The sequence below is a fragment of the Brevibacillus thermoruber 423 genome (genome assembly GCF_000454065.1).
In the GTDB taxonomy this organism is placed as follows: Bacteria; Bacillota; Bacilli; order Brevibacillales; family Brevibacillaceae; genus Brevibacillus; species Brevibacillus thermoruber.
This window is the reverse complement of the sequence record NZ_KE695653.1, coordinates 291,080-348,750: the sequence shown is the minus strand read 5'-3', so window position 1 is coordinate 348,750 and position 57,671 is coordinate 291,080. Positions and strand designations below refer to the sequence as shown.

General features: G+C 57.6%; 47 protein-coding genes, 1 pseudogene and 2 riboswitches (2 of these 50 running past the window's edge). Of the genes and pseudogenes, 36 read left to right on the top strand and 12 right to left on the bottom strand.

Features of this window, described 5'->3' with window-relative positions; translation table 11 throughout:
- From M516_RS25280 to M516_RS23930, 5 genes are all read left to right on the top strand, one after another.
- Window positions 1-38 carry the 3' portion of a hypothetical protein gene (locus tag M516_RS25280; protein WP_152523438.1) on the top strand. Its footprint begins 457 nt before the window's first position, so only the last 38 of its 495 coding nucleotides appear in the window; the start codon falls outside the window, past its left edge; its stop codon occupies window positions 36-38.
- A gap of 358 nt (window positions 39-396) precedes the next feature.
- Complete coding sequence (locus tag M516_RS23935) at window positions 397-1,299, top strand: sigma-E factor regulatory protein RseB domain-containing protein (protein ID WP_051188302.1); 903 nt, start codon at window positions 397-399, stop codon at window positions 1,297-1,299.
- Window positions 1,300-1,839: 540 nt separating this feature from the next.
- Entirely contained in the window at window positions 1,840-2,844 is a 1,005-nt protein-coding gene (locus M516_RS0118960) for a FecCD family ABC transporter permease (protein WP_238551005.1), read from the top strand.
- A gap of 5 nt (window positions 2,845-2,849) precedes the next feature.
- The gene (locus M516_RS0118955) at window positions 2,850-3,869 is read left to right on the top strand and encodes a FecCD family ABC transporter permease (protein WP_414625781.1); all 1,020 of its coding nucleotides are present in this window, start codon (window positions 2,850-2,852) and stop codon (window positions 3,867-3,869) included.
- A gap of 21 nt (window positions 3,870-3,890) precedes the next feature.
- On the top strand, window positions 3,891-4,715 hold the full coding sequence (locus tag M516_RS23930; protein WP_051188301.1) for an ABC transporter ATP-binding protein: 825 nt from the start codon (window positions 3,891-3,893) through the stop codon (window positions 4,713-4,715).
- A gap of 64 nt (window positions 4,716-4,779) precedes the next feature.
- Here the strand turns inward: M516_RS23930 and M516_RS23925 are convergent, their stop codons facing one another.
- Together M516_RS23925 and M516_RS0118940 are read right to left on the bottom strand one after the other, a co-directional pair.
- Window positions 4,780-5,634, bottom strand: a complete 855-nt coding sequence (locus tag M516_RS23925; RefSeq protein WP_081656604.1) for an ABC transporter substrate-binding protein — start codon at window positions 5,632-5,634, stop codon at window positions 4,780-4,782.
- A 14-nt stretch (window positions 5,635-5,648) separates the two neighbouring features.
- A complete protein-coding gene (locus tag M516_RS0118940) occupies window positions 5,649-6,233 on the bottom strand; it encodes a nitroreductase family protein (RefSeq protein WP_035290211.1) in 585 nt (194 codons plus the stop codon).
- A 484-nt stretch (window positions 6,234-6,717) separates the two neighbouring features.
- Here M516_RS0118940 and M516_RS0118935 point away from each other — a divergent pair, with 484 nt between their 5' ends.
- Window positions 6,718-8,469 (top strand): ABC transporter ATP-binding protein, encoded by a 1,752-nt coding sequence (locus M516_RS0118935; RefSeq protein ID WP_029100514.1) that lies wholly within the window; start codon window positions 6,718-6,720, stop codon window positions 8,467-8,469.
- A 14-nt stretch (window positions 8,470-8,483) separates the two neighbouring features.
- The gene (locus M516_RS0118930; protein ID WP_029100513.1) at window positions 8,484-10,592 is read left to right on the top strand and encodes an ABC transporter ATP-binding protein; all 2,109 of its coding nucleotides are present in this window, start codon (window positions 8,484-8,486) and stop codon (window positions 10,590-10,592) included.
- 124 nt (window positions 10,593-10,716) lie between these two features.
- On the opposite strand, the gene M516_RS0118925 is transcribed toward M516_RS0118930, so the two are convergent.
- Entirely contained in the window at window positions 10,717-11,250 is a 534-nt protein-coding gene (locus tag M516_RS0118925) for a hypothetical protein (RefSeq protein WP_035290208.1), read from the bottom strand.
- A gap of 187 nt (window positions 11,251-11,437) precedes the next feature.
- Here M516_RS0118925 and M516_RS0118920 point away from each other — a divergent pair.
- A pseudogene (locus tag M516_RS0118920) lies at window positions 11,438-11,866 on the top strand (ABC transporter substrate-binding protein); the annotation flags it as partial.
- A 69-nt stretch (window positions 11,867-11,935) separates the two neighbouring features.
- Here the strand turns inward: M516_RS0118920 and M516_RS0118915 are convergent.
- Window positions 11,936-12,115, bottom strand: coding sequence for a small acid-soluble spore protein H (locus tag M516_RS0118915; protein ID WP_029100510.1), 180 nt, complete (start codon window positions 12,113-12,115; stop codon window positions 11,936-11,938).
- Between the two features lie 168 nt (window positions 12,116-12,283).
- On the opposite strand from M516_RS0118915, the gene M516_RS0118910 reads away from it, so the two are divergent.
- Both M516_RS0118910 and recQ read left to right on the top strand, forming a co-directional pair.
- Complete coding sequence (locus M516_RS0118910; protein WP_029100509.1) at window positions 12,284-13,636, top strand: MATE family efflux transporter; 1,353 nt, start codon at window positions 12,284-12,286, stop codon at window positions 13,634-13,636.
- Between the two features lie 107 nt (window positions 13,637-13,743).
- Window positions 13,744-15,525, top strand: coding sequence for a DNA helicase RecQ (gene recQ / locus M516_RS0118905; protein ID WP_029100508.1), 1,782 nt, complete (start codon window positions 13,744-13,746; stop codon window positions 15,523-15,525).
- 56 nt (window positions 15,526-15,581) lie between these two features.
- Here the strand turns inward: recQ and lplT are convergent, their stop codons facing one another.
- From lplT to M516_RS0118880, 5 genes are all read right to left on the bottom strand, one after another.
- A complete protein-coding gene (lplT, locus tag M516_RS0118900) occupies window positions 15,582-16,799 on the bottom strand; it encodes a lysophospholipid transporter LplT (protein WP_029100507.1) in 1,218 nt (405 codons plus the stop codon).
- On the bottom strand, window positions 16,796-18,910 hold the full coding sequence (locus M516_RS0118895; protein ID WP_029100506.1) for an AMP-binding protein: 2,115 nt from the start codon (window positions 18,908-18,910) through the stop codon (window positions 16,796-16,798). Before M516_RS0118895 ends, lplT begins: the two co-directional genes overlap by 4 nt.
- A 129-nt stretch (window positions 18,911-19,039) precedes the next feature.
- Window positions 19,040-19,678, bottom strand: a complete 639-nt coding sequence (locus tag M516_RS0118890) for a response regulator (RefSeq protein WP_029100505.1) — start codon at window positions 19,676-19,678, stop codon at window positions 19,040-19,042.
- 12 nt (window positions 19,679-19,690) lie between these two features.
- Window positions 19,691-21,076, bottom strand: coding sequence for a sensor histidine kinase (locus M516_RS0118885; RefSeq protein WP_029100504.1), 1,386 nt, complete (start codon window positions 21,074-21,076; stop codon window positions 19,691-19,693).
- Between the two features lie 118 nt (window positions 21,077-21,194).
- The gene (locus tag M516_RS0118880) at window positions 21,195-21,617 is read right to left on the bottom strand and encodes a DUF4275 family protein (RefSeq protein WP_029100503.1); all 423 of its coding nucleotides are present in this window, start codon (window positions 21,615-21,617) and stop codon (window positions 21,195-21,197) included.
- Between the two features lie 179 nt (window positions 21,618-21,796).
- Between M516_RS0118880 and fumC the strand changes: the two genes are divergently transcribed.
- On the top strand, window positions 21,797-23,185 hold the full coding sequence (gene fumC, locus M516_RS0118875; RefSeq protein WP_029100502.1) for a class II fumarate hydratase: 1,389 nt from the start codon (window positions 21,797-21,799) through the stop codon (window positions 23,183-23,185).
- A gap of 30 nt (window positions 23,186-23,215) precedes the next feature.
- Here the strand turns inward: fumC and M516_RS0118870 are convergent, their stop codons facing one another.
- On the bottom strand, window positions 23,216-25,396 hold the full coding sequence (locus tag M516_RS0118870) for a sensor histidine kinase (RefSeq protein ID WP_029100501.1): 2,181 nt from the start codon (window positions 25,394-25,396) through the stop codon (window positions 23,216-23,218).
- Window positions 25,374-26,066: a response regulator transcription factor gene (locus tag M516_RS0118865; RefSeq protein ID WP_029100500.1), complete on the bottom strand. Its 693-nt coding sequence runs from the start codon at window positions 26,064-26,066 to the stop codon at window positions 25,374-25,376. The genes M516_RS0118870 and M516_RS0118865 overlap by 23 nt, the downstream gene beginning before the upstream one ends.
- Before the next feature lie 295 nt (window positions 26,067-26,361).
- Window positions 26,362-26,452, top strand: a riboswitch (cyclic di-GMP riboswitch).
- A gap of 84 nt (window positions 26,453-26,536) precedes the next feature.
- On the opposite strand from M516_RS0118865, the gene M516_RS0118860 reads away from it, so the two are divergent.
- The 21 genes from M516_RS0118860 to M516_RS0118760 all read left to right on the top strand — a co-directional run bounded on the left by M516_RS0118860 (window position 26,537) and on the right by M516_RS0118760 (window position 53,109).
- On the top strand, window positions 26,537-28,510 hold the full coding sequence (locus tag M516_RS0118860) for a methyl-accepting chemotaxis protein (RefSeq protein WP_029100499.1): 1,974 nt from the start codon (window positions 26,537-26,539) through the stop codon (window positions 28,508-28,510).
- A 204-nt stretch (window positions 28,511-28,714) separates the two neighbouring features.
- Entirely contained in the window at window positions 28,715-29,581 is an 867-nt protein-coding gene (locus tag M516_RS0118855; protein WP_029100498.1) for a transporter substrate-binding domain-containing protein, read from the top strand.
- Between the two features lie 177 nt (window positions 29,582-29,758).
- Window positions 29,759-29,974 carry a cold shock domain-containing protein gene (locus M516_RS0118850; RefSeq protein WP_197058204.1) on the top strand — a complete coding sequence of 72 codons (216 nt, stop codon included), beginning with the start codon at window positions 29,759-29,761 and terminating at the stop codon, window positions 29,972-29,974.
- 112 nt (window positions 29,975-30,086) lie between these two features.
- Window positions 30,087-31,532: a degradosome RNA helicase CshA gene (cshA, locus tag M516_RS23920; protein ID WP_081656602.1), complete on the top strand. Its 1,446-nt coding sequence runs from the start codon at window positions 30,087-30,089 to the stop codon at window positions 31,530-31,532.
- Window positions 31,533-31,679: 147 nt separating this feature from the next.
- Window positions 31,680-32,057 (top strand): PH domain-containing protein, encoded by a 378-nt coding sequence (locus tag M516_RS0118840; RefSeq protein ID WP_029100496.1) that lies wholly within the window; start codon window positions 31,680-31,682, stop codon window positions 32,055-32,057.
- 704 nt (window positions 32,058-32,761) lie between these two features.
- Window positions 32,762-34,156, top strand: coding sequence for a PTS mannitol transporter subunit IIBC (locus M516_RS0118835; RefSeq protein WP_029100495.1), 1,395 nt, complete (start codon window positions 32,762-32,764; stop codon window positions 34,154-34,156).
- A 60-nt stretch (window positions 34,157-34,216) separates the two neighbouring features.
- On the top strand, window positions 34,217-36,325 hold the full coding sequence (locus M516_RS0118830; protein WP_029100494.1) for a BglG family transcription antiterminator: 2,109 nt from the start codon (window positions 34,217-34,219) through the stop codon (window positions 36,323-36,325).
- A gap of 2 nt (window positions 36,326-36,327) precedes the next feature.
- Entirely contained in the window at window positions 36,328-36,765 is a 438-nt protein-coding gene (locus M516_RS0118825; RefSeq protein ID WP_029100493.1) for a PTS mannitol transporter subunit IIA, read from the top strand.
- A gap of 2 nt (window positions 36,766-36,767) precedes the next feature.
- Entirely contained in the window at window positions 36,768-37,928 is a 1,161-nt protein-coding gene (locus M516_RS0118820) for a mannitol-1-phosphate 5-dehydrogenase (RefSeq protein WP_029100492.1), read from the top strand.
- Window positions 37,929-37,944: 16 nt separating this feature from the next.
- Window positions 37,945-39,672: a phosphoenolpyruvate--protein phosphotransferase gene (ptsP, locus tag M516_RS0118815; RefSeq protein ID WP_029100491.1), complete on the top strand. Its 1,728-nt coding sequence runs from the start codon at window positions 37,945-37,947 to the stop codon at window positions 39,670-39,672.
- 15 nt (window positions 39,673-39,687) lie between these two features.
- On the top strand, window positions 39,688-39,948 hold the full coding sequence (locus M516_RS0118810; protein WP_029100490.1) for an HPr family phosphocarrier protein: 261 nt from the start codon (window positions 39,688-39,690) through the stop codon (window positions 39,946-39,948).
- 200 nt (window positions 39,949-40,148) lie between these two features.
- Window positions 40,149-41,687 carry a PucR family transcriptional regulator gene (locus M516_RS0118805; protein WP_029100489.1) on the top strand — a complete coding sequence of 513 codons (1,539 nt, stop codon included), beginning with the start codon at window positions 40,149-40,151 and terminating at the stop codon, window positions 41,685-41,687.
- Between the two features lie 257 nt (window positions 41,688-41,944).
- Window positions 41,945-42,694 carry an IclR family transcriptional regulator gene (locus M516_RS0118800; RefSeq protein ID WP_029100488.1) on the top strand — a complete coding sequence of 250 codons (750 nt, stop codon included), beginning with the start codon at window positions 41,945-41,947 and terminating at the stop codon, window positions 42,692-42,694.
- Between the two features lie 26 nt (window positions 42,695-42,720).
- On the top strand, window positions 42,721-44,334 hold the full coding sequence (locus M516_RS0118795) for an OPT/YSL family transporter (RefSeq protein WP_029100487.1): 1,614 nt from the start codon (window positions 42,721-42,723) through the stop codon (window positions 44,332-44,334).
- 12 nt (window positions 44,335-44,346) lie between these two features.
- A complete protein-coding gene (locus M516_RS0118790) occupies window positions 44,347-45,408 on the top strand; it encodes a DUF917 domain-containing protein (protein ID WP_029100486.1) in 1,062 nt (353 codons plus the stop codon).
- 24 nt (window positions 45,409-45,432) lie between these two features.
- Window positions 45,433-46,365 carry a DUF1177 domain-containing protein gene (locus M516_RS0118785; protein ID WP_029100485.1) on the top strand — a complete coding sequence of 311 codons (933 nt, stop codon included), beginning with the start codon at window positions 45,433-45,435 and terminating at the stop codon, window positions 46,363-46,365.
- Between the two features lie 41 nt (window positions 46,366-46,406).
- A complete protein-coding gene (locus tag M516_RS0118780; protein WP_035290203.1) occupies window positions 46,407-47,087 on the top strand; it encodes an AroM family protein in 681 nt (226 codons plus the stop codon).
- 15 nt (window positions 47,088-47,102) lie between these two features.
- On the top strand, window positions 47,103-48,044 hold the full coding sequence (locus tag M516_RS0118775; protein ID WP_029100483.1) for an aminopeptidase: 942 nt from the start codon (window positions 47,103-47,105) through the stop codon (window positions 48,042-48,044).
- A 189-nt stretch (window positions 48,045-48,233) separates the two neighbouring features.
- The gene (locus M516_RS0118770) at window positions 48,234-49,667 is read left to right on the top strand and encodes an alanine/glycine:cation symporter family protein (protein ID WP_420796329.1); all 1,434 of its coding nucleotides are present in this window, start codon (window positions 48,234-48,236) and stop codon (window positions 49,665-49,667) included.
- A 215-nt stretch (window positions 49,668-49,882) separates the two neighbouring features.
- Window positions 49,883-49,982: riboswitch (purine riboswitch) on the top strand.
- 78 nt (window positions 49,983-50,060) lie between these two features.
- Window positions 50,061-51,494 (top strand): NAD(P)/FAD-dependent oxidoreductase, encoded by a 1,434-nt coding sequence (locus tag M516_RS0118765; protein ID WP_029100481.1) that lies wholly within the window; start codon window positions 50,061-50,063, stop codon window positions 51,492-51,494.
- A gap of 268 nt (window positions 51,495-51,762) precedes the next feature.
- Complete coding sequence (locus M516_RS0118760; RefSeq protein WP_029100480.1) at window positions 51,763-53,109, top strand: sigma-54 interaction domain-containing protein; 1,347 nt, start codon at window positions 51,763-51,765, stop codon at window positions 53,107-53,109.
- 110 nt (window positions 53,110-53,219) lie between these two features.
- On the opposite strand, the gene M516_RS0118755 is transcribed toward M516_RS0118760, so the two are convergent.
- A complete protein-coding gene (locus M516_RS0118755; protein ID WP_029100479.1) occupies window positions 53,220-53,558 on the bottom strand; it encodes a winged helix-turn-helix transcriptional regulator in 339 nt (112 codons plus the stop codon).
- Between the two features lie 266 nt (window positions 53,559-53,824).
- Here M516_RS0118755 and M516_RS0118750 point away from each other — a divergent pair, with 266 nt between their 5' ends.
- The 4 genes from M516_RS0118750 to M516_RS0118735 form a co-directional block, all read left to right on the top strand.
- Window positions 53,825-55,051, top strand: coding sequence for an MFS transporter (locus M516_RS0118750; protein ID WP_051188298.1), 1,227 nt, complete (start codon window positions 53,825-53,827; stop codon window positions 55,049-55,051).
- A gap of 34 nt (window positions 55,052-55,085) precedes the next feature.
- Window positions 55,086-56,045, top strand: coding sequence for a TIGR03571 family LLM class oxidoreductase (locus M516_RS0118745; RefSeq protein ID WP_035290200.1), 960 nt, complete (start codon window positions 55,086-55,088; stop codon window positions 56,043-56,045).
- 21 nt (window positions 56,046-56,066) lie between these two features.
- A complete protein-coding gene (locus M516_RS0118740) occupies window positions 56,067-56,999 on the top strand; it encodes an aldo/keto reductase (protein WP_029100476.1) in 933 nt (310 codons plus the stop codon).
- Window positions 57,000-57,329: 330 nt separating this feature from the next.
- Window positions 57,330-57,671, top strand: the 5' portion of a protein-coding gene (locus M516_RS0118735; RefSeq protein WP_029100475.1) for a CoA transferase subunit A. It continues 348 nt past the right edge of the window; only the first 342 of its 690 coding nucleotides appear in the window; it begins with the start codon at window positions 57,330-57,332; its stop codon lies off the right edge, out of view.

The following is a 57,671-nucleotide window of genomic DNA, read 5'->3' as shown; positions in this document are numbered from 1 at the left end:
TTGAAGATATTTCATTTGGTATGGCTCCAGTTGAGTAAAAAATGCTGCTTTTTATGATATGACAAGAAAAAGAAAAAATAGTAAAATTTGAACATAGCATTTGTATTCGCAGTATCTTTTCAGGCAATCCTGCCAGTCTACCGAACGTATTCGGTTAACAAGAATCGACCAGTTGGTCGCATGAAGGGTTATTCCGCCATGCTTCTAGCTGGTCGTTTTGTTGTGACCGGAGAAATGTTGAAGGAGGGGAGGGAAAAAAACAGATAATCATGAAATCATTAAGTTAGAAAGATTTGGAGGTCACAGCATGGAAAAGAAAGATAAAGTTAAGGATGTTTGAAGATAAGTCTAATGAAGTTTGGAAGAACTCCTTTATTAATGTAGAGGAGGTTAAGTATGAAAAAATCAGTCTATTTTTTGGGCGTGCTAATGATCATCTGTTACGGCTGTACAAATAGTACGGCTCAAGACCATACGAGAGAACCCGCTGTACAATCACCTGCACCAGATTCGCACCAAGTGGACCACGCAACGAAAACGAAAGAACAACCCGCCGTCTATGAACCTCCGAAGAAACAGGAAAACTACGATCATCTGACACAAACAGAAGTGCTCACGAAACTCCTGAATACCGTGGACAACTTTGATACGGCAGTGGGGAAATTTGAACTCCTGCGAAACGGATATACCACGCTGGTTGAATATAAGATTGCGCCGACAAGCGGCTACAGTAAAAGTACGCATGTTGATAAAAATTCCGGGAAATCGCGCATTCAACATATCTACTATCGGGACGGCAACGTTTGGCTTGTGGATGAGGAAAGGAAAGCAACCCGACGGATGAGGTACAATGCCGATCGTCATGCGGGAACACTTGAGCCGCAGCAGGCTTTTGGCAAGGATTCGCACGGAAACAACGTGACCCGTTACCGTGAACGTCCACCAATCGGTGCTGCGCAGACTTCGTTGTTTCCTTATGAAATTGCATCCAACTTTACAAGGGATTTGGACAAATGGGAAATTGAAAAACAAGATGAACAACTGCTGGACCATAATACCATCGTATTGAAAGGAATTCTGAATGAGGCTGCATCCAGAAAACAAGGTGCAAGCACGTTTCGTTTCTGGGTTGATAAAGATTCCGGGATTCTTGTGCAGTTTGAACTATACAATGCAAAGGGGGAAGTTGTCGACTACCTCCACCCCATTGAACTCAACGTGAATGTCCCGATTGATCGAAAAGAACTGGAATCGAATGTAGAGAGCTTGTTACAAAAATACCCCGTTGAAAACGAATAGACAAACTGCTTCGTTTCCCGACAACTCCTTGCCATTGAAACCGAATGCGCAGCTCTTCCTTTATTACTCAGAGGGGGTACCAGGGAATGCGACTGCAAAACAAGGCCGTCATTCATTTTACGATCATATCATAATGTGACAGCCGAGATCGGGTTTGCCCTGTTTCGCACGGATAAGGGTACTTATGTATACAAAACGTCGGATGGAGGGTTCACCTGGGAACTGATTCCCTCACGAATAACGGAATCGTGAGACGATGGCGGATGGATTTGCCATTCGTACGGATCGCAACGTCCGCGTATGGCAAAAAGCGAGATCCCCTTCAGCAGTACGTTGACTGCACACGTGCGAGATCCCCTCAAGGGGTCTCGCTGTTTTGTTTGCAGGAGAAAGGTTCTAGCAAGAAACGGCTAGATTATTGACAGGTGCAAATGAAAACCATTATCATTAACCTGTCTAACGTAGCAGTGACAATCATGATTACTGAATGAATGGAAGTGGGTTGCACAAATGTCAGCAGCGTCCAAACCAAAAACTCACATGCAAACCCGGCCCGTCCTGGCTTTGTTCATTCTCCTCGGCGGGTTGATACTGCTTGCGCTTGGTTTGACCCTTTCGATTTCAGTCGGTGCAGCCGACATTCACCTGCTGACGGTATGGGAAGCGGTCTTTCATTTTCAGCCGGATTTGACACAGCACCAAATCATTCAAGAATTGCGATTGCCTCGGGCGCTGTGCGGAGCGATGGTTGGCGCCGGTTTTGCCGTGGCGGGAGCGATCATGCAGGGGATGACCCGCAACCCGTTGGCAGACCCCGGCCTTCTCGGTGTGAATGCCGGTTCGGGCTTTGCGTTGGCGCTTTGTTTTGCGTTGTGGCCCGGCCTGCCTTTTCCGTACGTCATCCTGTTCTCCTTCCTCGGCGCCGGGCTGGGGGCAGGGCTGGTGTATGGAATCGGTTCATTGGCCAAAGGAGGACTGACTCCGGTCAGGCTGGCATTGGCTGGCGCAGCCGTTAGCGCCCTGCTCGTGGCACTTAGCGAGGGCGTGGCGATCTACTACCAGGTGGGGCAGGAGCTGGCCTTCTGGTACGCAGGTGGCGTTGCGGGAACCACGTGGCTTCACATCAGGATCATGTTCCCGTGGATTGTGGCTGGGTTGATCGCGGCGCTGATGCTTTCCCGTTCCATCACGGTGCTTAGTCTGGGAGAAGAAATGGCCGCCGGTTTGGGACAGCGAACGGGTCGTGTCAAGCTCGCCGGTGCCGTGATCGTTCTGATCCTGGCGGGGGCGGCGGTGTCTACGGTCGGCATGATCGGCTTTATCGGATTGGTCATCCCTCATGTGGCACGTTTTTTGGTAGGCGTAGACTACCGGTGGATCATTCCGTGCTCCGCGGTGCTGGGCAGTTTGCTCATGGTGTTTGCCGATATCGGAGCGAGAATGATCAATCCGCCTTACGAAACGCCGGTAGGCGCCCTGATTTCCCTGATCGGCGTGCCCTTTTTCCTCTACCTTGCCCGTAGGGAAAGGAGGGAATTGGGATGAAATCCATGCAGGCAGGAACCATGGAACACCGGCGAAAAATCCGCGCAGCCCAGGTCATGGCTGTGCTGGGCGCATTGATTCTCGCGGCGTTTCTCATCAGCATGAATACGGGTTTTATCAAACTTTCGCCGTGGGATGTCATGAAGACGCTGGTGGGCGCAGGCACCGAGAAACAGGAGCTTGTCTTGTTTGACTTTCGGCTTCCTCGTATCGTTCTTTCCGTCCTGGTGGGAGCGGGGTTGGCTGTCTCCGGGGCGATATTGCAAGGCGTTTCCCGGAATGCACTGGCTGATCCGGGCTTGTTGGGAATCAGCGCAGGGGCAGGCCTCGCGGTGATCCTGTTTATTTCCTTTTATCCGATGACGGAAGGCGCTCCTGTTTACCTGCTGCCGTTATGTGCGTTTGCAGGCGCTTCCCTGACCGCCGCCGTCATTTACTCCCTGGCCTTCCGAAAAGGACAGGGCGTTGCGCCGACACGGCTCATTCTGGTGGGGATTGCGGTTTCCGCGGGCATTAGCGCCGCCATGATCGTCCTCACGATCAAACTGAATCCCGAAAAATTCCAATTTGTTTCCGTTTGGCTGGCCGGCAGCATCTGGGGAGCGAACTGGCACTTTGTCATGGCTTTGCTGCCCTGGCTCATGATCCTGCTTCCCTATGTCATGGTGAAGGCACGGGTATTGGATATTCTTCGCTTGGGAGAACCGCTCGCGATTGGCCTCGGAACTTCCACGGAACGGGAACGGATCAGACTGCTTGCCGCAGCGGTTGGTTTAGCGGGCGCAAGTGTGGCGGTCGGAGGTGGCATCGGCTTTGTCGGTCTCATTGGGCCTCATCTGGCGAGGCGGCTGGTCGGTCCCCATCACCAGTATCTGATCCCCGCTTCCGCACTGGCGGGAGGGCTGCTCCTGATCGTTGCGGACACACTGGCCCGCTGGATTCTGCAGCCTTCGGAGATTCCCGTCGGCATTGTCGTGGCCATTATTGGCGCACCGTACTTCATCTATTTGCTGATGAAGACCTGATGAATGGAGGCGTAAGTATTTATGGGACGTCTGTACGCAAAGCAGGTAGATATCGCCTATGGTGATCGCATCATTGTGGAACAGTTGAGTCTGACCATTCCTACGGGGAAAATCACGGCTCTTGTCGGTGCCAACGGTTCCGGGAAGTCTACGATTCTCAAGACGCTGGCGCGGATTATGAAGCCGAAAGACGGGGCCGTTTTCCTGGACGGGAAGGCCATTCACAGCCAGTCGACCAAGGAAGTAGCGAAGCAGCTTGCCATTTTGCCGCAAAATCCAACGGCCCCCGACGGGCTTACCGTCTCCGAGCTGGTCGGCTACGGGCGGTTTCCTCACCAGAGAGGATTCGGTTCGTTGACGCAGGAAGACAAGCGAATCATTCAGTGGGCGATTGAGGTCACAGGCATCGTGGAATTTCGTGACCGCCCGGTTGAACAACTGTCCGGTGGGCAGCGGCAGCGGGCATGGATCGCCATGGCGCTGGCCCAGCAAACCGATTTCTTGTTTCTCGATGAGCCCACGACGTTCCTGGACATGGCTCACCAACTGGAAGTTCTCGAACTGCTGCACAAGCTGAATCAAGAGGAACAGCGCACGATTGTCATGGTGGTTCATGACCTGAACCATGCGGCGCGTTACGCCCAGCACATGATCGCGATCAAAAAGGGCAAGGTCGTTTGCGAAGGCGCTCCCGATCAGGTGATGACGCATGACGTGCTGCGTGAAGTATTCGGGATTGAAGCGGATATTGTTGCCGACCCCCGAACGGGGGTGCCGCTGTGCCTGCCGTATGGGTTGGCGCATGCATCGGTTGAACGAGCGCATTCGCATGAAAAAGGGGCATGACCCCGATGCCATCAAACGAACACGGTACATTCGACGGAAAAAGGTTGGATGTACCGTGTTTTTCTTATAGGAAAAGGGCATGCGTTCCTCGCCAGGGAAAGCGTAAGGCACAGAAAAACCCTTCCACGCGTTCGGTGGAAGGGCACAAGGCCCAATATGCAAACAGCGGTTGGAAGGTTGCGCTGTTATCCGGGAAATGCGCAGGTTTATGTAACCCCAGGTCATTGTACAGCACATCGAAGTTTTTCGCGCCGTAATAACGAAGTTCCTTGGCCGTTACACGCAAGAACATAACGGTTTCATTGCCGATCGCTTTGGCGATTTTTTCCCGTGCGTCTTTGGCTTTCTGCTCATAGGCTGCAATGACTTGTTTGGCCTCGTCTTCTTTTCCTACGATTTCAGCCGTCTTGATGAACGTTTGCCGCCAATCCTTCACGCCGTCTTTGGTTTCAGCGGGCTTGATGATGACGGTTGGCGCAATTTTGGACAACTGTTCGTAGACTTTGGCAAAAGCATCGCTAGCCACGATCAAGTCGGGCTGGGCATCCACGACCGCTTCCAGATTCGTAGAATTGACCAGCCAGCCCAAATTGACGGTGTTGGTCATGCGATCCTTCAAATACCAGGAAAACTCTTTACTTTTCGGTCCGCCGCTAACGGCCGCGTAGGGTGTTTCGTTCACGGACAGAAGAAAATCGATCATCGAAGGAAACAGAACCGCAATTTTTTCAGGTTTGGCCTTGATCACCGTTTCTCCCATCTCATGCTGGATGGTTCGGGATTCTTCCTGGGCTGGCGCTTTCGGTTCGGTTGTCGCAGCGGGGGCTGCTGTCTCCGAAATGCCGCTGCAGGCCGTCAGGAGAATGATAAGCGCGCAAAGAAGCAGGGCAATCCATGGTTGACGTGAATAAAGCAACATCAGATTCCTCCGTGTTATGGCTTCAGATTTTCAAACAGGGTGAGTTTCTCTTCAGCGGGCGTACGCGGTTTTGGTTCCGGAATCTGTTCGCTGTCGAAAAATCCCAGATGCAGAAACCCGACGATTTTCTCTCCGGGTTTTACCCCCAGCAGTTGGCGAACCTTGGGGTCCCAGTTGTGGTTGTTGGTTTTCCACACGACGCCAAGTTTCCGTTCCCATGCCAGCAGCTGAAAGTTCTGGATCATGGCGGCTGATGCCGCAAAGTCTTCTTCCCATTGTTTCGGTCGAGGGTCTTCCGACATGATGACAATCAAAAAGGCGGAAGCCTGCGCGTGAAAATAGGTGCGCATCTTGTCCTGCTGATCGTTCGGAAAGGCCTGAAGAAGATACTCGATGAAGCGTTCCTTTTCGTCTGTGGACACGAACAGAAAACGCCAAGGCTGCCTCAACCCGTGAGTGGGGGCCCAGACGGCGTCATTGAGAAGATCGATGATCAGTTCCTTGGTAACAGGCTCATTCGTAAAGGAACGTATCGTTCGTCTTTCACGAATGATTTTGGCTATGGAAGTTGGTTCTTCCGCTCGCACGTGCTTCACCATTCAGCCACCACCTTTCACTGATAATGAAAATCATTATTACGAATCCATTATAATGGGGTTCATGCCAAGAAACAAGCAAGAAATGATAGGGGTTCTCGCATTCGCCTCAACTGCCGGGGCAGTGAACAGTAGCGATGGCCGGTCACGGGAACACGGGAAAATCAATTGACAGATTCATCCATTCGTGATACCGTACCAGTATACGCAAAGGATGAAATTTTCTGGAAAGGGGGCTGTCTGTCATGATCAGGATTTGGATTCCGTTTGATGCCGGTCGCAACTCCATATCTCATGACGTGACCTCCCTCCTGACGCGAAGAGCAGTACGGTGCACACGAGCCCTTTTCGCTGCGTAAGCGTAAGCAGGCGCAGGTCACGCACCCTCGTGGCATGCGCTTTTCCTATCGTTGACTCGCTGTGACAAAGCACACCGCTTTCGAGTGGTGTGCTTTTTTGTCTGGAAATGAATGAGGAGGGGAACAACATGCTGTCGGTCATACGAAAGCTCGGATGGTTTTTCAGGCAGGAGTGGAAACGGTATACGCTGGCCGTGTCGCTGCTCATTTTTGTCGGCATCCTGGAGGTGATGCCGCCGATGATGGTGGGCCGCTCGATTGACGCCATTCAGCACGGTACGCTGACGTGGGCAGGGATGACGCAGACGCTGCTCTTGCTGGTCGGCATCGCGGTGGTCGTGTACCTCATCACCTACGTGTGGATGTATCAGTTGTTTGGAGGGGCGTTCGTGGTGGAGCGGCTGATGCGGTCGCGGCTGATGCGCCATTTTCTCAAGATGAGCCCGCCCTTTTTTGAACGGAACCGCACGGGTGACCTGATGGCGCGGGCGACGAACGACCTGCAGGCGATTTCGCAAACGGCCGGCTTTGGGATTTTGACGTTCATTGACTCCACGGTTTGGATGGCGACGCTCCTGGTGACGATGATTGCGTTTGTCTCCTGGAAGCTGACGCTGGCGGCCATTTTGCCGCTGCCGATCATGGCGGTCCTGATCCGTTTTTACGGGAAATGGATGCATGCGCGGTTTACGGCGGCGCAGGACGCGTTCGGGGAGATGAATGACGGAGTGCTGGAGACGATCTCGGGCATTCGTGTGATCCGGGCCTACGTGCAGGAGCGGGCGGCGGAGAAGCATTTTGCCGACGTGACCCGGGACGTGCTGGAGAAAAATCTGGCCGTCGCCAGGATCGACTCCCTGTTCGAGCCCACGATCAAGATGTTTGTCGGGGCCAGTTACCTGATCGGGCTTGGGTACGGGGCCTCCCTGGTCTTTCACAACGAATTGACGATCGGCGGGCTGGTGTCCTTCAACGTGTACCTGGGCATGCTGATTTGGCCGATGTTCGCGATCGGCGAGATGATCAACGTGATGCAGCGGGGCAATGCCTCTCTGGACCGGGTCACTGAAACGCTCGGCTGTCCGCCTGACGTTCCCGAACCGGAGGAGACGATCGCGGTGGAACGTCCCGAACGGATCGCATTCAAACACGTGACGTTTCGTTATCCGACGTCTGCCGTCAACAATTTGGAGGACGTGACCTTTACTCTGGAAAAGGGGCAGACGCTGGGGCTGGTGGGACGCACCGGCAGCGGCAAAACGACGCTCGTCAAGCAGTTGCTGCGGGAATATCCGCCGGGAGAAGGGGCCGTCACCATCTCCGGCATCCCGATCGACCGGATCGACATGGACCGGCTGAAATCGTGGTACGGGTATGTGCCGCAGGAGCAGTTTTTGTTCTCAAGAACGGTGAGGAACAATATTGTATTTGGCAATGGCGGCGCGACAGCGGAGCAGTTGGACGACGCGATCGCGGCATCGGCCTTCCAAAAGGATTTGGCTTACCTGCCGCACGGGTTGGAAACGCTTGTCGGGGAAAAAGGCGTCGCGCTCTCGGGCGGACAGAAACAGCGGGTCTCCATCGCGCGGGCGCTGATTGCCGATCCGCCCATTCTCATCCTGGACGATGCGATGTCGGCGGTGGACGCGCGGACGGAAGCGGAGATCATCGCCAACATCCGCCGGGCGCGTGCCGGCAAAACGACGATCATCACGGCGCACCGGCTCTCCGCCGTTCAACACGCCGATCTTATCCTGGTGCTCGACGAGGGACGGATTGTGGAGCGGGGCACGCACGATCAGCTTATGGAACAAGGCGGCTGGTACAAGGAGCAGTTTGAACGCCAGCAAGTGGAAGCAAAACTGACCGGGAGCGGGTGAAACAAAACGTGAGTATGGAGAAGGAACAGTACGATTTGGAGATGGACCGGACCGCCGGCAGCCTGGCCAAGACAGGCAGGCGGCTGATGCGTTACGCGCTGCATTTCAAAACCTCGCTGATCCTGGCGCTGCTCATGCTGGCCGTCGCCGTGGGCACGGACCTGGCCGGGCCGCTCATCGCCAAGCGGATGATCGATGTGCACATTTCCGGCATCGAGCAGCCCTGGTACGAGACGAAGGTGGAAGGGCCGTATGCGGTCGCGTACGGCGAAACGCTGTACAAACGGGCGGACCGCTTTGCCGCCGACGAGCCGCGCGGTGCGGAGGTCAGGGTCCTGCAGGTGAACCGGGATTACTATTTTGTCGAAAGCCCGCTTGCTTTTGACGGCGATCGATCCATCACGGAAAACGGGCGCTTGATGATCACAAAAGGGGAGCAGATGAAGACCTATGAAGCGCGCAGGCTGACTGCCGGGGAGATGTTCATGTTTTTCCGCCCGGAGATGAACGGGCTGCTTGACCTCTGCCGGGTCTATTTCGGGCTGCTCGTCATCTCGGCGCTGTTCAGTTACGGTCAGCGGTACCTGCTGCAGGCTACGGCCAACCGGATCATCCGAAAAATGCGGACGGACGTGTTCGCTCACATTCACCGGCTGCCGATCCGCTATTTTGACAATCTGCCGGCGGGAAAGGTCGTGTCGCGGATCACCAACGACACGGAATCGATACGAGAGCTGTACGTATCGGTGTTGGCCAACTTTTTTACCGGTTCGATTTACATGATCGGGGTGTTTGCCGCCCTTTTCGTGCTGGATGTCCGGCTGGCGGCGATCTGCCTGTTCATCGTGCCCGTGCTGGCGGTGTGGATGTACGCCTACCGGCTGTTCGCCAAGCGGTACAACCGCGTCATTCGCTCCACCGTTAGCGAAATCAACGCCATGATCAACGAATCGATCCAGGGGATTGCGGTGATTAAGGCGTTTCGCCGGGAGAAACAAACGGAGCGGGAGTTCGAGGAGTACAATACTCGCCACTTCACGTACCGGAGCAAGCTGCTCAGCTTGAACGCCCTGACCGGCCACAATCTGGTCGGGGTGATCCGGACGATCGCCTTTGTGGCGCTGATCTGGTATTTTGGCGGCGTCTCCATCGCCGGAGCGGAGGGAGCGATCTCGCTCGGCGTGCTGTATGCGTTTGTCGATTATCTGAACCGGCTGTTCCAGCCGATTGTCGGTATTGTGAATCAACTGCCCAACCTGGAGACCGCGCTTGTCTCCGCAGAGCGGGTATTCGTCCTGCTCGACGAGGAGGGCGAAGACGTCTCGGACCAGAAGATGGAGCGGTACCGGGGGAAAGTGACCTTCGAAGACGTATGGTTCGCCTACAAGGATGACGAGTATGTGCTCAAAGGCATTTCGTTTGAGGCGATGCCGGGACAGACGGTGGCGCTGGTCGGACATACGGGGTCCGGGAAAAGCTCCATCCTGAATCTGCTCTTCCGTTTTTATGACGCAAGCCGCGGACGTATTGCCATCGACGATCGGGACATTCGCGAGATGCCCCGGCAGACCGTGCGGGAGCACATGGGCATCGTGCTGCAGGACCCGTTCCTGTTTACGGGAACGATCGCGTCCAACGTGTCGCTGGGTGATCCTGCCATCTCCCGGGAGCGCGTGGAAAAGGTGCTGAGCGAGATTGGAGCGGATCGCCTGCTCAAGCATTTGCCCAACGGCATCGACGAGCCCGTGGTGGAAAAAGGCAGCACCCTGTCGGCGGGCCAGCGGCAGCTCATTTCGTTTGCCCGCGCGCTTGCATTTGATCCCGCCATCCTGATCCTGGACGAAGCCACCTCCAACATCGACACGGAAACGGAAGCGATCATCCAAGAGGCGTTGGACGTGGTGAAAAAGGGGCGGACGACGTTTATCATCGCGCATCGGCTGTCGACGATCAAACACGCCGATCTGATTCTCGTCCTGGACCGGGGCGAAATCGTGGAGCGGGGAGACCACGAGACGCTGATGAAGCTGGGCGGCCGCTATTATCACATGTATCAGCTTCAGCAGGGAGAGCGGGTGTCATTCAGCGAGACGACGGGGACACTGTCTCCGGGCATGGTGTAAACCGCGCAAGAACAAACTCCCTCGCAGCCGCAGCCGGCAGAGGGAGTTTGCCTGCAAGCAAGAGGGGATCACGTTCATGCGCGCGCATGGGGGAAGGACGTGCCGGATCGGACGGGAACCTTTTTCACCCGTCCCGCCTGTCTCCCATCGCCTCGGCGATGGCTTCCGCCAGCTTTTCGGGATGGTGGGAGCCGATAATCAGCAGTTTGTTGTCGTTCAACCGCAGTTTGACCCCGCGATTTCCGCTGACGATGTAGGCCCATCCGCCGGGAAACCATCTGATGCCCCATCCGCCAAAATCCCAGAACGGGCTGAATTGGCACACTTCATGCGACGCAATGCCCGTGTAGGGGATGCGGCGGCGGACGAAGGGGAAATAGCGGATCGACACCCCCTGTTCCGTTACCTCCACCACCAGTTTGGACAAGAACAGCGCGGTGATCAGGAACGGAAGCACAATACCCAACAACATCCAGGTGATCCACGCTTCCGCCGCGGACATTGGCTCATCAACCGTTCTTCCCAAAAAAATCCGCTGGTAGAAATCGTACGAAAAGGTGGACACCATCAAGATATCGATGGCAATCACAATCGCCCACAGCCATATCTGCCGAAAACGCTGGACTTCGCGATAGTACACGGTTTCATCAGTACGCATTTCTCTGATCCTCCGCTTCCATCATGGGTTCCGTTCATCAGCATCCTTGTTTTGATTATACATCAATCATCACTGATATCCATCGTGCCGCACCCGTGTGATCTCCCCACGCCCTACGCCGATCACTTGTTTGCCATCGGTGAGACTGCGGCGGTCAAGGGTGTGGCCGGGCTGAAAGGCGCAGCAATACATAGACAGCTATCGCCAAAAACTGAAGGACGTCGCCTCGTTGATGGAACAATCCGGCGAGAAGGGAAAAACGGCCCTGTTTTTGATGACGTGGGGCAAAGGATTTAACTACTATGGTGGGGTGCGCATGTCTCCTTATTACAAGGAGCTCGGCTTTACGCCATTTGACAAAATGGGGGATTACGGCGAAATCAGCCTGGAGGGCGTAAGCGAGTTGAATCCGGATTACATTTTTCTGGGGGAGGACTTTACCCGCTCGGCGGACGTAGCGCTGAAGGAACTGGAGCAAAATCCGGTCTGGAAGAATCTGCGCGCTGTGAAGAACAACCGCGTGTTCGTTGTGGATACTGAAATCATGGGCCCGTTGGCGATGGGGCAGTACAAGGGTCTGGACGTGATCGAAAGCATCATGAAGGGCGGCAAATGACCGTTGGCGTTTCACCGCGAACAACGAAGAAACCTCCTTATCCGGAGGTTTCTTCGTTCTTTGCCTATCTTAATGCTCAATCAAACGATTCAACGGCACCGTCTGTTCCTTTTCCGGTTCACCCAGGGGATAGATGCGGGCCGTTTCGTTCTGTTCATCGACATGCTGGATGTAGACGGGAGTGCCGTCGCAGGTCACGTTTGCCATGACGGGGGAAGCGGCAATTTCTTTTGCCCGTTGTTTGTTCATCGTCCTGCCCTCCTTGTCGTTGTTGCCAGTGATATTGTGTGCCCCCGGCGTTATTCATATGCGGACGCGGACGGGATCGCATGGTAGAATAGAGCGGAGCCATCTTTTGGATGAGAGCGGGGCGGATCGATTTCGCCGCGTCTGCCGTTTTCGGAGGATGAACAAACCATGCATCAAACGCACACGCTCCAAGAAAAACTGCGTCAGTTCCTGTCCGTTCTGCTGCCGATTCTGGTCTCGCAGTTGGCCCTGTTTGCCATGACCTTCTTTGACACCATCATGTCGGGCCACGCCAGTCCCGTCGATCTGGCGGGCGTGGCGATCGGGTCGAGCATCTGGGTCCCGATTCAGTCGGGACTGACCGGTATCCTGCTGGCGGTGACGCCGATGGTGGCCCAACTGGTCGGTGCCATGCGGAAGGATCAGGTGCCGTTTACGGTCATGCAGGCGCTCTATTTGTCCGTCGTGATCGCCGTCGCCGTCATCCTGTGCGGCGCGCTGGTTCTCCAGCCGATTTTGAACAGCATGAATCTGGAGACGGACGTTCGCGACATTGCCCGGCGATTCCTGATCGCGCTGTCGTTTGGCATCGTGCCCATGTTTGTCTACACCGTGCTGCGCTGTTTTATCGACGCGCTCGGCATGACGCGGGTGACGATGGTCATTACGCTGATTTCCCTGCCGATCAACGTCGCACTGAACTACGTGCTCATTTTCGGGAATTTCGGGTTTCCCCGGCTCGGGGGCGTCGGTGCGGGGGTGGCATCGGCCATCACCTATTGGTGCATTGCCCTGATCAGCTTGTACGTGGTGCATCGCGTCGAGCCGTTTACCGAATACAGGATGTTTTCGCGGCTGTTCCGCGTGTCCTTGCCCGCGTGGAAAGAGCTGCTCCGGCTGGGCGTGCCGATCGGCTTCTCGATCTTTTTCGAGGTGAGCATTTTTGCCGCCGTCACGCTGCTGATGAGCCAGTTCAACACGGTCACGATCGCGGCTCACCAGGCGGCGATGAACTTCGCTTCGTTTATTTACATGGTGCCGCTGAGCATCTCCATGGCGCTCACCATCGTGGTCGGGTTTGAAGTGGGGGCGGAACGGTTCCGGGACGCGCGCCAGTACAGCTACCTGGGAATCGGGATCGCCCTGGTGATGGCGAGCTTGTTCGCCGTCGGGCTGTTCCTGTTTAGCGAACAGGTGGCCGGCTTTTACACGACCGACCCGGACGTGCTTCAGCTTACGCAGCAGTTCCTGATGTACTCGATTCTGTTTCTCCTGTCGGACGCGGTGGCTGCCCCGATCCAGGGCATTTTGCGCGGGTACAAGGACGTGACGGTCCCGTTCGTCGCCGCGCTTGTCTCCTACTGGGTGATTGGCCTGCCGCTCGGCTATCTCTTGGCCAACTACACCTCCCTGGCCGCGTTCGGGTATTGGATCGGCCTGATCGCCGGCCTGGCTGCGGGCGCCGTGTTTTTGTTCGGCCGGCTGCTTCTGATGCAGCGGCGGACGGTCAAAGCGACGTAGCTGTTTTTATCCCTGTCTCGCATGGTATAAGCAATCCGAGAGCAGTCTTAAAGCGCTCTCGGATGCTTTTTTGCGCAGACTCATGAAAAGTAAAGGGGTGGATCACGTTGTTGAAACAAGCGGAAGACGTCCTGCACAAGCACTTCGGTTACCCGTCGTTTCGGGAGGGGCAAAAACAGATCGTCCACAGCCTGCTGTCCGGCCGCGATACCGTGGGCATCATGCCGACCGGGGGCGGGAAGTCCATCTGCTATCAGGTCCCGGCCCTGCTGTTTGACGGGCTGACGATCGTCATCTCCCCGCTCATCTCGCTGATGAAAGACCAGGTGGACGGGCTGGTCAGCGCGGGGATTCCCGCCACCCAGATCAACAGCACGCTGGATTACGCGGAAGTGCGCCGCCGGCTGGAGCACGCCCGCCAAGGGGCGTACAAGCTGCTGTATCTGGCGCCGGAGCGGCTGGAGTCGGAACACTTTCTTACCTGGGCCAACGAACTGCCCGTGTCGTTTGTCGCGGTCGATGAAGCCCACTGCGTCTCGCAGTGGGGGCACGATTTCCGCCCCAGCTATCTGGCGGTTGCCCGGTTCGTCCAATCGCTGCCGAAACGGCCCGTCGTGGCGGCGCTGACGGCTACGGCTACGCCCGAAGTGACGGAGGACATCCGCCGGCTGCTCGGGCTGCGGGACGAAGCCGTCTTCATCTCCGGCTTTGCCCGGGACAACCTGGTCTTGTCCGTGCGCAAAGGTGAGGACCGCCGCCGCTTTGTGCTGGACTATCTGCGGGCCCATCCGGAGCAGGCCGGTATCGTCTATGCGGCGACCCGAAAAGAGGTGGACGGGCTGTACGAGTACCTGCGGGAACGAGGGTTGTCCGTCACCCGCTACCACGCCGGCCTGAGTGAAGCGGAGCGGGCGGGCAACCAGGAGGCGTTTCTGTTTGACGACGTCCGGACGATGATCGCCACCAACGCGTTTGGCATGGGCATCGACAAGTCCAATGTCCGCTACGTGATCCACTACAACATGCCGAAAAATCTGGAAGCCTACTACCAGGAAGCCGGACGGGCGGGCAGGGACGGCGCCACAAGCGAGTGCATCCTGCTGTTTCACCCGCAGGATATCCGGACGCAAACGTTTTTGATCGAGCAGAACCAGCTCGCGGATGAGCGGAAAGAAGCCGAATACAAAAGGCTGTACGCGATGATCGATTACTGCCGGACGCCCCGGTGCCTGCAGCAGCACATCGTGCAGTACTTCGGCGAGACGTCGGCGCAGGCCTGCGGCCGATGCGGCAACTGCACCAACGAGGCGGAACTGGTGGACATCACGGTGGAGGCGCAAAAAATCTTTTCCTGCGTCAAGCGGATGAGGGAACGCTTCGGCGTCTCGCTGACGGCCCAGGTATTGAAAGGCTCGAAAAACAAGAAAGTGGCCCAGTTCGGCTTTGACAAGCTGCCCACCTATGGGGTGATGAGCGAGTACACGGAGCAGGAGATTGCCGACCTGATCCATCTGCTGATTGCCGAGGGATATCTGGGCATGACGGAAAGCCGCTATCCGGTCGTGACGCTGGCGGAAAAAGCGATCCCCGTGCTGAAAGGGGAAGAGAAGGTGTGGCAAAAGGTATGGGTTCGCCCCTCCAGGCAGGAAGACGACGACGAGCTGTTTGAGCGGCTGCGGCGGCTTCGCAAGGAGATTTCCCAGCGCGAAGGCGTGCCGCCCTACGTCATCTTCCACGACAGCACCTTGCAGGAGATGAGCCGGCTGTGTCCGACCGACAAACGGGCGATGCTTGGCGTCAAAGGCGTCGGCGAGTCGAAGTTTGAGAAGTACGGCGCGATGTTTTTGGCGTGCTTGCAGGCGTACGCCAATGAGAAGGCCGGTGTGTGAACACGCCGCCCGCACAGCAAAAAGCCGTGACACGAAGCGCGTCACGGCTTTTCCCATTACAGGCCCGCGCTTCTTTCCGCCCGGCCGCGGGGAAGCCGCTTCGTCTGACCGTTGAGATAGAGCAGAAAGAGCAGCAGCAGGAGCCCCTGTGCCACGATTGCGGCCGATACGGAGGCGCCGAGGTAGACGATGAAGTAGTAGAGGCCGGAGCCGACCAGCATGAGGATGTTTTCGACGAAATTCTGGATCGCGATCGTCTGCCCGGTACCGACGACCTTTTTTCCTTCCTCCTGCAGGACGGTGTTCATCGGGACGATAAACACGCCGCCCATGAAGCCGACCAAAAGCAGGAACAGGATGGCGATCGCCGTGACGTGAAACCAGGGGAACAGCAGAATCAGCAGGAACATCCCGAATCCGTAGACAACCGAACGGTAGAACCGGTTCAGCGGGATCAGCCGGGGCGCGAGAAACGCGCCGAAGATGATCCCGATCGAGGTGGTGGCCAGGATCAGCGAGACGGAAAAGCTCTCCGGATGGATGCCGAGCGCGGCGGGAATCCAGGCTAGCACCGCGACCCGCAGAACGGCCGAGCTCATCCAGAACGCGCCGGTGCCGATCAGGGAGAAGCTGGTCTCCGGCCGTCCCATCAACTGCCGGAAGTTGTGGAAGAACCGCCGCGCCTCCGCGCCGTAGCGAATCCGGGGGTTGCCGTTGAGGCGCGGGATAAAAAACGTCATCGCCACGGAACAGACGTACAGGGCCATGCAGATCAACGAGGAGATCAGGGGAGGCGTCATCGAGGCGATGGCCCCTCCGCCGCCGATCCCGGTCAAAATGGCGATGATCGTGTACGCTTCGATTCGCGCGTTGGCGCGGAACAGGTCGTCTTCGCTGTGCGTCAGCTCCGGCAGAATCCCGTACTTGGCCGGGGAGTAGACGACAGCCCCCACCCCGACCGTGAAGTAGCTGAGCATCAGCATCAGGATGCTGGCATGATCGGTCACCAGCAGCAGCAGGACGCCGAGCGCCTTGATCAGGTTGCCGATCACCAGCACCACCGATTTGGGATGCTTGTCGGCAAACGGGCCGACGACCGGGGCGAGGACGATGTACGGCAGGAAAAACGACATCGAGACGAGTGCGAGCATCGCGGGAGAAAAGCCGTTCTCCCGCAGCAGATTGGCGATCACAAACAAAATCATGTTGTCGGCAAACGCGGACAAAAACTGCGTAACGTACAGGGCCTGAAGCGGCTGCCATCTCGTCTTCACGACGCGTTCCTCCCTTGTTCGGCCAACTGTTTCAGCGCGACGTAATCGGTTTTGCCGCTGCCCAGGAGCGGCAGTTGTTTGATGACGTGCACGGCGGACGGCAGCAGCAGGGGAGAAAACTGCCTCTCTGCCAGGTACGCCCGCAGCCGGTCCGTGCGCACGGATTCGTCGGTCGTGTACAGCACGATTTTTTCGCCCCTGCGCGGGTCGCTGACGGCGATGGCGGCCAGCTCGGAGTGGCCGAAACACTGGGCGGCCAATTCTTCCACCAGGTTGAGCGAGACCATCTCGCCGGCGATTTTGGCGAAGCGTTTCAACCGCGACTGGATCGTGAGAAAGCCGTCGGCATCCTGTTCCACCAGATCGCCTGTCGGGTACCAGTCGTCTGCCGGGAGGAAACCCTTGCCGTGAATCAGGTACCCTTTCATCACGTTGGGCCCTTTGACCAGCAGATGGCCGCCTCGGGCGATGCCCTCCACCGGCTCCAGACGGGATTCGATGCCGGGCAGCAGCCGTCCGACGGTACCCGGCCTGTTGGCCAGCGGCGTATTGAGCGACAGGATCGGAGACGTCTCCGTCGCGCCGTAGCCTTCAAAAATCCGCACCCCGAATTTCTCCATCCACAACTGCCGGACATCCGGTTTCAGCTTCTCCGCACCGGCGAAGACGTAGCGGAGCGAATAGAAGTTGTAGGGATGGGCGGCTTTGCCGTACCCGGCCAGGAAGGTGGAAGTGCCGAACAGGATCGTCGCATTCTGGTCGTAGCACAGTTCGGAGATCACCTTGTAATGCAGCGGGCTGGGGTACAGAAAGACGGGGACCCCGGCGACGACCGGAAGCAGGGTGCCTGCCGTCAGCCCAAAGCTGTGAAACATCGGCAGCGCGTTGAAAATCTTGTCGCGGGCGGTGATGTCGATCACGCTGGTCACCTGCTGGATATTGGCGTACACATTGGTGTGCGTCAGGACGACGCCTTTCGGTTTGCTTTCGCTGCCCGAGGTGAACAGGATCAGTTCGTTGGCGCCTGCCTGCGACCGCTGGCCGGTCAGGTAGCGGAAAAGGGCGGTGAGCTTGTTGCCGGTGGTCGCGGAGGCTTTCACATCCTCCAGGTAGATGATCGCGACGCGCTCGGAAAGGCCCTGGATCAGATGCTCCAGCTTCCCTTTTTCGATAAACACGCGGGAAGTCAGGACCGTGTGGATGCCCGCCGTCTCGCAGCAGTCCAGGAGTGACCGGACGCCGAGCGAGAAGTTCAGGATCGCGGGGGTGATTCCCAACCGAAACAGGGAGAGCAGGGTGACCAGATGACCGACCGAGTTGGGCAGGAGCACGCCGACGGTCCGTTTGCCGGCCAAGAGCGTGTTCCACTTGTCGCCGAGCAGGTAGCTGGCGATCAGCAGGGTGCGATAGCTGACGGAGGAGGTCAGATCCTTGGCGATCATCTGCCTGGCGCCGTGGATGCGGGCCGCTTCCAGCACTTCGTCAAACAGGTTGACGTCCTGCTTCATCCGCGCCCGGAACAGCTCGGTCTGCAGCGTGCGCAGGATCAAGTCGCTCGCCGCCGCCTTCTGCTCGCGCATCGATTCGTGTTCGTTCTTCTGCAGGGTGAACGGCGTGCCGATGGAAATGGTCACTTTCGGGAACCAGGCGATCCGCACTTTGCCTTTCAGATAGGAGAACACCGACCGTTCCAGCCCCTGGATGATGACCGGATAGACGGGAGCGCCGGTGCGGATGGCCAGATAGCCGACGCCGCTGTAGATTTTCATCAGGCCGCCGGTGGTGGTGATCCGTCCTTCCGGAAAAATCACCAGCGATTCACCGTTTTTGAGCACCCGCAGCATGTGCCGAATCGAGTAGGGGTTGAGCGGGTCGACCGTAACGTGCTTGCGGAAGCGAAGGAAAAAGGCGAATCTTTTGGCGATTTCAGTGTTGGCCACAAAAGTGGTGGTGGACGGCAGGACAAAGGCCAGCAGGACCGCGTCCAGGAGCGAGACGTGGTTGGGGATGATGATGCAGGGCCGGGAGACGTCCAGTTTGTCGAGGCCCCGGAAGCGGGGGCGGAACCAGAGATAAAGAATCCACTTGACGAATCCATACATGAGTGCCATTACGGACCACACCTTTACGAAAAAATAAGTGCTTGCAGCTTTCATTCTAAGGAGTGGCCCCGGCAAAAAAAGTACCAACTTTCATTGGTACCTGGTCATAACACCTGCTGGGGGCATGGTGGACGCGCCTCAGAGCATCTTTTTCTGCTTCGCTTTGGCGGCCGCTTCCTTGCTTGTTTTGACGCCCATTTTTTTCAAAATGCGGTTGATGTGATTTTTGATCGTCCGCCTGGTGATGTGCAGGGTCTGTTCAATCTGGGACTGGGTGCGGCCCTGGTCGATCAGCCGCAGGATGTCTTTCTCCGCCGGGGAGAGCAGCTTTTGGGCCTCTTCCTGTTTCAAGCGCAGAAACTCGCTGCGCAAAGCGGCGGCCGCGGTGGGGTGGATCGCCGATTGGCGGTGGTGGGCCGCCCGGATGGCATCGGGGATCTCCTTGAAGTTTGCCTTGCTGATGTAATTGACGGCACCTGCGGAAAAGGACTCGACGATCACGTCTTGCGCCGTCAGGGAAGTCAGCATGATGATGCAGCAGTCGTCCCGCATGTCGGCGAAGGCAAGCGCGGTGTCGATACCGTCCAGATTGTTTTCGCTCAAATTGATGTCCATCAGGACCACGTCGGCTTCGCAGCGTTCAAACCGCTCGATCGCCTCTTCCTTGGACCCGGCTTCGCCGACGACGGCGATGTCGGCTTCCCGGTTGAGATAATCGGCCAGGCCTGTTCGCCAGGCCGGGTCGTCCTCCACGAGAAACACGCGGATTTTTTCCATCGTTTTCACCTCCTAGGCCTCCGCTCTGCCGGCTCGCGCGACACGCCTGCGCGGGAAGAACAGAAACGCGGTCGTACCTTTGTCCTTGACGCTGTATATCTCCAGCATGCCCTGGTGCTTCTGCATCACGTTGTAGCAGTAGGACAGCCCCAGGCCGAAGTTTTGGCCGGTCTTCTTGGTGGAAAAAAACGGGTCGAACACGTAGGGCAGATGCTCCTGGGCAATGCCCACGCCCGTATCGGCCACCGCGATGACCAGGTGCTTGTTGGACAAGAACATCTGCAGCGTGAGCGTGCCGCCCGCTTTCATCGCCTCCAGGGCATTCATGCAGAGGTTGGTGAGAATCTCCCGGAGCTGCACCGGATCACAGGTGAGCCGCAGCGTCTCGTCCAACTCGGTGACGATGTGGACGCGCTGCTTGTCGGCGCAAGGCTTTAGCACGTGCAGCACCTGGGCAATCACTTCGCCGGGGTTCACGGTTTCCTCGCGCAGCACGATGTCCTGCAGTTGTCCCTGAATCCGGTTGGCCATATTCAGAATATGCTGGGCCGATTGGGCCAAAATCCGCGCGTCTTCCTGCAGGGCCGGCTGGTTGGTCTCGGCGGCGCGGGATTGAATCCGGTCGGCGTAGAGCAGGATTTTGCCCACTTCGTTCTTGATCGTGTGGTTGACGATCTGCGCCCCGGAGGTCATCGCCCGCAGCGTGCTGTCCAGGCGCCGCTTTTCCACGCGCAGCTTCACGCCGAGAAACCCGTACTTCACGCTGATGAATAAAATCAGAAAAAACTGAATTCCGACGACCAGGCTGTTGTACCGCCAGGCGTCGTACAGGTTTTGCGTCCGCATCACGTAGATCAGGATGAACACGAACAGCAGGGGAATGATGACGAGCATGTTGGTAAACAGACGGCTCTTTTTGACGAGCGGGTCCTTTTCCTTCCGGTACAGCAGCACGAGCATCAGACTGGCCGCGATGAAATAGGGAAAGACCCAGGCGACCATGATCCAGTAGTTGAACGCGAGCACCGGGTAGATCGGCGTGATCGCCCACATGACCAGCGGCGGGACGAGGGCGGCGTACTGAATCAGCCGCTTCGTCTTACGCGTGAACCAGTCGCCGGAGTGGACGGCGAACATGAGGTACGTGTACGGCAGCCCCACCTGACAGAGGAAGGAGGCGCTTCGGCTGGTGAACAGCAGCAGAAACGCCAGCGCCGGATAGCGGGCCGCGTAGTCCTGCACCAGCGGATACAGCGTCTCGTCGATTACGGCGGAGAAAAAGCCGCCTCCCCCGACAAACGCGGTCGCGCTCCCCCAGCGGGCGGACGTGCTTTTCGGATCGGTAAAGAGGACAAATAACCCGAAGGCCCAGATGGCCAGCAAGATCAAGATCATCATCGCGGAAGTCTCCTGTCATTCGTCTACGCTTATTATACCGTAACGGGGGAGAAGGGGGAGACGGCAGATTCCGGGCAGGCGTTCGCGCTGCGGGCGGTGCCGCGTTCGCCTGCTTCCGTTACGATTTGCGGCTAAAGTAAGGACCGCACCAGCCGGTCTCGTGTGTTCGCACATACGTCCAGGTAAATTCTTTATCGACAACGTACACATCCATTTCGTTCAGGAGGTCATCCGCGGTTAGCATGGAGGAGTTCTCCAGAATGAACGCATCGTCCGAATGTTGATAAAACAAGAAACACGCCTTCTTTGGCTCTTCGTTGAAGGCTTTTTCGGCGCTATCTCCCTCCAAACACGCTTTTTTCCCGTAACTGAACAAGTGCCATAAATAGCCATGGGCAACATTCAGATAAATGGAGCGTTTCTCGTCATCACTCAGATGATTGGCAAAGTGATGTTCCCATTGGTTTCGCAGGTACGTTCCCCATTTTGGTATGTCCGTAACCTTTACTTTTTTCATGCGAAGCAGATCAACAAGATCCATACACGACCTCCACATTCTCATGAACTGACGCATTTATCGTACCATTGGCGTCAACATTGTTGAACGAAACGTCCGTTCATTCCGTAAAAACGGTGCTGAGGCATGAAAGAAAAGAAACATGTGAAAAGAGGCGCGTTGGACATCATATACTGTGCATATCCCATTAAGGAGGAAGCCGCATGGAGTACAGAATCGAAAGGGATACCCTGGGAGAAATGAGGGTGCCCGCGGACAAACTGTGGGGGGCGCAGACGCAGCGCAGCTACCAGAACTTCCGGATCGGCACGGAACGGATGCCCCGGGAGATCATTCGGGTGTTTGCCGTATTGAAGAAAAGCGCGGCTTTGGTCAATCAGCGGTTGGGCAAACTGGACAGCGAGAAGGCGGAGGCCATCGCGGCGGCGGCCGATGAGGTGCTGCAGGGGAAGTGGGACGAGCATTTTCCCCTGGTGGTGTGGCAGACCGGCAGCGGCACGCAGTCCAACATGAACGTGAACGAAGTGATCGCCAACCGGGCCAACCAGCTTCTGGAGCGGCAGGGAAGCGCGCTGCGGGTCCATCCCAACGACGATGTCAACAAGGCGCAAAGCTCCAATGACACGTTTCCGACGGCGATGCACGTCGCCGGGCTGATCGCCGCAGAAGACCAGGTGCTGCCCGCTCTGGCCGCCCTCAAGGAAACGCTGCGCCAGAAGAGCGAGGAGTACCGGGACGTGATCAAGATCGGCCGCACCCATCTGCAGGACGCCACCCCGCTGACGCTGGGACAGGAGATCAGCGGCTGGCACCGCATGCTGGAAAAAAGCGAACGGATGATCACGGAGAGCGCGGAATACCTCCGGGAGCTGGCGATCGGCGGCACGGCCGTCGGCACCGGCATCAACGCTCATCCCCGGTTCGGCGAAATGGTGGCGGAAGAGATCAGCAGGCTGACGGGGAAGCGCTTTGTCTCCGCGGTCAACAAGTTCCACGCCTTGACCAGCCACGATGAGCTGGTTCACGTCCACGGCGCGTTCAAAGCGCTTGCCGCCGATCTGATGAAAATCGCCAACGACGTCAGGTGGCTGGCCAGCGGTCCGCGCTCCGGCATCGGCGAGATCACGATTCCGGCCAATGAGCCGGGCAGCTCCATCATGCCCGGCAAGGTGAATCCGACGCAGAGCGAAGCGCTCACGATGGTCGTCTGCCAGGTGATGGGCAACGACGCGGCGATCGGATTTGCCGCCAGCCAGGGCAACTTTGAGCTGAACGTGTTCAAGCCGGTGATCATCTACAATTTCCTGCAATCGGCTCGGCTGCTGGCTGACGCCATGCGCTCGTTTTGCGACAACTGCGCAGTCGGAATAGAACCGAACCGGCCGGTGATCGAGCGGAATCTGGAACGCTCGCTGATGCTGGTCACCGCGCTGAACCCGCACATCGGCTACGAAAAGGCGGCGACCGTCGCGAAGCTGGCCCACCAGGAAGGGATCACGCTGCGGGAGGCGGCGGTCAAAAGCGGGATGTTGACGGCGGAGGAGTTCGACCGGATCGTTCGGCCGGAGAACATGATTCATCCGAAAGAATAGCAAGCAGGGGGCATCAAGATGCCCCCTTCGTCACGCCTTTTGAAACTCGACGATCACTTTGAACAGATCGCCGTCCAGCTCGATGGCCAGCCGCCCTCCCTGCAGTTCCATGATGCTTTTGGCGATGGCCAGTCCCAGACCGGAGCCTTCCGTGTGGCGCGATTGGTCGCCTCGTTTGAAGCGTTCAAACAGTTCGTCCGGGTCAAACTCAATCTCGTAGGCGGAGACGTTTTTCATCGTCAGCACGACGCTGTTCGCCTGTTCGGTCAGCGAGATGTAGACCCTGGTGTGGGGCAGCGCGTACTTTAGGACGTTGCCGATGAGATTTTCAAAGACCCGCCAGGTTTTTTTTCCGTCGGCCAGCGCGTGGATGTGCGGCTTCTCCGTCTGGACCCGGAACGTCAACGAGGATTCGGCGATGGCATCGTTGAACTCCGCCAGGGCCTGATTGAGCAGGGCGGCCACATTGACGCGCTCCATATGCAGCTCGACGGACCCGCTCGCCATTTTGGACGCTTCAAAGAGGTCGTCGATCAGCACCTTCAGCCTGTGGGTTTTGCGTTCCAGCACATTGACGTAGCTGCTGACCTCTTCCGGCGACAGATCGGGGCGTTTCAGCAGATTCACGTAGTTGACGATGGAGGTGAGCGGCGTTTTCAAATCGTGCGAAACGTTGCTGATCAGCTCCGTTTTGAGGCGCTCGCTCTTCATCTGGCTTTCCAGGGCGTGGCCCAGTCCCAGCTTGATATTGTTCAGGCAGCGGGCCAGATGGGCGAGATTTCCTTTGCCGCGTTCCTGGATGAGAGAATCCAGATTGCCGGCCGCCATTTCGTCCGCCCCCCGGAGAATGTTGTTCAGCAGGGCGACCCGGCGGAGGATGTACGGCAGCACGGCTGCAAGGTACAGCAGCGAATAGCATGCCCCCACCAAAAACAGCCGCTCCGATCCATAATGAAGGCCTATCAGAACAAAACCCATACCCGTTCCCAGGCCGATCGTCAGCACAAAGACGAGGCTGGCCTTGAAAAATACGGATCGATTGGCGAAGCTCTCTGCCAGAAGCGTGCGGAATTTGCGATACAAGCTGGACTCCCACTGCTGCCGGAAGAGGGTGTGGTCGTTGATCAAACGCCATGCCTCTTTTGCGTTTAGCCCCAGATAGGCGATGCATGCCGCCGTAAAGGAAAGCGTCGTCACATGTTCCAGGCCGATGGGAAAATAGAAGAACGATTCGTCCCTGACCCAGCTCAGTGTGACCAGCCCGACCGCGAGAACTGTCGCGCCTCTTACATCGAGGGGAACCCGCCGCAACAAGGAGGCGCATCTGTCGGCAAGCGGAAAATCCAACGGACTGCGCTTCCGCAGATAAACGAAGAGTCCAACTGCCGCGATAACACTTACGGCCAACAGGATACATTCGTTCAGCAGTCGCTCCCGTATGCCGAGCGCATAGGCGTAATCGTCTTGAAACCGGGAGTAACCCGCGGCCGCTTGGGGGATAATCAAATACCCCTCGAGATTGTTGGCGAGAAAGAATTCATTGGCCTGCTGTATCTGGTAATCGCTCGGCGAAGCCAGTGGGAAATGGATCGAATAGGCCGCCTTTTTCTGCAGGTTCCTGATGATGTTGAGGTCGTAGGAATGGTTGGTGTATACCTCGCCCGTATTCCGATCCTTGATGTAGTATTTGATGGTGTCGCCTCTGACGGCCAACGCTTTTTTCGCCTGTTCATACTCCTGATCCCGGGCGGCTGCCAATGTCATGATTCGCTCATCCATCTGCTTTTGATTTTCCTGCTTCACTCGGGCCAGTTCCTGATCGCGCGCCTGCGCGAGTCTGCTGGCCTCGGCGTGATTGCCGCTGCGCTCCGCCTCCATGATGTTGGCCTCATAGCGTCCCTTAATCTCCTCTTCTTTCTCCCGGAGATCGGCCGCAAACGTCTCTCGGATTTGCTCCAGCGTATCGGCGCCAACCTTTTCAGTCACGGTCAGTTTGGGATCATTCTTCTCCTTGAAATGAACCGTTATGGCCAGGTTAACGACTTCCGTCAACTGTTGGTGAAAGGAAGGGCTGCGAAAGTAATAATCCTTGTCCAGGTATTCTCGGTGCCGGATCACATCGGCCGCCGCAAGCAAGGCGAGAGCGGACAGGTGGAAAAGCAGGACCAGCGCGATGACGGGCCCGTATTTATTTTTCAATCTTGTAGCCAATGCCCCACACCACCTTGGGATATTGAGGTTCTTTCGGGTTGATCTCGATTTTTTCGCGAATTCTTCTCACGTGCACGGCCACCGTGTTATCCGCGTTCAGGCAGGGCTCCTTCCACACCTTTTCGTAAATCTCTTCGATCGAAAAGACCCTGCCCCTGTTCTCCATCAAAAGCTCCAAAATCTTGTATTCCGTAGGGGTGAGCCTTGCTTCCTCGCCGTCCACGTACACGGTTTTTTCCCGCTTGTTCAAGACGAGTCCCCGCACCCGGATTTCGTCTTCGCGGGCGGTATAGTTGCCCAGGTGGGTGTATCGCCTCAACTGCGATTTCACCCGGGCAACAAGCTCCAGCGGATTGAACGGTTTGGTCACGTAATCGTCGGCACCGATGGTCAGCCCCAGAATCTTGTCGGTATCTTCCGATTTGGCCGACAGCATGATGATCGGGATGTTTTTGCTTTCCCGAATGGCAAACGTCGCTTTCAATCCGTCCATCTGCGGCATCATGATGTCCAGGATGATCAGATGAACCTCTTCCTGCTCCAAAACCGCCAGGGCCTCCTGCCCGTTACCTGCTTTCAGCACGTGGATGTCTTCGCTTTTCAGATAGATCTCGATCGCGTCCCGGATTTCCGCTTCGTCGTCCACGACCAGGACATGGTATTTTGCCATGATCATCACCCGTCTTCCCTCGCCAATTTCGTCGTGTAGCGGAGCCAGCTCTATCTTACCGAGAATATTTTACAAATCGGCTGTAAAAATCCTTACAAAATTCTTAAGAAAATCGTTCCATCATTCCTCATTCGTTGGGAGGCAGGTCGACAGGGGAGAAAAGAGGACAGTGCGAAGGTCGCGTTTCGTTCCATCAGCGCGCAGATTTTAAAAATTTATGAAATCTTTTAGATTTTCTGGCCCTCATTTTTCAATTTGTGCTATAGTTCTTTTAGCATATTTTAACACGGAAAAAAGTGACAAAAGGCAAACCCGTTGAAAGGCGGGGACGCAAAGCCACGGGTCTAAGGTTGCAGTCATGCAGCTATGACAGCCGGGTTGCCAAACCGCAGGCATCGCAGGCTGTCGGATGGCAGTCTGCTTTTTTTGGCAAGCCGTTCACGCACTTTCCGCCACTAGGAGGGATCACCATGGGAACCAGTCTGAAGCAAAAACTGTTGTATGTGATGTGCCTGCTGCTCATCGCCAGCCTTGTTTCGGTTTGTGCGGCAAGCTACTGGAGCTCCTCGCGTCTGCTGGAGTCCAGTCTGGATAAAGAGGCCGAACTGACCGCATCCAATCTGTCGATGAAGATCGACCAGTTTTTCCAGCAGAAAATTGCCGTGATTGAAACGATCGGCAAGCTGATGTCCGAAGACAACAACAAGGAGCATGACTTGAAGCTGATCCAGCAGGCCCAGAAGAACTATCCGGAATTTGAGACGTTCTTCTTTTCCTATGACTTGAGCGGGAAAAAGGTCATCAACTTCCAAGGGGACGTGACAGACGTGTCTGACCGGGCCCATTTCCAGGAAGCGGGCAAAGGGGAAGGAAAAATCGTCGTCTCCGAACCGGTCGTCTCCAAGCGGACGGGCAACAACATCGTAACCATCATCGTTCCGCTGATGAAAAACAACGTCCAGTACGGGTACATGGGCTCGACCATCCCGATCAACGAGATCCAAAAGACGGTGTCCGCCGAGACGTTCGGCCAGAGCGGCTACGCCTTTTTGGTGAGCAAGAAGGGAACGTACATCTGGCATCCGCAGGAAGACCTCGTGCTGAAGGAATCCATTCTCAACTCCAACATTCCGGAGTACCAATCCGCTTTCCAGGCCATTCAGGAAGGAGGGCACGGCATTCTTCAGTATAAAAGGGACAACGTCGACCAGTTTGCGTCCTATGCTTCGACGATGTTGAACTGGGGCGTGTTCATCACCGCTCCCGCCGGTGAGCTGCACGCGCCGGTGGACAAGCTCTCGGTCAACCTGCTGGCCATCTCCGTCGTGACGTTGGTCGTCGGCGTCGCTCTGGTCTATCTGCTGGCGGTTCGCCTGGTCCGCCCGATTCAGCGGCTGAATCAAGCGGTCAAAGTGGTGGCCGGCGGCGATCTGACGGAATCCGTCACCGTCCAGGGTAAGGATGAAATCGCCGTTTTGTCCCGCGATTTCAACCAGACGGTGTCTCATCTGAAGGACCTGATTCGCGGCGTCACGCTGTCCTCCGATCAGGTGCTTCGGGTCACCAGCGAGGTGTCCGCCGGCATCGAGAACGCGACCAATACGATTCACCGGATCGGGACGTCCATTCGCCAAATCGCCGACGGGGCCAAAGCGCAGGCGGGCAGTTCCCAGGAAGTGTCCATCTCCATGAACGACATGGCCAGCGGGATCGTCAAGATTGCCGAGACGTCCTCGCGGGTGTCCGAAGCGGCACGGGAGGCGGCCCAGCAGGCGGAAGAAGGCACGGCGGTCGTCGAGCAGGCCGTGCGGCAGATGAACAGCATCGGGGAAGGCACCTTGAAAGTGTCGTCGGCCATTGAGCGGCTGAACGGCCGCTCCCAGGAGATCGAGAGCATTTTGGACACGATTACCGGGCTCACGTCGCAGATCAATCTGCTCGCCTTGAACGCCTCCATCGAAGCGGCGCGGGCAGGGGAGCACGGCCGGGGCTTTGCCGTCGTGGCCGGCGAAGTGAAGAAGCTGGCCAACCAGTCGGAAGAGTCGGCCGCCAAGATCGCTCAATTGATCGCCGAAATCCAGCAGGATACGGCGAACGCGGTCGACACGATAAACGCGGGGCAGCAGGATGTGCAGGACGGGGTGAAACTGATCGAGGAAGTGCGCGAAAAATTCGTCCATATCCTGGAGGCTTCCCGCAATGTGGCCGACCACATCCTCGAAGTGTCGGCGGCGTCGGAACAGATGTCGGCCGGGTCCGAGGAGGTCAGCGCCTCCGTGGAAGAGATGCACACCATCGCCAAACACGCTTCCGAAGACGCGAAGAACGTGGCCGATGCGGCGGATGACCAGCTTCGGGCCATTCAGGAGATCGCCGAGTCGGTACAGCAGTTGAAAGAGGTCGTGGGCGAGCTGCAGCAAGGACTCGGGAAGTTCAAGCTGTAACGGGAGGCGGGAACGGAAGCGGCCCCCCTGTCAGCACAAGCCTCACAGGTCGGGGCCAGCCGGCCGGCTCAAGCCGCACACAGGATGGACAAAAGGGGGGATGCCTATGTAGGGAGGAGAGAGCCCCTGCTTGGGCAGTGACGCCCCGCAAGCAAGATCGACAAGAGAAACCGACAAAACGGCTACCATGGGAGGAGAACGACAATGAAAAAATGGAAAAGCATGCTGATTGCAGGAACAGTGGCGGTTTCGCTGCTGGGAACGGGCTTGGCCGCTCATGTGTCCGCCGCAGGTGCCCAACAGGCCCAACCGGCGGCGACCGTCGCGGACAGCACCGCAAAGCAGGAAGCCAAGAAAAAATACGAATCCCGGCTGGATGAAATCATCGCGAGGGGGTACATCCGCATCGGAACCACCGGAGATTACAAGCCGTTTACATATCTCAACCCGAAAACAGGCCAATACGAAGGGTACGACATCGACGCGATGAAAGAGTTCGCCAAAAGCCTGGGCGTGGAAGCCCGCTTTGTGCAAACCTCCTGGCCGACACTGATGAACGATCTGCTCGCCGACAAGTTTGACATTGCCGTGGGCGGCGTGACCCGCAACACCGACAGACAGAAAACAGCCCACTTGAGCGAGGGGTACGTGCAGTTCGGCAAAGTGCCGCTCATCCGCGCGGAAGACAAGGACAAGTACAAAACGATCGAGGACATCAACAAACCGAGCGTCCGCATCGGCGTCAACCCGGGCGGAACCAACGAAAAGTTCGTGCGTGAATACCTGCCGAACGCAAACGTGACCGTGGTGCAAAACAACCTGGACATCCCGGGTCTGGTGGCCAACGGCACCTACGACGTCATGATCACCGACACCTTTGAAGCGATTGTGTACGCGAAAAACGATCCGCGTCTGTACGCCGCCCGCGTGGACGATCCGTTCACCAAAAGCGAAAAAGCCTACATGATCCAGCGCGGCGACTTCATCTTCGCCAGCTACCTGGACGTATGGCTCGACGAAATGAAGCTGCAGGGCAAATTTGACGAGCTGTACAAAAAGTGGGTCGAGTAGCACCCGGTTCATCGCTGCTTTCTTCCGGAAGCGGCGATGATTGCTTCTTCGGCAAAAAAATGGTATGATGAGACCACGTTAAAAAGACATGAATACCCGAGAACGATTTTGCTGCCTCGTGCTGAGATGTGGGGCGGAAACGGTTTTGCGGTTTTCTTGCTTTTTATCAAAATTCTCATGTGGGAGGCCACAATCGTGATCGGAAAAGTCAAATGGTTTAATGCGGAAAAAGGATTTGGTTTCATTGAACGCGAAGACGGGGACGATGTGTTTGTCCATTTCTCCGCGATTACGGGAACCGGATTCAAGAGCCTGGAAGAAGGGCAAAAGGTGGAATTTGACGTTGTGCAGGGCAACCGCGGACCGCAGGCGGCAAACGTCATCCGCTTGTAAGTGGTTTCATTGAAATGACACGAAAAATGAGGGCATGTTCCGGCGTGAGGAATCATGCCCTCTTTTTCGTGAAACGGGAAAGCGAAATGAAGAAAAAGGAGATTGACGATCATTGACAACGTTTTATGAGTTTGGGCTGCACCACCTGGTGACACGGGCCCTAAAAGAAGTGGGGTACGCAGAAGCGACCCCGATTCAGGACCAAACCATTCCCATCGCCTTGACGGGCAAGGACCTGATCGGTCAGGCGCAGACCGGGACGGGAAAAACCGCCGCCTTTGGCATTCCCCTGGTGGAGAAGGCGAACGTAGACCAGGAACAAATCCAGGCGGTCGTGTTGACGCCGACGCGCGAATTGGCGGTTCAGGTAGCGGAAGAGCTGAACAAGATCGCTCGGTACAAAGGGGTGGTGGCCCTGCCTATCTACGGAGGGCAGGATATTCAACGGCAGATTGCGGCGCTGAAAAAACGGCCACAGATCATCGTCGCGACACCGGGCCGTTTCATGGATCACATGAACCGGAAAACGATCCGGCTTCAGTCCGTGAAAATGGTTGTGCTGGACGAAGCGGATGAGATGCTGAACATGGGATTCATCGACGACATCAAGGTGATCCTGAAGGAAATGCCGACACAACGGCAAACCCTGCTGTTTTCCGCCACCATGCCCAAGGCCATCCAGGAGATTGCCCGCCGATTCATGCATGACCCCGTGACCATTTCCATCCAACCCAAGGAAGTGACGGTCTCCAACATCCGGCAGCAGTACATGGAAGTGACGGAGAAGCAAAAATTCGACGTGCTGTGCCGTTTGCTCGATATTCACATGCCGGAGTTGGCCATCGTCTTCGGACGGACCAAACGGCGGGTGGACGAACTGTCGGAAGCGCTGACCAAACGGGGATACGGCGCGGAGGGGATCCACGGCGACTTGAACCAGGCCAAGCGGGACAGCGTGCTGCGTCGGTTTAAGGAAGGGACGATCGAAGTGTTGGTCGCCACCGATGTGGCCGCCAGAGGTCTGGATATCAGCGGGGTTACCCACGTGTATAACTTTGATATTCCGCAGGGCGCGGAAAGCTACGTCCACCGGATCGGCAGGACGGGCCGGGCGGGCAAGACGGGCTTGGCGATTACCTTTGTCACGCCGCGTGAAGCGGATCATCTGCGGTACATCGAGAAGACCACTATCCGCAAAATGGAACGGCGTCCGGTCCCGAGCATGGCCGAGGCGTTCGAGGGCCAGAAGCGGTTGGCCGTGGAGAAACTGTTGGAAGCGACGGGAGAAGGCAATTTGAACCTCTACAAAGCGATGGCCGAGCAGTTACTCAACGAGGTGGATTCCGTGACATTGGTTTCCGCCGCCCTCAAGATGCTGACCAAGGAACCGGACACCACACCGGTCCGCCTGACTGACGAGAAGCCGCTGAGGGTTGCGAAAAAAGGGTACCGACAGCGGCAGAGCAAGAGGGTATCGGAGCGGCAAGCGAGGCCGGCCCTGGGAAAGGACGGCCGACGGTTGGAAAGAGACGGGATGAGCGGCCGTTTTAGTTCATAATCAATACACCCAGCTGTCAGGATCGCGGCTGGGTTCATGTTTTCCTCCTGGTTCCTTTCCGAACGGTGTTTGGCCGGTTGATTTTGGAGTGATGAATGATAATATAGGCATGTGCAAGCGAAAAGAGTAAAACGAGGGGGCGGGATGATGAGCATTTTTGACGGTCTGATGGGAAACGCGTCAGAGGTCAGCATCGCGGAGGTGCAAAAGGAGTTTGCCAACATCCTGGCGGACCACGAGCGCATTGAAAAGGCGTATAAACTGATTCGGGACATGTTCCTTTTCACGGACAAACGCTTGATCCTGGTCGACCGGCAGGGAGTGACCGGAAAAAAGGTGGAGTACCATTCCATTCCCTACAGAAGCATTCATCATTTCAGCATTGAGACGGCGGGCCATTTCGATCTGGACGCGGAGTTGAAGCTCTGGATATCGGGGAGTGAGACGCCGATCATCAAGCAGTTCAACAGAAGCCTGGACATTTACGAACTGCAGCGCGTGCTTGCCACCTACGTGCTGCGGTAAGGCAATGGGGAGCCTTCACCTGTTGTATGGAGAGGACAGATCGTCTTGATTATAAGCATGATCTAACCTGCGCCCGGTACACCGATTGGGCGTTTTTTGTGGTTGGCACGTGAACTCGTCACTTTTTTTCTTAAAAGGACGGCTTTACTACCTCCTTGATAGCCGCTCCGGAGAAATCTTTGAAAATTGCTCCTGAATGGCAAGCCACAATGCGGTTCGTTTGTGTCTCATTGTTACTGTTTTCCTTCGTTTTACTTAAATGGTAATATTTCCTATTTACATAGACGGTTACGTGTCGTTGTTGTTTCGGTTTTCCTCCAAATTATGGGCCGTTTCTTAAAGAATGAATCTCTCCCCTAAAACCCCAGTGTAAAATACGCTCCTGCCGAATGTGGGCGGCGCATGAAAGAGAAAATAACAGTAGAGAGTCAGTCGGACGATGAATGTCGCGGTGTGAGAGTGCACATACTCCAACAGACGTCTGACACACTAGGAAATATCGCGAACCTCCGTCACAAGCAGCCGCACCCGCTTTCCTGCAAAAAATACCAATTGGCTTTATTAACTTTTGTCAACAACCCAATGGACAAATCCCCACTTACATTTTGTTGAGACAGAAATGTAAACGCTTTATATTTGTAATAGGAGTCGTACAATTAAATTTTGTCAACAATATAGAGAAAAAAGAAGGGGGATGCAACAAGATGGAGAGCGGACTGCGCGTCTCTGTGCAAAAGTTTGGGCGTTTTTTAAGCGGCATGGTCATGCCCAACATTGGCGCGTTTATCGCCTGGGGCTTGATTACGGCGCTGTTTATTCCGACGGGCTGGCTGCCCAATGAACATATGGCCAAACTGGTTGGCCCGATGATTACCTATCTGCTGCCGCTGTTGATCGGTTATACGGGCGGCAAGATGATCCACGACGTGCGCGGCGGAGTCGTTGGTGCGGTGGCCACCATGGGTGTCGTCGTGGGGGCCGACATCCCGATGTTTCTGGGTGCCATGATCATGGGGCCGCTTGGCGGCTGGGTCATGAAAAAGGTGGACCAGTTGATCGAAGGGAAAGTGCGCTCCGGCTTTGAGATGCTGGTCAACAACTTCTCCGCCGGCATTGTCGGGGGGCTGTTGACGCTGCTGGCGTTCAACGCGATCGGGCCGGTCGTGGCCGGCTTGAGCAAAGCGCTGGCTTCCGGCGTACAAACGATTGTGGATGCCGGACTGCTGCCCTTGGCCAGCATCCTGATCGAACCGGCCAAGGTTCTGTTCCTGAACAACGCGATCAACCACGGCATTCTGAGTCCGATCGGACTGGATCAGGCGGCGAAGACCGGAAAGTCGATCTTCTTCCTGCTGGAGACCAACCCGGGTCCGGGGCTTGGCATCCTGCTGGCCTACTGGCTGGTGGGCAGAGGCACGGCGAAACAATCGGCGCCGGGTGCGGCGATCATCCACTTCCTGGGCGGCATTCACGAGATCTACTTCCCGTACATCCTGATGAATCCGCGCCTGATTCTGGCCGTCATCGGCGGCGGGATGACCGGTGTCTTTACCTTTACACTGTTAAACGCCGGCCTGGTGGCGCCGCCATCGCCGGGAAGCGTATTCGCGCTGAGCGCCATGGCACCCAAGGGTGGGCTGCTCCCGGTCCTGACCGGTGTCGTCGCGGCAGCCGCCGTCTCCTTCTTCATCGCGGCATTCCTGCTGAAACTGGGCGGGCAAGCTGAGGATGCGGACGAGCTGGAAAAAGCGACGGAAAAAATGCAGCAGCTCAAAGGCAAAAAGCAGGAGGAAGCTCAAGCCGACACGGCGGTGGCGGAGAAAAAAGAAGTCAAGAAAGTCGTCTTCTCCTGCGACGCCGGCATGGGTTCCAGCGCGATGGGAGCAGCGTCCCTGCGCAAGAAGTTCAAAGATGCAGGAATCGACATCACCGTCATCAATACGGCGATCAACGACATCCCGGACGACGCGGACATTGTCATCACGCACAAGTCGCTGACGGAACGGGCCAAGTTGAAGGCGCCGCAGGCGGAACACATTTCCATCGACAACTTCCTGAACAGCCCGGAGTATGACAAATTAGTCAAACGTTTAGGCTAAGAGGAATAAACGCTAGTGCAAACTAGCGTTTTCCGGCTTTGTACAAAAGGGGATGGAACGATGAGTGTATCCTCGAGACAACGGACGATCCTCGACATGCTGCTGCAGGACGGACCGGGGCTTACCGTGGGCGCGATCGCCGAGCGGATCGGAGTCAGCGCCCGGACGATCCACCGGGAACTGGACGCCTTGGAAGACACGGTTCGCGAGCACGGCCTGGAGCTGGTGAGGAAGTCGGGATTGGGCGTGGAGCTGCATGGTCCGCCGGAGCAAAAGGAAGCGCTGCGCCTGGCGCTGTTTGACCTGACGACGACCGAGTACACCGCGGAAGAGCGGAAAGTGATCATTTTGTGCACGCTGCTGGAGGCGACCGAGCCGGTCAAGCTGATCTCGCTGGCGCTCGACCTGAAAGTGACGACGGCCACGATCAGCCATGACCTGGACGATCTGGAGGACGTGCTGGACAAATACGGTCTGTCGCTGGTGCGCAAGCGGGGCTACGGCGTGGAAATCCAGGGCTCCGAGTCGGCCAAGCGGCAGGCGATCAGCCGGCTGATCGCGGAACATTTGAACGAACACGAACTGATCGGGCTGATCAAGGAAAACATCCAGAACAAATCGCTGCGCGACATCGACTCCATCTCGGAGCGCCTGTTGGGGCTGGTCGACAAGGAAAAGCTGATCAAGGTGGAAAACGCCCTGAAGCACGTGGAGGACGACCTGCCTTACCCGCTGGCGGACAGCGCCTACATCGGTCTGGTGATTCACCTCGCGCTCGCCGTCGAGCGGATCGAAAAGGGAGAGAGCATCCACTTTGACGAACATACCCTGAGCGAGCTGCAGGGCACGCCGGAGTATCAGGCGGCGGAGAGGATCATGGAGCGGCTGACGCACATTTTCCAGATGGAGATTCCCGCCGCGGAGATCGGGTATATCACCATGCACCTGCGGGGGGCCAAGCTGCGAAGCGCCCATGAGGACCTCTACTGGCCGGGAAATGTGGAGCTGATGGCCAAGACGCAGCGGTTTATCCGGCTCTGCGAAGATCGGCTGCAGATTCCCCTGCGGTACGATTCGTCCCTGTTTCACGGACTGCTGACGCACATGGAGCCGGCCCTGTACCGGCTCAAGCGCCAGATGGAAATCCGCAATCCGATTCTGGAGCAGATCCGGGACAATTACCCGGAATTGTTCCGCGTCGTCCGGGAAGCGGTCTCGGAGGTGTTTCCCGAGCTGCATGTGCCGGACGAAGAGATCGGCTATCTGGTGATGCACATTGGCGCGGCCGTGGAACGGACGTCACAGGCGCATCAGCGTTATCGGGCGCTGGTTGTCTGCTCCAGCGGGATCGGGTCTTCCAAGATTCTGGCGACCCGGATCAAAAAGGAGATTCCGGAGATCGTCAGCCTGCAGAACCTGTCGTTGTTCGAGGTGGGGCGAATCCCCAAAAGCGAATACGATGTCATCATTTCCACCATCCCCTTGCCGATGGACCCGAGCGAGTACGTTGTGGTCAGCCCCCTGCTGCCAAAAGAGGACATCCAGAAGATCGCCTACCATCTTCACAACCTGAGTCGGTCGCGTGCATCCCGTGCCACAGAGGCCGTTCGTGCGGGCGGGGAAGGGCCGGAGCAGCGGTTGAAAGCGATGCACCGGTATGCGGGATATGCGGTCGAACTCTTGGACGGGTTTCAGGTGCGGCGGCTGGAGAATCACAGCGGGGACATCCGGGAGATTCTGGACCGGATTTGCGGCGATTTGGTCCAACTTGGCGCCATTCGGGAAGCCGAACCGGTCGTCCGGCAGCTCCTGCAACGGGAGAGACTGGGCGGCTTGGGCATTCCGGGCACGACGCTGGCGCTGTTTCACGGCAAACACGAACAGGTAGTCCGGCCGTCGTTTACGGTGCATGTGCTGCGCCAGCCGATCCGGCTGAGGTCGATGGACGAACGGGAGATGCCGATCAAAAACCTGCTCCTGCTCCTGGGGCCAAGGGATGTGCCCAAAGAAGGATTGGAAGTGCTGAGCGAGATCAGCTCCCTCTTGATCGAGGAAGAGATGATCGCCGCACTGGAAGCGGGCGACCGGCAGCGGATCGCCGACTGCCTGGCAGAGAGACTCTATCAGTTTTGTCGAAAAAAAACGGGAATGGAGAGAGCGCAACAATGAGTATGGCAACCAAAGTATTATCCGCAGAAAAAATCATGCTGAATGCAAAAGTGGCCGACAAGACGGAAGCCATCCGCCTGGCCGGCGAGCTGCTGGTGAAGGCGGGCCACGTCACGGCGGACTATGTGGACAAAATGCTGGAGCGGGAAGAGATCGTGACCACCTATATCGGAAGCGGCGTAGCCATCCCGCACGGCACCAACGAATCCAAAGAGGCCATTCGCTCGACCGGCATCTCCGTGGTGCAGATTCCGGACGGCGTCGATTTTGGGGAAGGAAACACGGCGTACCTGCTGATCGGGATCGCCGCTGTCGGTGACGAACACCTGGAGCTTCTGTCCAATATCGCTGTGATCTGCTCCGACGAGGCAAATGTCAACCGCGTTGTTCAAGCGAAGACGGCGGAAGAGATCATCGCACTGTTTGAAGAGGGGATGTAATCATGCTGGCTGTTCATTTTGGAGCGGGGAACATCGGAAGAGGCTTTATCGGTCAACTGCTTCACCAGGCTGGGTACGAGGTCTGCTTCATCGATGTCAATCAGGAGCTCGTCGATGAGATCAACAGCCGGAAAGCGTACTCGGTTCAACTGGCGATGGAAGGAACGCCGGTTTCCGTCGTGGAAGGTGTCCGGGCCATCCACGGCCAGGATACGGAGGCTGTCGCCGAGGCGATCGCGGATGCCGATCTGGTCACCACGGCCGTGGGGCCCAATGTGCTGCCCCATATCGCTTCCGCCATCGCGGCAGGCATCACTCGGCGGATCACACACACCGATCGGCCGCTGAACGTCATCGCCTGCGAAAACATGATCGGCGGCAGTGCGCAGTTGAAAACCCACGTGTTCGCGCAGCTCGATGAAGCGGTCCGGGCAAAGGCGGAGAAGCTGGTCGGCTTCCCCAACGCGGCCGTCGACCGCATCGTGCCCCTGCAAAAACACGAGGACAAGCTGCTGGTAACGGTAGAGCCGTTTTTCGAATGGGCCGTCGATCAATCGCATATCATCGGGGACATCCCGCAAATCGAAGGTGTCACTTATGTAAATGACTTGACGCCCTATATCGAGCGGAAGTTGTATACTGTAAATACGGGGCATGCGATGATCGCCTATCTGGGCTATCAGATGGGGTATGCCGCCATTGACGAAGCGATTCGGGACGACGAGATTCTCCGCGCGACCCGGCAGGCCCTGCAGGAGACGGGAGCGCTCCTGGTCGCCAAGCACGGCTTTGACAAGGGGCAGCATGAGGAGTACGTGGAAAAGATTCTTGGCCGATTCGCCAACCCGTACATCACCGACCAGGTGACGCGCGTGGGACGTTCGCCCATTCGCAAACTGGCCCCGCAAGACCGGCTGGTTGGTCCGGCGATGCAGTGCTTCGATCACGGAATCGTGCCGGAGCATCTGGGGCTGGGGATCGCAGCCGCCCTGCTGTTTGATTTCCGGGAGGACCCCGAGGCGGTCCAACTGACGGAAGATATCCAGCGGTTCGGACTGGAACACGTTCTCAAGACGTACACCGGCATTCGCGTGAATCACGCCCTCTTTTCCATCGTGATGAACCACGCCCGGGAGTTGCAGGCCAGAAGAAAGACAAACTAAGAGAGGAGGAGGGCATGTGTCCAAAACAATCGTTGGCGTTGCCGCATCGTCCGGGGTGGCGATTGGCAAGGCGTTTTTGCTCGCCAATCCCCACTTGCAGATCGAAACGGTCTCGGTCGAGGACCCGTCGAGCGAAATCAAGCGTTTGACGGATGCCCTGGAACAGGCGAAGGCAGATCTGCGGGAGATCAGCGAGCGCGCAGAAAGGGAAATGGGGCCGGACAAGGCGGCAATTTTTCAAGCCCATCTCCTGGTCCTGGAAGATCCTGAACTGGTGGAGACGGTGAAGGGAAAAATCGCCGCGGAAAAGGTAAACGCGGAAAGTGCGCTGCACGAGACGGCGCAGACCTTCATCGAGCTGTTTGAGCAGATGGACAACGAGTACATGAAAGAGCGGGCGGCGGATATTCGCGACGTGACCAAGCGGGTGCTCTGCCATCTGCTGGGCGTGGAGTTTGCGGCGCCGAGCGATCTGGCCGAAGAGGTGATTCTCGTGGCGGAGGACCTGACGCCGTCGGATACCGCCCAACTGGATCGCCGCTATGTCAAAGGCTTTGTCACGGACATCGGGGGCCGTACCTCCCACTCCGCAATCATGGCCCGCTCCCTGGAAATCCCCGCGGTGGTGGGGACGACGGACGTGACCCGGGAGGCAGCGGCCGGGGTGACGATCATTCTGGACGGGCATGAAGGTCTCGTCATCATCGACCCCACTCCGGAAGAGATCGAGGCCTACCGGAAGAAACAGGCCGAGTACGAGAGACAAAAGAGCGAGCTGGCCAAACTGGTCCATACCGCTACCACAAGCCAGGACGGCGTTCACGTCGAGCTGGCCGCCAACATCGGCAGTGTGCAGGATCTGGCCGGCGCTCTGGAGAACGGAGCGGAAGGCGTCGGGCTGTTCCGCACGGAATTCCTCTACATGGGGCGGGATGATTTTCCGTCGGAGGACGAGCAGTTCCAGGCCTACAAGCAGGTGCTGGAGCAAATGGGCGAAAAGCCCGTCGTCATCCGCACGCTTGACATCGGCGGGGACAAGCACTTGGCGTACATGAACCTGCCGCAGGAGATGAACCCGTTCCTGGGATTCCGCGCCATTCGCCTCTGCCTGGAGCAGCAGGACCTGTTTCGGACGCAGCTTCGCGCCCTGCTGCGGGCGAGCGCTTATGGCAACCTGAAAATCATGTTCCCGATGATTGCCACCCTGGAAGAGTTTCGTCAGGCCAAAGCGGTGCTGGCAGAGGAGAAACAAGCCCTGCTGGACAAGGGCATCGCCGTATCGGATCGGCTGGAAGTGGGTATCATGATTGAGATCCCGGCGGCAGCACTGATCGCTGATCAATTTGCCAAGGAAGTGGACTTCTTCAGCATCGGCACCAACGATCTGATTCAGTACACGATGGCGGCCGACCGGATGAACGAGCGGGTCTCGTACCTGTACCAGCCCTATCATCCCGCTGTTCTGCGCCTGATTCACCGCGTCATCCAGGCGGCTCATGCGGAAGGCAAGTGGGTCGGCATGTGCGGAGAAATGGCCGGAGATCCGGTGGCCATCCCGATTCTGCTGGGAATGGGACTGGACGAGTTCAGCATGAGCGCCGGCAGCATCCTGCCCGCCCGCTATCAGATCAGCCGCTTGTCCAAGGAGACGGCGGCCGGTTACACGGACACCATCTTGTCGATGAGCACGTCGCAAGAAGTGGAAGCGTTTGTTCGAAAAACCTTTGCAGGAAACGGCATGTAAGGAAGGTGTACCCCCATGATCGAAAAGAAAGTGGTCGTCGAGCTGCCGCACGGTCTGCATGCCAGACCGGCAGCCAATTTTGTGCGCCTGGCGTCGTCTTTCGCCAGTGAGATCAAGATTGTCAAAAACGAAAAAACAGCCAACGGAAAAAGCATCATGGGCATTATGTCCATGGCGGTCGCCAAAGGCGAGGAAATTACGCTGATTGCCGACGGTGCCGACGAAGCGGAAGCCATCGCCGCTTTGGAGAAGGCGCTGAAGGAGCAGGAAGCGTGACGACACCCTGCCGGTTGCGGCGCAACGAACACTCTGTCCAGTGAGGACAGGGTGTTTTTTTGTTGGCGGGCCGGCCGCAGGCGGGGAGGCGGTAAAAGAATGGCGGGGGAAACGTACCGGCTCTTTTTCGCAATTTTTCATGGGAACAAAAACGGGAATCATGATAGCATCGGGATAAAACGGAGAGATGAGGTGAACGGATGGCGACCTCTCCTTTTACGGTCGAACAGCTGCTGCAGCTGCCCGTCTTCCGGCAAGCCAAGGTGCTGGCCGGGAGCGGCGGGCTGACAAACGAAATCTACTACGTGGATGCGATGGAGATTCCCGATTTGACCGGGTGGCTGCGTCCCAACGAACTGATCGTGACTACCGGGTATTCGGTCCGCCATGAGCCGTTCCTGCTGTGCCGCCTGCTGGACGAGATGCATCGGGTGGGTGGGGCGGCTGTTGCGATCAAGACCAAACGCTTTTTGCAGGATGTCCCGGCGGAAGCGCTCCGCAAAAGCGACGCGTACCGCATTCCGCTGATCGATATTCCGGCGGAGATTCCATCCATCGATCTGACCCACTCCGTGATGGAGGTGTTGGTCAACCGGCAGGCGGCCGTGCTGCGGGAAGTGCAGGAGGTCAACCAGCAGTTCACCAACCTGGTGCTGAACCGGCGGACGACGGAACTGGTTGTCTTGATCGGGCAGCTTCTGCACTGCGAAGCGGCCGTGCTCGATCAGGAGGGAAACGTGGAGAGCAGCACGTCACGCTTTTCGGAGCGGGAAATCGCGGAGAAGCGCAGCGTGCAGGTGGGCAGCCGGGTGCTCGGCTATCTGGCGATCAGCCGCAGGCTGGAGGAGCAGGACCGGTTTGCGCACATGTGTCTGGAACAGGCTGTCACGATCCTGGCGATCGAATTCACCATTCGCCAGTCGCTGCAATTGCAGCGGGAGCGGGAACAGGAGTCGTTTCTCGTTGACCTGCTGTCCGGCACGTCCGGCGAGGAGGAACTGCTCCGCTACCGGGCCAAGCAGTTGGGGATTCCGCACGGTGCCCGTCAGTACGTGATGGTGATCCGGCCGTGCCGGGAGGAAGAGCGGCAGGGGGAAACGATGGACGACCTGCTGCACGACCTGCTGAAGGACATCCAGGCCGGCGAAAAAACGACGCGCAGGGGCGTGCTGGTCGGCGGCGAGATTGCCGTGCTCTGCACCACGGCGCACCGGGATGTGGCCCGGCAGCGCGAGGAAGCGGTTGACTATCTGCGGGCACTGACCCAATCGGGAAAACGGTCGGCCGATCGCAAGCGGTTGGTGTGTGGCGTGGGAGGCGTTCGCGAGCGCCTGGAGGAGATCACCGAGAGCTACCGCGAGGCCCAAAAAGCGCTTCGGATCGGCAGCCTTGTGCGGCCCAGGGAGCGGATTGTCCACTTTCACGACGTGCTGGTGGAAGACCTGCTGCAGGACGCAGCCGGACATCCGTCCCTGGCCGTACTGACGCAGACGCTGATCGAACCGCTCGCGGCGTACGACCGGGAGTACGGCACGGAATTGCTGCCCACGCTGGAATCGTTTTTGCGGACAGGCGGTCAGACCAAGCGGGTAGGTGAAGAGCTGTACATCCATCGCAATTCGGTCCTGTACCGGTTGGAGCGGATCCGGGACATTCTCGGGGTGGACTTGAACGATGCGGAAACCCGTTTGCGGCTGGACCTGGCGATGAGGGCGTGGAAGATGGCCGCTCGCGCTTGAGCGGCCGAACGATTTGTGACGCCGCCAAAAAATAAGCGCTTACTTTTGGGTCGCTTCCCATAGGGGGAGATGACCCGTTTTTGTTATAGTGGCAATTAACAAAATAATAAAAAATCGATTGCCAACCAAGGGAGGGAAGGGCTTTCCAGCGGATGAATCCACAGCGATTACCCTTGACCGCTAGGCTTCCCCGTACGCATGCTGCGTCTGTAAAACGAAACACCGGTTCGATATGCGAAACAAAGGGCGGATGAAATGTGCTGAAAACGCTGGACAACGCTTTGCACCTGCTCAGGTATTTCACGCGGGAGCGGCCGCAGTGGGGCGTCAGGGAGCTGGCCCGGGAGATGAACATCAGCCACCCTGTCGTCTACCGGATGCTGGCGACGTTTGAGCGGCACGGGTTTCTGCGGCAGGACGAACAAACGAAAAAGTACGAACTGGGGATTACGTTTTTGGAGTACGGGGCCATTTTGCGGGACCATCTGAGCATTACGCAAATCATCTATCCGGTCATGAAACGGCTGGCCGAAACAACGGGAGAATCCGTCATCCTGACCTGGCTCGACGGGATGGAGGGGATCTGCCTGGAGATGGCGGAGAGCACACAGCGGGTCAAATACGCCATGTCGGTGGGAAGCCGGACCCTGCTGTACGCCGGCGCCTCCAACAAGGTGATCATGGCCTACCTGCCGCCCCATGTGCAGGAAGCGATCATAGCCAAAGGGCTGAAACCGAAAACGGACAGGACGATCCTCGACAAGGACGAGCTGCTGCGCGATCTGGCGCGCATCAGGTCGGAGGGATGGGCGTATTCCGTGGGCGAGTATACGGAAAATGTGTTTGGCATCGCCGTGCCGCTGTTTGCTTACGACAAGCGGGTCGTCGCCTCGCTGACGATTGCCGGACCGGATTACCGGATGCCGGCGGACGCGGTGCCGGCGGCGCTGCGCGCATTGAAAGAGGCGCAGCAGGAGATACAGACGCTGCTGCAGCGCATTCAGTAAGTCAGGAGAAGGGGGTTGTATTCATCATGCAGCAACACAAGACGGACAAGGAGAAACATCCGTCCATTTTTGAACCGTTTGCCTTGTTCTTGAACATCGCCACCGCCGTGATCGGCGCCGTCATCGGCATGCAGCTCGTAACCACGCTGGGGATTACCCCCAACACGGCGATTATCGGCGCGCTGGTGGCGATGCTGATCGCCCGCATTCCCATCAGGATGTTTGCCAAGTACAAATCGATTCACCGCCAAAATCTGGTGCAGACTTCCATCTCGTCGGCGACGTTCGGGGCGGCCAACAGCCTGCTGATCCCGATCGGCATTCCGTTTGTGATGGGAGAGACGGACCTGATCATGCCGATGCTGATCGGGGCGGCGCTGGCGATGTTTGTGGACACCGCACTGCTCTACAAACTGTTTGACTCCCGGATTTTCCCCGCCTCGGGCACATGGCCGCCCGGCGTGGCTACGGCCGAATCGATCATCGCCGGGGACAGAGGGGGCAAGCGGGCAGCCCTGCTCGGAGTGGGGGCCGCCGGCGGTCTGCTCGGTTCCTATCTGGGCGTCTCGATGTCCGCTTTTGGCGTGGCCTTTATCGGAAACATCTGGGCCCTGACGATGTTCGGCATCGGCCTTCTGCTGCGGCAGTATTCGGTGCCGCTGTTCGGTATTGACGTCAACAAGATGTTCATCCCGCACGGCTTCATGATCGGCGCCGGTCTGGTCGCCCTCGTCCAGGTCACGATGATCATCATGAAGCGCAAGAAACAGGAGGCTCCGGCTTCGTCCGGAACGGCCACCACGGAGGAGGAGACCTACACCCGCAGCGACCGGGAAACGACGCGGACGCTGGGATTGGGCTTTGCCGCCTACCTGGCCGTCGCCCTGGTTCTTGCCGTGCTGGGCGGATTGATGACCGAGATGTCGGCCGGCATGTTTGTCGCCTTTCTGCTGTTTGCCGCCTTTGCCGCCTACGTTCACGAGCTGATCGTCGGGATCGCGGCGATGCACTCGGGCTGGTTCCCGGCCTTTGCCGTGGCCCTGATTACCTTGATAATCGGGATGCTGATCGGCTTCCCGCCGGTGGCGCTGGGCCTCCTGGTCGGATTCAGCGCAGCGACCGGCCCCGCCTTTGCCGATATGGGCTACGACCTGAAAACTGGCCACATCCTGCGCGGCGGCGGCAAAGACAGGGAGTTCGAGCTGCACGGCCGCAAGCAGCAGTACATCACCGGCATGATCGCCTTTGGCGTGGCGCTGGTCGCAGTCCTGTTCACCTACAAAGGGTACTTTGCCGCAGGGTTGGTTCCGCCGGTCGACACCGTGTACGTCAAGACGATCGAAGCGGGGACGTCGCCGGAAGTGGCGAAGCAGCTCTTCCTCTGGGCGATTCCCGGCGCCATCCTGCAGTTCCTGGGCGGACCCACCCGCCAGTTGGGCGTCCTGTTTGCGACGGGCCTGCTGATTCTCAACCCGGGGGCCGGCTGGGCGGTCATTGCCGGGATTCTGATCCGCACCATCGTGCTGAAGGTAAAAGGCAGGGAAGCGGAGACGCCGATGAGCATTCTCGCGGCAGGTTTTATCGCCGGGGATGCGCTGTACAGCTTCTTTACCTCCGTATTCAAATTCAGCAAAAAGTAAGGGGATGCGAATATGGCGACAATCCTGTTGGACGGACGGATGATGGAGGCCGCCGTGTACGGCGGGGCCGTTCTCGGCGGCGGCGGTGGCGGGTGGATTGAGGACGGGCTGCAGATCGGCCGGCTCGCCCTGGAAGTGGGGCAGCCGCGGCTCGTCACGCCGGACGAACTGGCGGACGACGACCTGCTGGTGACGGTCTCGCTGGTCGGGGCTCCCGCCGCCAAAGAGAAATTCGTCAAGCCGATTCACTACGTGCGGGCGCTGGAGCTGCTCTCCGCAGCGGTCAAGCAGCCGTTGAAAGGCATCCATACCAACGAGAACGGCGCGGGCACCACTGTAAACGGCTGGTTTCAGGCAGCCGTCACCGGACTTCCCGTGGTGGATCTGCCGTGCAACGGGCGGGCTCACCCGACGGGAACGATGGGCTCGTTGAATCTGCACGAACAGGCCGGCTACGTCTCGCATCAGGCGGCGGTGGGCGGCCGCGGCAGCCGATACGTGGAGATGAGCGTCTCGTCCACGATTGAACAGGCCGCTTCGCTGATCCGCAGCGTCTCGGTTCAGGCGGGCGGACTGGTGGCCGTGGCCCGCAACCCGGTGACCGTGGCATACGCCAGGGAAAACGGCGCGCCGGGTGGGATTCGGCAGGCCATCAAAGTGGGCGAGGCCCTGCTTGACCACAAGGGAGAAGCGGCGATCGAAGCCGTCTGTGCCGCACTTGGCGGCCGGGTGGTCGTGGAAGGGGACGTCTGTGAATACACGCTGGAAACGACCGGCGGGTTTGACGTCGGCCGGGTGGTGATCGGCGATAGCGAGCTGACGTTCTGGAATGAGTACATGACGCTGGAACACGACGGCGAACGCCTGGCCACATTCCCCGACCTGATCATGACGCTGGACGCCCGGACAGCACGCCCGATTGTCTCGGCAGCCATTGAAAAAGGACAGGCGGTCACGGTCATCCACGTGCCGGCCCGGAATCTGATCCTGAGCGCCACCATGCGCAACCGGAGCTTGCTGAAGCCGATTGAAGACGTCATCGGCAAGCCGATCCTGCCCTATCTCGAATCGTGACAACATTGTGTGGAGGGGATACTCATGTCGTTGAAGCAGACGATCACCGTATTTGAAACCATGGACAGCGCGTATGTCAGCGGAGAAGCCATCAACAAACTGTTTGCCGCCTATCCGGAGATTCAGGTCAGCGTGCAGACCGTATCGGGCGAAAAAGGCAGCACCGATTTCGTGAAAATCGTCATTCCGGGCAGGAACGGCAAGTCCAGGGGAGGCACGGCACCCACGTTGGGGATCGTCGGCCGCCTCGGCGGCATCGGCGCCCGTCCAAGCCGGATCGGCCTGGTATCGGATGCCGACGGAGCCGTGGCTGCCGTGGCGAGCGCGCTCAAGCTGGCCGACATGCAGCAGCAGGGGGATGTGCTGAACGGCGACGTCATCGTGACCACGCACATCTGCCCGAACGCCCCCACGCGGCCGCATGAACCGGTCGACTTCATGGACTCTCCGGTCGACATTCTGACGATGAACCGGCATGAGATCGTTCCCGAGATGGAAGCGGTCCTGTCGATCGACACGACCAAGGGGAATCGCGTCATCAATCACAAGGGCATCGCCATTTCCCCGACGGTCAAGGAGGGATACATCCTGCGCGTCAGCGATGACCTGCTGCGGATCATGGAAATGACCACGGGACAGCTCCCCGTCACCTTCCCGATCACCACACAGGATATTACGCCGTACGGAAACGGCTTGTACCACATCAACAGCATCCTGCAGCCGTGCGTGGCGACGGACGCGCCGGTGGTCGGCCTGGCCATCACCGCCCAGTCGGCCGTGCCCGGCTGCGGTACCGGGGCCAGCCACGAGACGGACATCGCCCTGGCCGTGAAGTTCGCGGTGGAGGTGGCCAAGGAGTTTACCAACGGCACCTGCCGCTTCTACGACGCCGACGAGTTTGAGCGGATCACGTCGCTCTACGGTTCGATGAAAGTGCTGCAGACGATGGGCAGATAAACAGGCAGGGGGGAGGCCCCCTGTCATTTTTTCCAAGGGAGATGGTCACCGTGAAACGTCTGGGAATGATCACGATTGGGCAGGCCCCCCGCCCCGATGCGGCTCCCATGCTGGAGACGCATCTCGCCGGCCGGGCGGAACTGGTGCAGGCAGGAGTATTGGACGGTATGACGAAGCAAGACATTGAGGCCCATCTGGCCCCCGGTCCGGGCGAATACGTACTGACCTCCCGCATGGCCAACGGGGAAGCGGTCGTCGTATCGCGCGAGCGGATTCAACCGATGTTGCAGCGAAAGATCCACGAGATGGAGGAGACGGGCATCCGCACGATCCTGCTGTTCTGCACCGGGGTGTTCCCCGGCCTCTCGGCAGAGAAGGCGTTTTTGATCGAACCGGACCGCGTGATCCCGCCGACCGTGGCGGCGATGGTACGATCACGGCGTCTGGGCGTGATGGTGCCGCTCAAGGTGCAGGCCGAGGCGCTGCGGCCCAAGTATCTTCCGCATGGCCTGGATCCCGTGTTTGCCGTCGCCTCGCCGTACGATCGCGACGAGGAATCGCTTCGCGCGGCGTCCGAAGCGCTCAAGGACAAGGCGGACATCGTCCTGCTCGACTGCATGGGATACACGGAGGAGGCCCGCCGGCTGGTGGCGGAACAGACGGGCCTTCCGGTGATGTTGTCCAACGCCATCATGGCCAAGCTCGTATCGGAAATGATTTGAAAAGGATGATGAGACGTGAAGCTGACCGACATCAGCAAGGGACTATTGACCAACTGCATGGCCCTCAAGCCGGGCGAATCCTTTTTGGTGGTCGCCGACGACGCCAAACGGGAGTTGGGGGAAGCGCTGTGGGAAGCCGGCCGACAGTTGGGGGCGGAAGCGGTGCTGATGGTCATGACCCAGCGGGAGAAATCCGGCCAGGAGCCCCCGGCGGCTGTCAGTGAAGCGATGAAGCGCTCCGACGTCGTAGTCTGTGTCACGGAGCATTCCCTCACCCATACCCGTGCGCGCAAAGAGGCCGTTGCGAACGGAGCCCGTTTGGCGACGATGCCGTCGATCACCCCGGACATGTTTCGGGAGGGAGCGATCACGGCCGATTACAGCCAGGTGAAAGCCTTGACGGAGAAAGTGGCCGATCTGCTCAGCAGGGCGCAAACGGTGCGCATTGAAAAGGAAGGGAAGACGCTCGCGTTTTCCATCGCCGGGCGGAGCGGAATCGCCAGCACCGGTGTCTACGTCAATCCAGGCGAGTCGGGCAACCTGCCGTCCGGAGAAGCGTATGTGGCTCCGGTGGAGGGAACGGCTGAGGGGCAGATCGTGGTGGACGGCTCGATTTCCGGCATCGGCAAAATCGACAGTCCGCTCGTGCTGACCGTTCGCCAGGGACGCATCGTCGACGCGGCAGGAGCGGAAGCGGACCGGCTGCTGCAAACCCTCGGCGATGGAGACGGCCGCCTGCTTGGCGAGTTTGGCATCGGCACCAACGACAAGGCCCGCATCACCGGTATCGTCCTGGAAGACGAAAAGGTGTACGGCACGATACACGTGGCATTTGGCAGCAACAACACCTTTGGCGGAACGATTGCCGCAGGCGTGCACATCGATTTGGTCGTGAAGAAGCCGGACGTGTACCTGGACGACAAGTTGATCATGAAAAGGGGAAAGCTGCTGTTCTAGCGGACGGTGCTGCCCGGTTCCGGATGGGACCGGGTTTTGTTATGCCATTCTCGATTGGCTGTTCCTGCTTGGGGCTTTTTTCCTTCAAGCGAACATTCATGTTGGCAGGGTTTCTTTTTGAAAGTTTTGTGATAAACTATCTTGCGTATTGCCTTTTGATATATTCAGGCTGTGGGGGTGTGTGGGCAAGTGTCGATCCTTTTGGGATTATTGGAGAAAGCTGTGGCGGCGGCAAACGATTTGCTCTGGTCTAAGATTCTGATCGCCCTGTTGATTGTGTTGGGCGTCTATTTTACGTTGCGGACAAAGTTTGTTCAGTTCCGATTGGCGGGCGAAATGTTCCGTCTCCTCGGAGAAGGCGCAGCGGACAAGAAAAAGGGGAGCATCTCGTCCTTTCAGGCATTCTGTATCAGCACCGCATCCCGGGTCGGGACCGGGAATCTGGCTGGTGTGGCCATGGCGATTTCCGTCGGCGGTCCCGGTGCGGTGTTCTGGATGTGGCTGATCGCCCTGATCGGGTCCGCGTCCGCCTTTGTGGAAAGCACGCTGGCGCAAATTTTTAAAGTGAAAGATAAAGACAGTTTCCGCGGTGGCCCTGCCTACTACATGGAAAAGGGGCTGAAAAAGCGCTGGATGGGCGTTCTGTTCGCCATACTGATCACGTTCAGTTTTGGTCTCGTCTTCAATGCCGTGCAGGCCAACACGATTTCGCAGGCGTTTCAGACGGCGTATGGCGTTCCTCCTGTCGTGATGGGGCTGATTCTGGCGGCCATTACGGGCATCATCGTCTTCGGCGGCGTCAAGCGTGTGGCAAAGGTCGCTGAATACCTCGTGCCGTTCATGGCGGGCGCGTACGTCTTGGTGGCGCTGTACGTGGTCGTGACCAACATCACCCAACTGCCGGGCGTTCTGCTCTTGATCGTCAAATCCGCGTTCGGCCTGGAACAGGTTGCTGGCGGCGGGATGGGTGCTGCGGTGATGCAGGGAATCAAGCGCGGTCTCTTCTCCAATGAGGCGGGGATGGGGAGCGCGGCCAATGCTGCGGCCACCGCTGATGTGACCCATCCGGCCAAACAAGGGCTGATTCAAGCGCTGGGCGTGTTTGTCGACACGCTGGTGGTTTGCAGCGCGACGGCGTTTATCGTGCTTCTGTCCGGCGTATACACGACAGAGGGGCTGGACGGCATCGCTCTGACGCAAGCGGCGCTCAGTACGCATGTGGGCGCATGGGCGGGTATGTTTGTCGCTGTCATCGTATTCCTGTTTGCCTTCAGTTCGGTCATCGGCAACTACTATTACGGGGAGACCAACATCGAGTTCATCAAGACCGGCAAAACCTGGCTGACACTCTACCGCCTGGCTGTGGTCGGCATGGTGATGTTCGGGTCCGTGGCGAAAATCAGCATCGTCTGGGATCTGGCCGACCTGTTTATGGCGTTCATGGCGCTGTTGAATCTCGCTGCGATCGCGCTGTTGGGTAAAGTCGCGTTCGCCGCATTGAACGATTATACGAAACAATTGAAGTCCGGTCAAAATCCGGTTTTCCGTGCCAGCAACATTCCTAGGCTGTCTGATGTGGAGTGCTGGCGGGAAGAAGCTGCGGAGAACACTGCGGTGTCGTGACAGCTGGATAGCCGGGTGGAAAAAGCGGGAGCAATCCCGCTTTTTTTATTCGGCAGAGGCAAGTGCGCCGATTTTAATGTTCGGATTTTAGTCGTCAGACGACTGATCTCCCCAATGTTATTCGCCTGTTTTTGGTGAAACACGAATAAAATTAACCGAAGTGGTTGACATGATTAACATCGTGCGTTATTATGCAAAGTGTTGTCAAACCGCATACGCATACATTTCGCACGATTCGTATATCCTCAATAATAGGGTTTGGGGGTCTCTACAAGGAACCGTAAATTCCTGGCTACGAATGGGTGTCACTGACATACCCGTTCGTCGGTCAGGATTTTTTTGTGCAGCGGTTCAGTCAACAGGATTTTCCGACATGGAGGAGAGGTTGCGATCATGAACAAGTACGATGTCATTGTCGTAGGGGCGGGCCCTGCGGGAATTTTCGCCAGCTATGAGCTCACGCTGAAGGCGCCGGGTGCCAAAGTTCTGTTGATTGATAAAGGGCACGACATCTACTCCAGGCGATGCCCGATCCTGGAGGAGAAGATCAAGCTGTGTCCGCCGCCGGCCGGCAAAAAGGAGTACGCCGGCTGTCTGCCCGCCTGCTCCATCACCAGCGGGTTTGGCGGAGCGGGCGCATACAGCGACGGGAAGTTCAACATTACCACCGAGTTTGGCGGCTGGATGACCGATTACCTCAATCCGTCCCAGGTGCTGGAACTGATCACGTACGTCGACCAGATCAACCTGAAGCACGGCGCGACGACGACGATCACCGACCCGACCACGGAGACGATCAAGAGCATCGAGCAGCGTGCGTACGCCGCCGGGCTGAAGCTGCTGCGGGCGCGGGTGCGCCACCTGGGCACGGAGCAAAACCTGCAGATTCTGCAGTCCATCTACGAGTACCTGAACGAGCGGATCGACATGATGTTCAAGACGGAAGTGGAGGACATCCTGACGGTGAAGGAAGAGGACGGGTACCGCGTCACCGGCGTGGTGCTGAAAAACGGGGACGAGTACCACAGCGACTACGTGGTGATCGGACCGGGGCGGGACGGTTCCGCCTGGCTGACCAGCATCCTGAAAAAACGCCGCCTGAAAATGTACAACAACCAGGTGGACGTCGGCGTGCGCGTGGAGACGTCCGATGTGGTGATGCGGGAGATCAACGAGCATCTGTACGAGGGTAAATTCATTTTTAACACGTCGGTGGGGACGCGGGTCCGCACGTTCTGCAGCAACCCGTCCGGCCACGTGGTGGTGGAAAACCACAGCGGGGTGATGGCGGCCAACGGCCACTCCTACAAAGATCCGGCGCTCGGCTCCAGCAACACCAACTTTGCGCTGCTGGTGTCCCACAAGTTTACCGAGCCGTTTGACAAGCCGAACGAGTACGCCCGCGAAATCTGCAAACGGGCCAACGACCTCTCCAACGGCGGCGTCATCGTGCAAAAGTACGGGGACATCCTGCGCGGCCGCCGCTCCACCGAAGCACGGATCAAGGAAGGCTTCCTGGAGCCGACCTTGAAAGAGGCGGTGCCGGGCGACCTCGGTCTGGTCCTGCCGTACAACACGATGAAAAGCCTGATCGAAATGGTGGAAGCGCTGGACAAGGTAACGCCGGGGATCGCGTCGGAACACACGCTGTTCTACGGGGTCGAGGCGAAGTTTTACTCGGCCCGTCCCAAGCTGACGGACGAATTTGAGACGGAAATCAAGGGGCTGTTCTGCGGCGGCGACGGCGCGGGCATCACCCGCGGATTGGCCCAGGCCGGCGCGGCCGGCGTGTGGATGGCCCGCAATATCATCAAGCGGCTGTCGTAAGCCGTCCGCTGTCGGAGCACCGCAGCGCGTTGAGCCTTCCTCGTCGAAAACGGGGCAGGCTCTTTTCGTTTGGGGTTCCGGTCGACATGACAGGGCGTCTGCTTTTGATCACAAACGGCGTGCCCTGGGGGTCCCTCGTTCATCAGAGGGGGCGAACGGTTCTCAGAAAAAGGAGTATCTTCCGTGCCGCCACCTGCTCTATAATGGCTGGTAGTGGACACGTATCGGGAGAAGGGAGGGCTCTTTTACGGAACAGAATCCCCCAACCATGGGCAAGCTGCTGGAAGCCGTCTTCGAGAATGCTCATGAAGCCATTGTCGTGACGGATCGAGGCGGGAAGATCCTTCTCATGAACCGAAGCTACCGCGAGTTTTTGGGCGTGGACAACGTGGTCGGCCGCCACGTCACCGAAGTGATCGAGAACACGCGGATGCACATCGTGGCGCAGCAGGGCAAGCCTGAAATTGCGCAAATTCAGCGAATAAAAGGACAAAACATGATCGCCAACCGCATTCCGATCATGGAAGGCGGGAAGGTCATCGCCGTGCTGGGCACCGTGCTGTTTCAGGACGTGCAGGAATTGTCGGGATTGGCCGCGGTGGTGGATCAGCTCCGGGACGAGCTGACCTACTACAAACGGGAGCTGCAGCGGCGCCTCGGGGCGATTTACCACTTTGACGAGATCGTGGAGCGCAGCCCCAAGATGAAAGAGCTGAAAGCCTTTTGCCAAAAGGTGGCGAAGAGCGATTCCACCGTGTTGATCACCGGGGAGAGCGGAACGGGAAAAGAGCTGTTTGCCCACGCCATTCACGCGGGGAGCCGGCGGAAAATGGGCCCGTTTATCCGGGTCAACTGCGCCGCGATTCCGGATGCCCTGCTGGAGTCCGAACTGTTTGGATACGAAGAGGGAGCGTTCACCGGGGCGGCGCGCAAAGGGAAAAAAGGAAAGTTTGAATTGGCCAACCACGGCACGATTCTGCTGGACGAGATTGGGGACATGCCGCTGCCGCTGCAGGCAAAATTGCTGCGCGTGCTTCAGGAAAAAGAAGTGGAGCGGGTAGGAGGGGTCCGGCCGATTCCCATCGATGTGCGGGTGATCGCCTGCACGAATCAGGACCTGCCCAGCCGCATTCGCGAGGGGGCGTTCCGGGTGGACCTGTACTACCGGCTGAACGTGGTGTCCCTGAACATTCCGCCGCTGCGGGAACGGCTGGAGGATCTGCCGGAGCTCGTTGCCACCCTGCTCAAGCAGATCGTCGAGACAACCGGCGTTCAAGTGCGGGAGATCGACGAAGAGGTGTGGGACGTGCTGCGCAGCCACTCCTGGCCGGGGAACGTGCGGGAACTGCGCAATGTCCTGGAGCGGGCGGTACATCTGATGGATGGGGACGTGCTGAAAAAGGAGCACATCTGGCTGCCCGGATCGGGAAAGGCTCTCCCCGTTTCACCGGTTCGCCCCTTGAAGGAGACGCTGGAAGCGGCGGAACGCGAGGCGATCATGCGGGCGATGGAGGCGGCTGCCGGAAACAAGCTGGAAGCGGCGAAGCTTCTCGGGATTAGCAAGTCCAGCTTCTATCAGAAATGGGAGAAATACAGCCGGGACAAACCGGTGTAAGCGGTCCGGAAATCGGAAAGGCACGCCCGATTTCCGAACGGGCTGGAAGCAAAACAAAAGAAAGCAGAGGTGTCTGGAAACGACGTGCCCCAGACGCTCTGCTTTTTTGCTTATTTCTTGTTGGCTCGCTCCTTTTTGATGTACTCCTCTCCCCATGCGCACAACTGATCCAGGACAGGCTTCAGCGACCACCCGAACTCATTCAGTTCATAGACCACTTTCGGCGGGACCTGATGGTACACAATGCGGTTGATGACGCCATCTTCCTCCAGTTCGCGAAGCTGCTGCGTCAGCATTTTTTGCGTGATGGCGGGCATGGCTTTTTTCAGTTCGCTCGTTCGCATCGGCCCACGGGTCAAATGGCAAAGGATCACCGTTTTCCACTTTCCCCCGATGACTTCCAATGTCGCTTCCACCGGAATGTTGTACGTTTTTTCCGCTTTTTTCATGCCGTTCCACCTCTCCTTGCATCATCGCAGTTTCTGTTTGTTGTTTATATTACTGATTGGTTCCTATAGCACTGAATAGTAACAATAGCACAAAAAAGTACGTACTTTCTATTCAATCGTATATGTTACATAATACGTTTTGTCGTTGTCGATAAGAAATTCTGCCAAAAGATTGGAGGGGAGACTCCGGTTTCATTATACGACTTTTCATTAATTCCTATTTATCCTATCGACATACAATATTTTCTGTTCGAGGAGGTTGCCTTATGGCCGTACACAATGACCATCGCGCAATAGGCAGCGGGACGCAGCGCCACAGCTTCTTTGCCCTGCTCGCGTTGGCCATCAGCGCTTTTGCCATTGGAACGACGGAATTTATCAGTGTGGGCTTGCTGCCATCCATTTCGCAGGATTTGCACGTTCCCGTCACCACCGCTGGACTCACGGTGTCCCTCTATGCCCTGGGAGTGGCGTTCGGAGCGCCTATTTTAACGTCCCTGACGTCATCGATGTCCAAAAAGACGCTGCTGATGTGGATCATGATTGTCTTTGTGATCGGGAACAGTATCGCCGCCACCGCCACGGGCTTTGAGATCCTGCTCGTCGCTCGTGTCATTTCGGCCTTTTCCCACGGTGTCTTTATGTCCATCGGGTCGACGATTGCGGCGGATCTGGTTCCGGAGGACCGTCGAGCGAGCGCCATCGCCTTCATGTTCACCGGTCTGACGGTGGCCACGGTGACAGGGGTGCCGTTTGGAACGTTTATCGGGCAAACGTTCGGCTGGCGGTATTCCTTTGCGGGCATTGCCGGGATTGGCCTGATTTCGCTGCTGGCCAACGCCATTCTGGTTCCCGCTCGTCTCCGTCAGGGAACGCCTACCACATTTGCGGATCAACTGAAACTGGTCACAAACGGCCGCTTGCTTCTTGTCTTTATCATCACGGCGCTGGGGTATGGCGGGACCTTCGTCGTCTTTACGTATCTCTCTCCCATTCTGCAGGAAATTACGGGATTTCAAGCCGGCACGGTAAGCATCATCCTGCTTGTCTACGGGGTCGCGATCGCGATTGGAAACATCATCGGAGGCAAAGCATCCAATCGCAATCCCATCCAGGCGCTGTTCTACATGTTTATCGTCCAGGCGATCGTGCTGCTTCTCCTGCTGTTTACCGCGCCTTTTAAGGTAATGGGGCTTGTTACGATCATTTTCATGGGACTGTTCGCCTTCATGAACGTTCCGGGACTTCAGCTATACGTGGTCCAGTTGGCTGAGAAGTACGTTCCGTCTGCAGTGGATGTGGCTTCTGCCATCAATATTGCCGCGTTCAATGCCGGCATTGCGATCGGGTCCTACCTGGGTGGACTGGTCACGGATTCCCTGGGGCTTCTCCATACTTCATGGATAGGTGCCTTGATGGTGGCGGGGGCCGTGGTTCTATCCCGGTGGAGCATGGTTCTGGAGCGGAGCAGCCGCGTTGATTCCATCGCATGAGAAACGTATGAGAAAGGAGGTGGTGCACTTGGGTATGACGGCATTGAAGAAAATGATTCCGTCGCGGCGCATGACATTTGGCGTCGAGCTTCCCCTGGATACCGACTGGTCACCGGCGGGACTGAAACAAGCGGAACGAGAGGGACGCCCCTTCGGTGTCCCGAACATGGAGCGTCATGCGGAGTATGCCCGATTGGTGGATCGGCTGGGCTTTAAATCCATGTGGCTGCGGGATGTGCCCATTTTTGATCCCCATCGTTTTGGCGATGCCGCCCAACTGTTTGACCCCTTTGCGTATTTGGGATATCTCGCAGCCATTACGAATGAGGTCATCCTGGCCACGGGGGCGATTGTGCTCCCGCTGCGCCATCCGTATCATGTCGCCAAAGCCGCCGCCACCATTGATCAACTGTCCGGCGGGCGTTTCGTGATGGGGATTGCTACCGGAGACCGTCCGGTGGAGTTTCCGCTGTTCGGGGTGGAAGCTGAGCGGAAAGGGGAAATCTTCCGCCAAAGCGTCCGCATGATCAGGCACGCGTGGAACCGGGATCAGATGCTGGTAGACAACGAGCTCGATCTGCTCCCCAAGCCGGTTCAAGCAACAATCCCGCTCGTCATGGCGGGGCGAGGGACGCAAACACTGGACTGGATTGTTCAGCATCTGGACGCCTGGTTCAACTATCCCCGAGGAATCGCGGCGACCGAACAGCAGATGGCCGAGTGGATAAAAACGCATGACGATCTTGGCATCACAGAGAGGAAACCGTATATTTCTGCGTATCATCTGGATCTCCACGAGGATCCGGATCACCCGGCAGAGCCGTTTAAGTTCGGGGCCACGATTGGAAGAAACGAACTCATTCGACACTTGAAACGGCTTGAGGAGATTGGGGTTGCGCATATCGCGTTTCATTTCCGCCACTCGCAGCGTCCGATTCCGGAAGTCCTGCACGAGTTGGCCGAATATGTACTGCCAGCGTTTGAACACGAGTAAGAAAAATGAGGAGGAATCATCATGGAAAACAGACGGTTGGGAGACAGCGAACTGTTTCCGTCTGTGATTGGATTTGGGGCCTGGGCCGCTGGAAAAACGGGGTGGGGCGATGTTGACGAACGGGCGATCGTGGAAGCGATCCAGACCGCGTACGATCTGGGGGTGAACTTCTTTGACACGGCACCTTTCTACGGATACGGGGAATCGGAACGCATCCTGGGAAAAACGCTCAAACCGGTGCGCGACAAGGTCATCATCGCCACGAAGTTTGGCATCGTCTGGGATGACAAGGGCGGCTTTGTGATGGATGTCAGCCGAAAAAACATCCTGCGCGAAATTGATGAAAGCCTGAAAAACCTGGGCACCGACTACATTGATCTGTATCAGGTGCACTGGCCGGATCACAAGACACCGATCCAGGAAACCATGGGAACCCTCATCGAACTTGTCCAAAGCGGAAAAATCCGTTATATCGGCGTATCCAACTTCTCCGTGGAACAAATGGAGGAAGCGCGCAAATACGCTCATGTGGTGTCGCTTCAATCCCAATACAACCTGCTCCAGCGCGGCGTGGAGCAAGCCGAGTATCCGTACGTGGAGCGTGTCGGCATGGGATTCATTCCGTACAGTCCCCTGGCTCAAGGACTGCTGACAGGGAAGTTCACCAAAGAGACGAAGATTCCCGAAGATGACGTTCGGCGCCAGTTCAATCCGCTTTTCAAAGACGGGGAATTCGAAGCAAACGTGGAGAAAGCAGAGAAAATCCGCACCATCGCAGATCGTTATGGCAAGCCGATGGCGCAAGTCGCGGTGAACTGGCTTCTGGCAAAGCCGGCTGTAGCCACAGTCATTACCGGCGCCAAAAACAAGGAGCAGGTGATTCAGAATGTGGCGGCGGCAGAATGGAAGCTGCTCCCCGAAGACGTCGCTGCGTTGGATGCCATGACGAGGTAACGCCCCCCAAAAAAACCGAACAGCTTGTGCGAAATGGCTTCTGTGTTCAGCAGGAGCCATTTTGTTTTGTCGTGGTGGAAAACGCAGATTCTGCCGCCATCACGGCATCTGCCGGGAACCCGTCGTTTTCCGGGGGGCGTTTCCGAAAACATGGACGTCACTTTCCACAATTGTGGAATGATTCCGTCAATATGGGGGCGCCGGTCACGGCCGTGGAGCGCAGAAACCCGGCTCTCGACAGGTTTTTGCAAAAAGTGCGACAGTTTGGCACAATCCCTGCAATAAAGTTGAAAGCGATTTCATATACTCGTCTTGGGAGGAGTGCGAAACGTGAGCGTGTGCGAATCGATTGAACAGGCCCTGGCCGGCATCACGGACGGGGCGACCATCATGGTGGGCGGCTTTGGCCTCGTTGGCATCCCGGAACATTTGATCATGGGCCTGTACGAAAAAGGGGTAAAGAATCTCACCGTCATCTCGAACAACTGCGGCGTGGATGACTGGGGACTGGGGATTCTCCTGCGGAACAGGCAGATCAGGAAGATGATTGCGTCCTACGTGGGAGAAAACAAGGAGTTTGAGCGGCAGTTCCTGTCCGGAGAGCTGGAAGTGGAGCTGGTTCCCCAAGGGACGCTGGCGGAGCGAATTCGGGCGGGCGGAGCCGGCATTCCG

Bases quoted from the DNA above. Each gene is read 5' to 3' on its own strand.
- M516_RS0118785 (WP_029100485.1), top strand. From the start codon at position 45,433: ATGTCGTTGAAGCAGACGATCACCGTATTTGAAACCATGGACAGCGCG.
- M516_RS0118915 (WP_029100510.1), bottom strand. From the start codon at position 12,115: ATGAACAAACAACGGGCAAAAGAAATTGCCGCTTCCCCCGTCATGGCA.
- M516_RS0118880 (WP_029100503.1), bottom strand. From the start codon at position 21,617: ATGGATCTTGTTGATCTGCTTCGCATGAAAAAAGTAAAGGTTACGGAC.
- M516_RS0118860 (WP_029100499.1), top strand. From the start codon at position 26,537: ATGGGAACCAGTCTGAAGCAAAAACTGTTGTATGTGATGTGCCTGCTG.
- M516_RS23935 (WP_051188302.1), top strand. From the start codon at position 397: ATGAAAAAATCAGTCTATTTTTTGGGCGTGCTAATGATCATCTGTTAC.
- M516_RS23925 (WP_081656604.1), bottom strand. From the start codon at position 5,634: ATGTTGCTTTATTCACGTCAACCATGGATTGCCCTGCTTCTTTGCGCG.
- M516_RS0118790 (WP_029100486.1), top strand. From the start codon at position 44,347: ATGGCGACAATCCTGTTGGACGGACGGATGATGGAGGCCGCCGTGTAC.
- M516_RS0118840 (WP_029100496.1), top strand. From the start codon at position 31,680: ATGAGCATTTTTGACGGTCTGATGGGAAACGCGTCAGAGGTCAGCATC.
- M516_RS0118745 (WP_035290200.1), top strand. From the start codon at position 55,086: ATGACGGCATTGAAGAAAATGATTCCGTCGCGGCGCATGACATTTGGC.
- M516_RS0118855 (WP_029100498.1), top strand. From the start codon at position 28,715: ATGAAAAAATGGAAAAGCATGCTGATTGCAGGAACAGTGGCGGTTTCG.
- M516_RS0118825 (WP_029100493.1), top strand. From the start codon at position 36,328: ATGGCAACCAAAGTATTATCCGCAGAAAAAATCATGCTGAATGCAAAA.
- fumC (WP_029100502.1), top strand. From the start codon at position 21,797: ATGGAGTACAGAATCGAAAGGGATACCCTGGGAGAAATGAGGGTGCCC.
- M516_RS0118960 (WP_238551005.1), top strand. From the start codon at position 1,840: ATGCAAACCCGGCCCGTCCTGGCTTTGTTCATTCTCCTCGGCGGGTTG.
- M516_RS0118810 (WP_029100490.1), top strand. From the start codon at position 39,688: ATGATCGAAAAGAAAGTGGTCGTCGAGCTGCCGCACGGTCTGCATGCC.
- M516_RS0118895 (WP_029100506.1), bottom strand. From the start codon at position 18,910: ATGGCACTCATGTATGGATTCGTCAAGTGGATTCTTTATCTCTGGTTC.
- M516_RS0118910 (WP_029100509.1), top strand. From the start codon at position 12,284: ATGCATCAAACGCACACGCTCCAAGAAAAACTGCGTCAGTTCCTGTCC.
- M516_RS0118850 (WP_197058204.1), top strand. From the start codon at position 29,759: ATGTGGGAGGCCACAATCGTGATCGGAAAAGTCAAATGGTTTAATGCG.
- M516_RS0118805 (WP_029100489.1), top strand. From the start codon at position 40,149: ATGGCGACCTCTCCTTTTACGGTCGAACAGCTGCTGCAGCTGCCCGTC.
- M516_RS23930 (WP_051188301.1), top strand. From the start codon at position 3,891: ATGGGACGTCTGTACGCAAAGCAGGTAGATATCGCCTATGGTGATCGC.
- M516_RS0118865 (WP_029100500.1), bottom strand. From the start codon at position 26,066: ATGGCAAAATACCATGTCCTGGTCGTGGACGACGAAGCGGAAATCCGG.
- M516_RS0118740 (WP_029100476.1), top strand. From the start codon at position 56,067: ATGGAAAACAGACGGTTGGGAGACAGCGAACTGTTTCCGTCTGTGATT.
- M516_RS0118835 (WP_029100495.1), top strand. From the start codon at position 32,762: ATGGAGAGCGGACTGCGCGTCTCTGTGCAAAAGTTTGGGCGTTTTTTA.
- M516_RS0118935 (WP_029100514.1), top strand. From the start codon at position 6,718: ATGCTGTCGGTCATACGAAAGCTCGGATGGTTTTTCAGGCAGGAGTGG.
- M516_RS0118780 (WP_035290203.1), top strand. From the start codon at position 46,407: ATGGTCACCGTGAAACGTCTGGGAATGATCACGATTGGGCAGGCCCCC.
- M516_RS0118890 (WP_029100505.1), bottom strand. From the start codon at position 19,678: ATGGAAAAAATCCGCGTGTTTCTCGTGGAGGACGACCCGGCCTGGCGA.
- M516_RS0118795 (WP_029100487.1), top strand. From the start codon at position 42,721: ATGCAGCAACACAAGACGGACAAGGAGAAACATCCGTCCATTTTTGAA.
- M516_RS0118885 (WP_029100504.1), bottom strand. From the start codon at position 21,076: ATGATGATCTTGATCTTGCTGGCCATCTGGGCCTTCGGGTTATTTGTC.
- M516_RS0118755 (WP_029100479.1), bottom strand. From the start codon at position 53,558: ATGAAAAAAGCGGAAAAAACGTACAACATTCCGGTGGAAGCGACATTG.
- M516_RS0118750 (WP_051188298.1), top strand. From the start codon at position 53,825: ATGGCCGTACACAATGACCATCGCGCAATAGGCAGCGGGACGCAGCGC.
- M516_RS0118955 (WP_414625781.1), top strand. From the start codon at position 2,850: ATGCAGGCAGGAACCATGGAACACCGGCGAAAAATCCGCGCAGCCCAG.
- M516_RS0118820 (WP_029100492.1), top strand. From the start codon at position 36,768: ATGCTGGCTGTTCATTTTGGAGCGGGGAACATCGGAAGAGGCTTTATC.
- M516_RS0118930 (WP_029100513.1), top strand. From the start codon at position 8,484: ATGGAGAAGGAACAGTACGATTTGGAGATGGACCGGACCGCCGGCAGC.
- M516_RS0118940 (WP_035290211.1), bottom strand. From the start codon at position 6,233: ATGGTGAAGCACGTGCGAGCGGAAGAACCAACTTCCATAGCCAAAATC.
- M516_RS0118765 (WP_029100481.1), top strand. From the start codon at position 50,061: ATGAACAAGTACGATGTCATTGTCGTAGGGGCGGGCCCTGCGGGAATT.
- M516_RS0118760 (WP_029100480.1), top strand. From the start codon at position 51,763: ATGGGCAAGCTGCTGGAAGCCGTCTTCGAGAATGCTCATGAAGCCATT.
- M516_RS0118925 (WP_035290208.1), bottom strand. From the start codon at position 11,250: ATGCGTACTGATGAAACCGTGTACTATCGCGAAGTCCAGCGTTTTCGG.
- M516_RS0118830 (WP_029100494.1), top strand. From the start codon at position 34,217: ATGAGTGTATCCTCGAGACAACGGACGATCCTCGACATGCTGCTGCAG.